A 57,671-nucleotide genomic window follows, 5' to 3' on the forward strand; every position below is an offset into this window, starting at 1 on the left:
ACCAATGAAAACTGGATGGAGGCCAACCGATACATCAACATGGACGACCTGCGCGAGCACAAGAAGCTCGCTCTGCGCCAAGCCGCATGACCAGCATCATGGCCGCCCCCTCTCAGCGAATTTGCAGAACTCTCAGCACACTACCGGCGGAGCTGCCTTGCCGAGCGCCTCGACTAGCTTGCGATCACGCTCCCTTTGCTCCTTTGCAATCGGGCGACGGCGCCCAGATGGGAGCAACATGACGACGAACGCGCCTTCGGCGCCTCTGAGCGCTTGCCGATGGCTGCCGAACAACAGACGCTCACCAATTTTTTCGTACAGTGAGCGCTGGAAAAATTGAGCTTCCGCTAGCCAGAGCAGGAAAGAAGCCAGAAGAGTGCCAAAGGCGTTTATCTCAAGGACCTAACTTCATACATCGATAAGCGACTGTCTGAAGTGCGCTCCTTCAGGCGTAGCTATCAGCAGCCCACCTGTGGCATCTTTGCGCTCGGAGTTTCAGCAATTCCTAGATGACTCACAAGATGCTAGCTCCCGTCCGCCATTCGTGCCCATTCCCAAAATACACCCGATTGCCCGCGCAGAACGGCGGACCCTTCTCGAGCACTGGCTCGCCTCAGAATGCCGCTGCCCCAGTAATGATCAACGTTTGGAAGATCGTGGCGCGTGGTCGTCTCAGTTTTCATCCCGCTCCTCGGTTTCCTCGGCAAGAATCTCCCTCTCCTGCTCAAGTCTTCGAATAAGGCGATCGAACTCTTTGACCCCCATCGCGCCAGTTGAAACGAGGTGAAAGCTGGCATCTTTCGACAGCATCCCTGCCCACTCGCGCTGATCGCCGTGCGGGCTCGCCACTCGCTCGACCCCCTTGGGTTTGGCATGCGGGTCGCCGGTCAGCACCGGTGGCCATGAAAACCAATCATCCGCGTACGGGACCTTGTACGACTCCTTTGCCCAATATCGGTCATGGTCGAACCGAGGAACCCGATCCATGTCCACGCCCAGATCGTTCAATCGCTCGTAGAATCCCGTGTAATTGAAGTTCTGCGGGTCACTGTGGCCGTCCGGAATCCCGCGATCGATTTCTATATGTGGCACGATTGTGAGAACTCGATCGACCGTACGGCAAGCGCCAATATAACAAGCCGCTAGGCTCGTGTACTGCGCCGAGTTCGGAGAGCCCCCCTCCTCGTAGTCTATTTCAATGTTAATTGCCTTGCCCTTAAGGTCGAACTTAGGCAGCTTTCCGTTCTTTGGCTTCAAGCCGGACTCTGCCTTCGTCGCCCACACGTTCGTCTCTTGGAATGGCCACAAATGGACCACCTCTCCCGTTTTGAGAATTACCGCGTGCGACTTGTTACGCTTTTTCCCAATCCAAGGCTTCACTGTGTGGTAGGTGAGCTTTCCGTCCACGGTCTGGTGGAGGATGAAGTGAGTGCGCCCGGCGCAACTGCCATCCATAAGGTCACAAGCGTCCTCGAGGTCAGCCAATGGATCTGTCGAAATATCGTTAATGCCCATGTCCCACTCCTAGCAAATAAATCCCCGATACTAGCATAGTAGCCGAGGCCGGCTCGTAGCCGCACGGTCCGTTACAAAGACTCCGCCTTAAAGACCGTCTATGCCAACGGATTGGCCGAAAGACGAGGGCACTCTCGAAACCTTCCTGCACAAGCTGAGGCTGGAACTGGGCGAAGCCAAGTGAGCCAACAAGCCCTGGCTTCGGCTCAAGATCACAGGCCTTTGTTTGCCGGCCCCCTACGTGGCTCTCATGGTTGACCGCCAAACTAGGCTACAAGGCCAAACTCCGAGAGATCAATCCGGAGGCTGTAGTCCATCCCACCGTCGACGCACGCTTTGAGTTCAGCGACGTCCCGCAGTGCGCCGGGTTCGGACCTTACCGACCTCAGGCTCCACGCAACCACAAGAAGTTCGCTCATTTTTACATCGAAGAAGCCACTCCTATCTAACACCGGCGATTCCGGTCGAACATGATCAATCGCTGCCGCCAACCTGCGGCTGTTACTTGGATTTCGTACTTCTGCCGTCCTGGTTCTGAGCCCTCTTGGGCTTGGAGTTCAGCGGTACGTCGCGCCAATAATATTCCGCGTAGCGCGAGAAGGCCCAAATGAAGCTGGCGGTCAGCCAAACCAGGGAGATTAGGACAAGGGACAGAAGCAAATTCTGCCACCACGGAGAAATGTCTGCCCATTGCCCTGGATCATACCTGTTCAGATCGGTGGAGGAGGAGGGAAGCGCGTTTTCGACATTAATCCCGATCCAGAAGACGATGTTCGAAACAATAAAGAGCGATGTGGCCAGGTAGAGCGTGATCTCAATCCGGTTCGATATTCGATCCGCGACGGTGACGTTGAGCTGATAGAAAAACTTGGAAAAGAAAGTCACGAGAAAAAGCGTTGTCGCGGCAATGACCAGCGCCGGCGCCAGACGCTTTATCCATGGATCGACCGCATCGATCGGGATGACGTTGAGATTGAATATCCAGTCCACGATCAGAGCGGTTCCACCGACTCCGATAGTGAAGACGAGAACCCGCGCGATCTTATCACCTTGCCGATAGAACCTTTGCAACTTTTGCCGCGCCGCATCGACATAACGGTTCGTGTCAAATCCATACTCGTCGAGGAAGGCTATGAGCGCCAGAATGATGCCGAAGAATGCATCGCCGAAGGATTTGCCGTAGACGCCGAAAAGCGCGTAAGTGATAGACACGGCTGCGACAGCCAGTTTCAGATTGAAATGTCTTGACCTGGGCGTAGCCGGTTTGGTCAGCAAATCGTTCACGGTTTCCCTCCGCTGTAACATTTCCCCGACAGCTCAGAATAAGCCGGTTAGATCGAATTGCAATTGCGCGATGACGGGACGGTGTCGGTAGTAAGTTGCAACCTTTTTGGACCTTACAACCTGAATGAACCGAATTCACGCCCCTGAAATCGCTCACCTGTTAAATACTCAGAACAAGCTCGTCATTCATTACGACGTTCATTGAGCAGGATTGTTGAGCATTACCCTTTCATGAGCCCTGAACTCACGTGTGCTAGTGTGCCAGGCCTCTTGTCGCTGACCGTTCAGCGACCAGCAGGCGCGGTCTTGTCAATCACAGCTGAAATCGCCTTCTGCCACACGCCGACGAGGTCACGCGCTTTCACTACCAACTTTGCTCAACGGAAATTCTGGATCACGTTTGAGCACATGCCAATCTGAATTTTCCGCAACGATCTCTTTGATAATACTTCCGGGGTCATCCTGAAGTCACTCGCCTAGCCAGCTCAGTTCGCTTCAACGTAGGCAGCGGCTCGATACCGCCCATAGCCGACCTTCACGAGCAGCCCTTCCTCGCACATCCGGGAGAGGTAGCCCCGTGGGATGCCGACGTCGGTGAGATCGCGAGTCCGTACCTCGCCGCGTTCTTGCGCCAGAGCAACGGCGCGATTCCGGAGCGATGGTGGACGCCCACCTGCGAGGTGTAGCGCTTCCGCGCGGTCCCGATCACGTTTTCGCATTTGATGCGGCAGTGCCGCGTCCCGGAGTAGCGCTATGGCGAATGCGTATTTCTCAGATTCATCGATCCCGGAGAGCCAACTTCCAAAGATTTGGCCAATCGTGAGCATTGGCGGCGGCATAAGCCGCAGCTCTTTGTGCAGCAGATGCGCGAGGTTGGCGGCTTCGGATTTGAGGACATTCCACGCACGGCAGTTTGTTCTGCCCAATTGAGCGCGGATATCGTGCCGCTCATCTACCATGGAAGCAGTCGAACGACGCCGCTCGCTGGCAAAGTGTTCGCCTGGCGCTTGCCCGATCTCATCGATTTCAAACACGGGAAGCTTCACTTCGAAACGCGCGAAACCTCTGTCGCACATACAACATAGACGCCACCGCTGACATTGTTCTAACCGGCGTCAATCACGATCATCGGATTGAACCGTGGTGGACCCTTGGCGAGCAGCGCACCGCCATCATTAGGGGGACAAAGGAACTTGGAATCGCGCTTGTAACGACCCCGAACTTCGGTCTTCTGCTCGACAATCCGCGAACAGATGATCTTCACGCGATAAAGCGTATCGCCATCACATTCGAAGAATTCCAGCGTGAAGGGGTGGCCTGCGCACTCCATCCTAACGGCCGGACCTATCGGGACTTTGAGCGCTGGTCGAGACTTATTGCCGAGCGCTGTTTGGTGCAAGGCTGCAGCGCGTAGTTGTCGAGCATCAGCTCGCCAACATGACGGCGTCGTGCCGAGCGGTGCCGCCGCATGATGCCTCAAATCGGGCTCACCACAAACAATGCTGTCCCCATTGAACGAAACTGTCGCGAAGCGAACAGTCGAACTGTAGCCGAACGTTTTCCGTTCGTGCTTGGGTGGATCCGCAAGGCAAAAACAAGGAAGTGCGAACCAAGGTCCGCCCGCACAATTGAGCTTCAAGCCGCAGCTGGTCGTCAGGCTGGCACGTCATTTGCGGTCGAATGCAGGACCCTTTGTGACGCCTACCTCTACCAGCTGAGTTGACTGTGATGATTGTACAAAATTTTGCATACCTCCATTTCGGCGAAAATTATGTTATCGGCAGCTAAAACCAAATATTGGACAACAATCACCAGAGTACATTCTAGGATCTCCTTCAGGGCTTAGCTGGCGGCGCAGCAAAACTGCGCACGTTTCAAAGCTGTTCACAGAATCACTCGCGTCCATCACTTTATTATTAAAGCGGAGATCGACAATGACCATTAGGAGCCTCCTCCTCGGCTCAACTGCGGCACTGATTGCCGTTTCCAACGCTCGCGCCGTCAGCACCGCCGCCGAGCCTGACCCGACTGAGTACGTCAAGATCTGCGACGTCTACGGCTCGGGCTACGTCTACATTTCAGGCACCGAGACCTGCCTGCGAATCGGCGGCTCTGTCCGTTACAACGTCGGATTGTTTGACCACTCAAGAACCTCGGATGTGAGGACTGGTGAGCATCAGAGCGCGTGGCAAAACAACACACGCTTCACATTGAAAACCTGGACCGGCCAGGAGACCGAACGCGGGACGTTGAAGACCTACACCGAAACCCGCGTGAACTTCGGCAGCCACCAGACATCGGTTTCGGACAGTTCTCGGTCCTATGCCTTGAACGGAGGCAGCGGCCTGACTATCGCCTGGATTCAGCTTGGTGGCCTGCGAGTTGGTAAGGACCGGTCGGCTTTCGACATGTTTATTGGCTGCGCGGGTGATGTACTGAACCAGACGCCGGCTCCGTACGGCGCTTTCGATACCAATGTGGTTCAGTACTACTTGGACGCAGGGAACGGCTTTTCGGCCGTGGTTTCGCTGGAACAAGGCTCGGACGTGGTCGGCACAATCGACAGCTACGCTCCCCACATAGTAGGCGGCTTGAAATACGCACATGGCTGGGGAGCGATCACCGGCGTTGCAGCTTATGATAGCAACTACGAATCGGTGGCCGCCAAGGTCCGTGTCGACATCAATGTCACCAACGAACTATTGCTATCCGGAATGTTGGGCTACGGTTCCCATGGCCAGCTCAACTACGGCTCGACGAATTCGGTAGACGCTCATGGTCGCGGTTTCTATAAACCTTGGGGTGGGAACTGGGCTTTCTGGGCTGGCGCCGGTTACGAGCTCACCGAGTCAGCTTCGTTCAACCTTCAGCTCTCGGGTGATCAGCTCAACAACTATGGTGTCGCTGCGAACGTCGCCTATGCGTTCCTTCCCGATTTCACAGTTACGGCTGAACTCGACTATGACCGCTACGGAGGCTCCGCCGTCGGAAAGGTGAAAGCTTCCGAAGTGAACTGGACCAATGCCAACAAGAAGAGCAGTGTCGGCGGTATCCTGCGTTTCGAACGCTCATTCTAATGCGATGAAGCGTTGAGCTCCGAGGTCCAGTTGATGCGCGGACATTCCCCCTACATTCCGTTGATTGTGCATGCACGGCTCGGACGGCCGTCGTACGCGGCGACCGTCATAGAGCTCGGGTTTGACGCCGTGCTCCTGAACACGGCGGTCCCGAGGGCGGCCGATCCGGTCGGCATGGCGCGTGCGTTCGGCAAAGCGGTCGATGCCGGTCGTGAAGCTTTCAGCTCGGGAATGCTCGAACGGCGCTACCCACCGACGATCGGCAGGGCCGTCTTCTCATGAAGTCGTGGACGTGCCGGCTGGATTGACCGGCTGGTGCCGCTCGGCGTCCGTCTGGTGCAGCTCCGGATAAAGGATATGGACGAGAAAGGACTGCAGACGGAAATCCGCCGCGCGAACGACGCCTGCGCGGTCCATGGTTGCCAAGTGAGTCAACGACATTTGGCGCACGGCAATCGAGGAAGGCTGCGACTTCGTCCATCTTGGTCAAAAGGATTTGGCTGCCGCCGATGCTGGCGATGAAATACGTCGGATTGAAGCTCGGCCTGTCGATCCACGATCACACCGAACTGGAAACGGCGCCAGTGGCGGAACCGGAGTATGTGGCGCTCGCCCCAGTCTATCCAACAGCCTCAAGAAGATGAATGGGCGTCGCGAGGACTCGAGCGGATCAGCGGTGGAAGCACCAGGTCGCGCCGATCCCATTGGTCTGCATCGGCGGCCTCAACCTGACCGTCTCGAAGGCGTTTTTTGAGGCTGGCGCGGAAAGCGCAGCCGTGGTCACCGACTTTGCGCTGAACGACGCCCCAGAAGCGCGCACGCGAGAATGGATCGAAAGACCAGAGCAATGGCGCCGAGGCGAGAACCGCATGTGCTCGTTGCTGTCGGGTCAGACACCAGCGGTGGGGGCTGGAATTGCCCGCGAGATCCAGACGATCGCTTCCAGTGGCGTGCGCACCTGCCTTGCTGTCAGCGCGCTGACGGTGCAAACCCATGAACACGCCTGGAAATCCAAGTTACGCAACCCCGTCCGGTGGCGGATCAGATGCGCGCTACGCTTCAGCCTAACAGAGTGGCCGCCACCAAGATCGGCATGCTCGCAACGGCTGAGATCGATCGTCGCTGCGGTTGCCGCTGTGCTGCGCGAATATCCGCGCACCGACAATCCAGATCCGGTGCTGGCTTCCACGTCAGGCCGAGCGTTCTTGAAGCAAGCGCCATCCCGCATCATGAAGTAGCATCTGATGCCGCTTTGCCGTGTCGACACCCAATGTCATTGAACTGGCGCTTCTTGCCGGCTCAGTGCTACCGGTGAATGAGGCCGGCGCGCTTCAACAAGGACCACAAGCCACCCTGTCTGCTGGACTCCTCCAAATTCGAAACACGGATGGTTACTATCCAGACAATTGATTTTATCAATTTGCGACAATACCGCATAGCGGCGCGGCGGAATGATCACCGGTAGCAAGACGAGCTGTTTCGTTGGCCTGTAGGACGCGCACCGCGACCGAGGTACAAGCCAGCCCGTCTGCGGCCATGTTCGGATCCGGCGCATCGGTGCGCCGATGAGATTGCCGGCGGAACGTTCTATTCGTACAGCCGTGACGGCAGTCATCTCACCGGCGCCATCCTGCCGATGGATGGCCGGCAGTCGGTGCAGCATGGGCTGACACTGTTCGGAATGAAGCCGCTCGCGCTTCGGACGGTTGAAATGGAGGACATTAGCGTGGAACCGATCAGTCTCGACGAACTTCTGGCCAGCGTCGGCAAGGAAGTCGGCGTGTCGCCGTGGCGGGTGGTCTCGCAGCAGATGATCGACCAGTTCGCCGAGGCCACCGATGACCACCAGTTCATCCACTGCGATCCGGAGCGCGCCAAGCGCGAGACGCCGTTCGGCGGCACCATCGCACATGGCTTCCTGTCGCTTTCGCTTTTGTCGGCGATGACTTTCGAGACCATGCGGCCGCTCGAAAACTGCAAGATGGGTGTCAACTATGGCTTCGAATCGCTGCGCTTCCTGGCGCCGGTGAAAACCGGATCTCGCATCCGCACCCGTTTCGTACTGGCCGACGTCAAGGTCAGGCCGTCGGGCTGGGTGCAGACGGCGCTGGGCGTGACGATTGAGATCGAGGGCTCGAAAAAGCCGGCGCTGACCGCGCGCTGGTTGACGCTGACGCTGATCAAACGCCAGCCGGAGGCGGCCTGAATTGTCAACGAGCGTCAGCAGAGACGATCTTCACGTGCCGGGGCGATGTAGGCGACCAGTGCGCACCGATCGGCAACGCGGCCACGGGGGTCGGCTAGATAGAGTGGCAGGAATGCCTAATCGGGGCTCCGACTCGGAAGGGGCTTCGATGTATCGGAAGCGCCTCGGCTTTCGGCGCTGCATTCCTTCTTCACGAAGGTCCATGGAGAATTCCCGACCACGGGGTCGAAAGATCGGCTTGTGATCGGAGTGGGCAGATCCTCCCCGACTGAATCTGCCAATAGGGTGTTATCGAGTCAACCGGGTCGAACTTGAGGTCGCGGGTGTCGCTGATCGGCTGCTCGTCGAGCTCGAGAGCTGCCAGCTAAAGGAAGAACACGGCTATGAAGAGCTCCGCAGTTGATGTGGATGCCCAGAGCTGGGAGTGCAGACCGACGAGTTCCCAGCGGGCGAACTTGCCATTGGTAGCGCGCCAGACCAGTGGCGAGAAACCCTCGATGAGAAGGCCCCCGAGGCGCACGCGGGATGGACTACAGTGGCGTTTGGCGAGAGGGCCTTCGAAGACGAGATCGAGTGTAAGATGGACGAGCTCGACACGCGTATCGCGCAGTCCCTGCGATCGCGCCTTGTTCGCGGCGCTCGTGCGTGCGAACTGTTGGTAGATCGAGCTGACTAGATGAACGGGATGGCATTAAAGCGGAACTGGAAGAGACGTCCCTGGCCGAACTAAGTAAGATCAATCCAGCCATCGCTAAAGGTAGGCGAACACGAGACGTTCGGACTCCGTGCCGCTGAAATCCTCAAATTGAAACGGCCGGACCGTTGGAGCTATCATCACCCGCTTGGCTTCCAGAGCTACGGAGCGGGTTGATTATCTGAACGTCCTCGAAGTCCTTTTCATTGTCGGTCACTACGACACACTCGTTGGCTTCGGCTACAGCGGCAATGATTGTGTCTAGGGCGCTCCGCGAACGGCCTCTGGCTTTGCCGTTGGCCATCAGCCGCGCCCACACGAGGCCAGCTTTCTCGTCGAACGATAGCACGCGGCCAGCGAACAGCGCTTGCGGGCCTTCGGAGCCCTCGAACCAAGTTTCAAGGCTGCTGCGCTTTTTCCCCTTCGGCTTCTCTAGGATGCCTCGGCGAATTTCGGCGACAGTAAGCGAAGCAATGAAGAGGTCTTCGTCCTTCTGCGCGCCCATCCAGGCCAGCAACGAGCCCGAAGGCTCCGGCTTTATGACGTTGCTGATGATATTGGTATGAAGAAGGTAGCGCGTCACAGGTCGATCTTGCGCCCCTCTTCGCGCGGCCGGCTGAGGTCGAGATTGGAGCCAACCAGAGGCGAGCGACGCAACGCGGCGAGAATGCTGCCCGCTTTCGGTGGCTCACCCGCCACGGCTTGCTGTATGGTCCGACGAAGCTGTCGGGCATCCGGCCCGCTCTCCGTTAATTTTCGGGCAAGAGTTCGCAGTAGATCGCGGTCTGCGTCGAAGGCCTGGATCTCGAACCGCGCGATGCCGCGCTCAGCCAGGCGAGAGCGATAATTCTCGATGGCTCTCTTCTGTGCAGTGTTGCCCATCGCGTGCCTCCGTTCTCTATCCGGATATATAGCCATGGCTTCTTCGGAGCACAATGTGCCCCGTCATCGGCCAGCACTGGCTCCTGCGCGACGCGCGTTATTGATAGAATTCCAGCTTGTCGAAGCACTGTGACTTGGCATCATTGTCGCGAAACGGAGTATTTCGCGTCAGGACAGGAACGCGATCATAGCGCGCCGAAACGGCAACAGCCGAAAAGCTTCGTGTGGTCGCCGGCGCGGCCCGCGAATCGGCGTGCCTGCGTCGCCGACGCCCGATCGACGCTTCGTCAATCTGGTCCGGCTGCTGGCGCGACAGGCCGCACGGGATTTCGTTCAAGCCGAAACGGATAGCCAGACGCGAGACCGCGTCCCGGAGTAAGGGGCCGCCTCATGAAGGTCGCGCTTGGCGCTCGCTACTCAACTGACAATCACCGAGACGCCTCGATCGAGGAACAGTTGCGGCTCTGCTGCTTGCGTGCTGAAAAGCAAGGCTGGACAGTCGTCGACAGCAATACCCACCGCGCGATCTGCGGCGGGTCGCTGTTGCGTCCCGGCCTTCAGGAGCTGATCAGCGATGCGATGCAGGGCAAATTCCTGATCGTGCTCGCAGAGGCGATGGATCGCCTGACCATGACCGCTGCAAACCGGGAGCAGGCCAGGCTGGGCAAACGTTGCAACAGATCCTTCAAGGAAATTCATAGACTCTTAGCAACTCCGGCTCGCTGTGAATGGTAGGCTTATTGCAACGTCTGAGGTCAGTGGTTCCAAACCGTGGCCCCGCTTGTCTTCGACTGGCCGAACTGCTTGCAATTTCGGCTAAAGGCAAGAAGAGCGCCCATTTGTTTGTTCGACACAGGATATCGACGGTCGTCACGGCCACCGAGATTTGTCCGGTCGTTGGACAACCCTTCGAAATCGCAACTTCTGCGGAGAACGCGAAATGAGAAATTCGGTAGGACTTGGTCCTGAGCCATGATGACACTGGTTAGTCGCCTACGCATGGCAGCGCATCCTGACCGCCTTCGAATCCTGGGCCTTTGTGCGCATGCGGACCTAACTGTCTGCGAGCTAGCGGAGATTCTGAGCGTGTGTCGAGAGCGGGTTGCGCGACACGTCCGGCTGCTCGCCAGAGCCGACTTTCTTTGCTGCAACGAACAGCCTCCGTGGCGCTCGTACCATCTCAACGCAGGATCCAACGACGGCGGGCTGGTTCAATTATTGGTCGATCTCCTGCCCCATCGCGACGGCTATCATAAACAGGACCTGCAGCGGCTCGAAGCGGTACGAGACACGCGGCCGAAAGGGAACGCGTGCTTGATCGTGAAATAGGTCAATCCAATTGGAGCCCGAAGCTACCATGGACAACTCCGCAGACGGCGCAATCGCACAGCCGGACACCCACGGGCGGTCTTCCTTGGCCGCGGTTGATTGCCGCGTCCACGAGCTGCTTCTGAGACAGGAGCGGCAGGAGCGGACGACCCTCAAGCTCATCGCCTCAGAGAACTTTGCGTCCTCGGCCGTGCTGGAAGCGAACGGCTCGATTTTCACGAACAAGTACGCCGAGGGGTACCCCGGCGCGCGCTACTACGCTGGAAACGAGATCGTTGATGAGCTTGAGGATCTGGCCATTGGGCGCCTGAAAACGCTATTTGGCAGCGAGCATGCCAACGTCCAGCCTTATTCCGGCTCGCCGGCCAACCAGGCTGTCTATCGTGCGCTTTTGAGTCCCGGTGACAAAGTCATGGGCTTGCCCCTTCCGGAAGGGGGCCATCTGACTCATGGTTGGGCCATCAACTTTTCCGGAACTGACTATCAACGCGTGCCCTATGGACTAGATGAAAAGACACAGCAGATTGACTATGACCGCTTGCGCGAGACAGCCAAGCGGGAACGGCCGCGGCTCATTTGGGTCGGCGGAACCGCTTACCCGCGTGTCTTTGACTACGCGGCAATGGCAGAAATTGCCCTGGAAGCGAACTCCTATCTCGTAGCCGACATTGCGCACATCAGCGGCCTGATTGCCGCGGGAGCGCACCCGAATCCCGTGGGCCATTGCGACGTGGTCAGCAGCACGTCCCACAAGTCGATCCGCGGTCCCCGCGGTGGCTTCATTTTGTCAAGGAACGAAGATCGCTATCAGGCCCTGTATCATACAAAGAGCAAATACAATCTCGCCAGACGAATAGACCGGGCGGTCTTCCCTCACCTGCAAGGCGGACCTCACATGAATGCCATCGCTGCGCTAGCGGTTGCCTTGCACGAAGCCGCGAACCCGTCCTTCCGAGGCTACGGCCAACAGACGGTCAAGAATGCCAAGGCTCTGGCACATGCACTGCTTGAGCGAGGTTATGACCTGGTTACCGGGGGGACGGACAATCACATGCTGATCCTTGATCTTCGAGATCGGCCACTATCGGGCAAGGCCTATGCCGAGCGACTAGCAAAGGCAGGAATCATCACAAACTTTAATATGGTGCCTGGCGACCCGCGGCATCCGGCGGTCACAAGCGGAATTCGCCTGGGGGCGCCAGCAGTGACGTCAATGGGCATGCGCGATGTGGAAATGGTGCAAATTGCTGGCTTCATTGACTCCGTCCTCCAGCGGCCAGACGACGAAGATCTCCATGCCTGCGTGCGAAGAGACGTTGCCGACTTGTGCGCTGCGTTCGAGGTCCCGGGCATCTCCGACAGGTAAGGTGGGCCAAGCAAAATGCCCATACCACATCCAACATCCGAAGCGAGGTATTCATGGCTAGGCAGTTCGTGTTCTCTTCCGAATCGGTTGGCGCGGGGCACCCGGATAAGTTGGCCGACAACATCTCGGATGCCATCCTCGATGCCATCCTCCGCACAGATCCCAAGGCGCGCGTCGCCTGTGAAGCGTTGGTAAAATCAGGGATAGTCGTTCTGGCTGGCGAGATCACCAGCGATGCCCAGGTGGATTACAGCCAAGTTGCGCGCGATACGATTCTCGACATTGGGTACGACGACGAGGCCGTCGGCTTTGACGGCCGGCGTTGCTCCGTCGTTCATGCCCTCACCGAGCAGTCGCCCGACATCAGCCAAGGCGTTGACGAGGGAAGAGGGCAAGACCTCCAGCAGGGAGCGGGAGATCAGGGCCTCATGTTCGGCTACGCATGCCGCGAAACCGATACCCTGATGCCTTTGCCGATCCAGCTCGCTCATCGCTTGACGAAACGGCAGGCGTATGTCCGGAAGGCACAACAGCTTGGCTGGTTGCGTCCTGACATGAAATCCCAAGTCTCAGTGCGCTATGAGGGGTTGCGCCCGGTCGCCCTGGATACCATCGTCGTGTCGACGCAACATGACGAGCAGGTCTCGCAAGAGACTGTCCGCGAGGGCGTCATTGAGGAAATCATAAAGCCTGTCCTGCCGACCCACCTGGAGACGGAAGGCATCAGAATTCTGGTCAACCCGACGGGGCGGTTCGTAGTCGGCGGGCCGCGCGGCGACTGCGGTCTCACTGGACGCAAGATCATCGTCGATTCCTATGGCGGGATGGGTCGTCATGGCGGCGGCGCCTTCTCGGGCAAGGACCCGTCCAAGGTTGACCGCTCGGCTGCCTATGCAGCCCGCTATGTCGCAAAGAACATCGTCGCTAGCGGACTTGCGGACGTGTGCGAGGTGCAGCTTGCTTACGCAATCGGCGTGGCCAGTCCGGTTTCCGTCATGGTCAACACGTTCGGGACAGCCAGGGTTGAGGAAAGCAGGATCGAGCGCCTCATTCTTGAGTTGTTCGATCTCAGACCGAAAGGCATTATCAAGATGCTTGATCTCTTACGCCCTATATATCGCAATACAGCGACCTATGGCCATTTCGGCCGTGAAGAGCCTGATTTCACCTGGGAGAAGACAGACAGGGCGGACGAATTGCGTCGCGAGGCAGGACTCGCCGCCCCGTGAGAGCCGCCGGCGAACGGATTGGCAAGCGGAAAGCCCATTTCCACCGGGCAGACCCGCGCCTGGCAGGCGTGGCGAGAAGCCGGCTCGGGTTTTTTGGCGGAGACATTGATGCCGGATTATGACGTGCTTTGCATCGGCAATGCCATTGTCGACATCATCGCCCAGTGCGACGAGGCATTCCTCGAGATCAACGGCATCATCAAGGGCGCGATGAACCTGATCGACACGCGCCGCGCCGAACTGCTCTACAGCCGCATGGGCCCGGCGATCGAGGCCTCCGGCGGCAGTGCCGGCAACACGGCGGCCGGCGTAGCCAGCTTCGGCGGACGCGCCGCCTTCTTCGGCAAGGTCTCCAACGATGCGCTGGGCGAAATCTATGCGCACGATATCCATGCACAGGGTGTCGCCTTCGACACCAGGCCGCTCAAGGGCCAGCCGCCGACGGCGCGCTCTATGATCTTCGTCACGCCCGACGGCGAGCGCTCGATGAACACCTATCTCGGCGCCTGCGTCGAGCTTGGCCCTGACGATGTCGAGGCCGACAAGGCATCCGGCGCCAAGGTTAGCTATTTCGAGGGCTATCTGTGGGATCCGCCGCGCGCCAAGGAGGCGATCCGGCAGACGGCGAAGCTCGCACACGAGGCCGGACGCGAAGTGTCGATGACGTTGTCGGATTCGTTCTGCGTCGACCGCTACCGCGACGAGTTCCTCGAGCTGATGCGCTCGGGCACTGTCGACATCGTCTTTGCCAACAGCCACGAGATCAAGTCGCTCTACCAGACAAAATCCTTCGACGAGGCGCTGGCTCAGATCCGCAAGGACTGCAAGATTGCCGCCGTCACCCGTTCCGAAAAAGGCTCGGTGATCGTGCGCGGCGACGAGACCGTGGTCATCGAGGCGACCGCCATCAAGGAGTTGGTCGACACCACCGGCGCCGGCGACCTCTACGCCGCCGGTTTCCTGCATGGCTACACGCAGGGCCGCAACCTCAAGACCTGCGGCGACCTTGGCTCGCTGGCGGCCGGCCTGGTGATCCAGCAGATCGGCCCAAGGCCAAGGCAGAATTTGCGCCGCGAGGCGGAAGGGGCTGGGTTGCTGTAGATGCGCGGGCAACTAACCACCCGCCCTACTGACGCGATGACCGCAGTGGCGGAACTGTGTCAAAGCTCGCTGATAGCGACAGCCATTCGCTTCGGAGAACTGACCCATGCTGCTGCCGTGAAGCTCGCTGGAGGAGCGGTGCAAGGCGTGCTTGCCATGACGGCATTCACCGTCATCCAGATCGTCACCAGCATTTTCCAGAAGCTCAGCTTGGGGAAGGCCAGTAAGGTTCCTGAGGTAACGGAGAACTCGCGGCGTCCGTCGGACTTGACTTGCGATCACGTCCCACGATGCCGAATGCGGGCAGCAGACTGAATATTTCACAATGCTAGACAAAGGCGTAAAACGCGACCATATAACGACATAAACATTTCATTATGCGTCATTGACAAAGAGCGGGTTGCTGTGATTGTCTGCTGTTGTGGTTCTCGCGTACGGTGCTGCCGCAGCGGAGCTAAGAGGGAAGCCGGTGCGATGCCGGCGCTGCCCCCGCAACTGTTAGCGGCGAGCCAATCCACTCATGTCACTGAGGCGAATACCCTCGGGAAGACGGGTAGAGGCTATGACCCCGCGAGCCAGAGACCTGCCACGGCGAATTACGTCCACGGGCGGGGTGTCTCGGTGGCCGCTGCAACCGGCGTGCCGGCCTGCTAGCGCCTTCCTTGTCACCGACGCCCCCAACCATCGGGGTATGACATGACTGTCTCTCAGCAAATTCCTGTAGCAACGCTCGGCGTGCCGCGCTTCGGTCGTCGGCGAGAACTGAAATTCGCCCTCGAAAGCTACTGGTCCGGAACATCGTCCGCTGGCGACCTTCTTGCGACGTCGAAGGCGCTCCGAGCCGCTAGCTGGGAAGAGCAGCGCGATCGCGGCGTGTCGAAAATCCCGTCGAACGACTTCTCGCTTTACGACCATGTGCTCGACACCGCAGCCATGGTCGGGGCCATTCCATCCCGGTACGGCTGGAATAGCGGCGAGGTCCCACTTGACATCTACTTCGCAATGGCGCGCGGCAACCAGGGTCAGACGGAGGATTGTGGACACGCTGGTCACCAGGAGGAGGCTCATGGACCTGGTGTAACCGCGATGGAAATGACCAAGTGGTTTGACACCAACTACCACTACATTGTGCCGGAACTCGATGATGATCAGACGTTCGCCCTCTCGTCATCGAAGCCGGTCGATTACTTCCTCGAGGCTAAAGCTCTCGGCATTCACACACGCCCAGTCATCCTTGGACCCATCACCTTCCTCAAGCTGGCGAAATCGCGTGCCGAAGGGTTCGGTCCCATCGCGCTCCTACCGCGGCTGCTGCCCGTTTACGAGCAAGTCCTGCAGAGGCTGAAGCTGTCGGGAGCCGACTGGGTGCAGATCGATGAGCCAGCGCTTGTCCTCGATCTGAACCCGAACGAACGAGCTGCGTTCGAATTCGCCTATGGCCAGCTGTCGAAAGCCGCGCCCGAGCTGAAGATCATGCTGGCTACGTATTTCGGGTCGCTGGGAGACAATCTCGAAACCGCGGTTTCTCTGCCCCTGGCCGGCCTGCATATTGATCTCGTGCGCGCTCCCGAGCAGCTGGAAACGGTGGGTCGGCTCGCTCCGAAGGATCTGGTGCTCTCGCTCGGCTTGATCGATGGCCGCAACGTCTGGCGTGCGAACCTGCCCGCCATTCTCGACCGCATCAAACCGATCGTCGCCGGCTGGCCCTTGGACCGCGTCGAAATCGCGCCTTCTTGCTCGATGCTGCATGTGCCGATTGACCTGCGCATGGAGACGGAACTCGAGGCCGACATCAGGTCGTGGCTCGCCTTCGCGGCCCAGAAGACCGACGAGCTGGTCTTGCTGGCCCGGGCCCTTTCCAAAGGCAGGGATGCGGTGGCAGCCGCGTTGAAAGCTTCTGCCGAGGCTGCCGCCACTCGCTTGACGTCCACGAAGATCCATGACCCGCTTGTTGAGGGGCGGATCGCCAGCATTGACCATAGCATGAAACGACGAGAGAGCGCTTTTGGCGAGCGCTCCAGAGTCCAGGCCGGCACGCTCGGGCTGCCGCCGTTCCCGACGACGACAATCGGGTCCTTCCCGCAGACGCCGCAGGTACGCCGCGCGCGGTCCGCTCATGCGAAGGGCCAGCTCAGTTATGTCGACTACGAGATTTTCCTGAAGAAGGAGATCGAGTCAGCAATTCGTTGGCAGGAAGAGATCGGGCTGGACGTGCTGGTGCACGGTGAGTTCGAACGAAACGATATGGTACAGCATTTCGGCGAGCAGCTGTCCGGCTTCGCCTTCACTCAGCATGCCTGGGTGCAAAGCTATGGGTCGCGCTACGTGCGTCCCCCCATCATCTTCGGGGACGTATCGAGGCGCAATCCGATGACGGTGCGCTGGTGGCAATTCGCCCAGTCGCTTACGGAAAAGCCTGTGAAGGGAATGCTCACAGGCCCAGTGACCATTCTCAACTGGTCCTTTGTTCGAGACGACGTACCCCGCTCCGAAGCCTGCCGCCAGATCGCGCTCGCCATCCGCGACGAAGTGACGGATCTCGAAAGGTCCGGCGCAAGGATGATCCAGATCGATGAGGCCGCGTTTCGCGAAGGATTGCCACTGCGCCAATCTGACTGGAAAGCCTATCTCGACTGGGCTGTCGAATGCTTCCGGATCGCTTCAACGGGTGTAAAGGACGCGACTCGAATCCATACCCACATGTGCTATTCGGAGTTCAACGAGATCATCGACGCGATCGCTGGAATGGATGCGGATGTCATTTCGATTGAGACGTCGCGCTCCAAGATGGAACTGCTGGACGCCTTCACGAGCTCCAAATATCCGAACGAGATCGGTCCCGGCGTCTATGACATTCACTCACCACGTGTGCCGGAGGTCTGCGAGATTTCGGACCTAATCATGCTTGCCCGCGAGCGACTGTCCGACGGCCAACTGTGGGTAAACCCGGACTGTGGCCTCAAAACACGCAAGTGGGAGGAGGTCCGCCCTGCCCTCATTAACATGGTCGCTGCAGCGCGCGCGCTCCGGGAGAAAGTGGCCTGAGGCTTCTCCTTCCTCACCGTGTGGTGAGCTACCGGCTGGCTCCTGTCGGCCGTGAACATGCCAAACCGGCACACTCTTGGAAATGAGCCACTCGGCGCAAATGTGCAATTTCCCTACGGCACGTGTCTTAATCCCGCAGAAATATAAATGTGGCACTACGCTATAATATTGGTTCCTTGGGGACATACAGGCCCCGCGCCTCGAACAAATCGGACACGCGTCGTTTCTCAAAGTAGACTGCTTGGCGCGTTCGCTCAGGACAATATATGGTGCTGCGTCTGTCCGCCCCCAGTTGATCGCGCAGACTACGGGCGAGGTGGCAGGGTTCGGGTATCGCTAGCGTCCCGCCAATTCGGAGATGGACGTCGCAATTCGTGTCGCCAAGTAAAAATCGCCAATCATTTTCGATTGCGAGTCCGCAGCCAGTTGGCCCTTATTTTCCTGAGATCTGCGTTACAGGCCGGGGCGTTGTCGCCGTTTCTGAGGGTAAGATGGGATAGGCGACGTCAGGTGCCTCTCCGGTCAGCGAGTTGAGGAAGGCAACAAGCAGGTCAACTTCTTCGTCCGCCAGTACTACGCCGAGCTGGGTGGTCCCCATAATGGCGACGGCCTGTTTCAGATCCCAAACCTTGCCCGAATGAAAGTATGGCGCGGTGAGTGCAACGTTGCGCAGCGGCGCCACGCGGAAGACATAGGAATCGTCGGCTGCATTGGTGACCTCAAATCGGCCCTTGTCTTTGTCCGGCAGGACTTCGGCGCTGGGCCGTTCCACGAGGCCGAATGGGTAATAGGCTTGCCCACCAACGTTGATGCCGGCATGGCAGGACGAGCAGCCTTTGTCCATGAAAAGCACCAGGCCCTGTTTCTGTTCGGAAGTCATGGCAACCTCATCACCATTCAGGAAGCTGTCGAACGGGGCAGGTGTGACCAGTGTCGCCTCGAAGGCTTCGATCGCCTTGGCGAAGTTGTCGAAGGTGACCCGATCGGCTTCAGCCGGAAAAGCTGCATCGAACCACTCGACATATTGCGGCATGGACTTGAGAGTGTCGATGAGTTGGCCCGGTGTATTGGCCATTTCGATCCCGGCTTGGACCGGTCCCTTCGCCTGAGCCTTCAGGTCTTCGGCACGACCATCCCAGAACTGGGCGATATTGAAGACAGCGTTCAGTACAGTCGGCGCGTTGCGCTGTCCCTTCTGCCAACCATGGCCAATCGAGGTTTCGTGATTGTCGTCGCCGCCGGTGGCCAGGTTGTGGCATGAATTGCACGACAAGACGCCTGACGCCGAGACGCGTGGATCGAAGAACAGTGCCTTGCCGAGAGCGATCTTTTCCGGGGTGATCGGGTTGTTGGCGACTGTCGGCGTGGTGGATGGCAAAGCCGTGAAGGTGGCCAATGCCGTATCTCTGAGGTCGGTGGGGATCGAATCCGCAGCAAAGGCGGTGGGTGCCAGCAAGGTGACAGCCATCGTACTGAATAGGATTTTCATAATTGGTCTTCCTGCGTCGTCCACGCAGCCATTATGCGATCTGCGGCTCATGAACGCCCTGAGCTAGATCAGCTTGAGGGAGAGGACGGGGTCTCACACCTGTTTTCGCAGCTGAGCTGGGACCCTCTTGGAAGTGATCGCTCTTCTCGATTGGACTTCAGGGAGGAGGAGTATCCCTGGTTGGCAACCGGTTTTATGCATCAAAGCACGCCCTGAGGGCGGCTTCGTAGATTCGGTCACTGCGATCTTCCAGCCAAGGTTGAGAAAGTCGACAGCATCCGCAAGACTGGCAATCTCTTGCACGATGTGCGCTGCACGCCTTGCGAAAAGTGAGCTTCTGAAACGTCAGGGTTCATTCGTTCCTCCTGACCTGCTGATTGCGTAATCGGCCTTGTCGACACCCGCCGACTGCACATTGTGATGTCACCAACGATGGCGGTTTCAATACCTAAGCAACGACGGTCTATACGACAGTATGGATGTCGTATCGGAATAGCCGTTCTGCCTTTATCGATCGTCACACCGGCATATAGCTCCGCTTCTACGAACATCCCATCACGCGAGGACGGCGCGGCGCTTGAGCAGGTCCACCCGCTGTAACTGCCTCACACCTTGATTCACAGATCCTAAGCGATGACCATGTTGTCGTCATCATTTGACGGGCGCGGGGAGCCACCGCAAACTGTGCGGTTGCCAAGGCGTAATGAAGTGAATTGGAATGATCTTCGGTTTGCGAAACACGCACGTCCGACGCAGCTTGCGTTGACAGAGGCGGTTTTAGGCGCAATAGCACTTCCGCTGGCCTATTTTGTGGAGTTCAATTGTGGTTCGGCCAAGGGCGCGGGGCGCCGGATCGGCCCCTTGTAAACCTAATTAGAGAGAGAGAGACCCTGCATGGAAGAAATCTTACCGCGCATCGCCACTGGTGCCGGCATCGGCCCGGCTCTCGCAGAGAAGGCCGTTGGGCTAATGCTGGGGTTCCTGCGGAGCCACGCGGCCGACGGTCCCGGCGCGCGCATGATCGAGGCCATTCCGGGAGCTTCGGAATTAGTAGCGAAGTATCATGGCGACGACCCAGAGGGTGGCGGCCTTATGGGGCTCGGGCAGCAATTGATGAGTGAGGGTCTCAGCATGGCAAAGATCGCCGCCCTCGCCAACGAGACGATCGCCTGCGCCAAGGAACATGCCGGCGACGAACTCGTGGACGAGGTTCTCAATTCCGTTCCTGGCCTTCCCCAGTTCGTCTGATCAGCGGCAGCGGGGGGCGCATCACCTTGTGCGCCCGTGCCGGCCCGTCTGCGCAGCAGGCATTCTCCGCCAAGCGTTCCTCACCGATCTCGCCAGACCACCATCCGCCGGGCACGCGAAGCGAGCGTTGGAGTACTTCATTCGTCTATCGAAAAATCAACCTCAGGCGATTCGATGTGTATAATTTCTGGCGGCAAGGGTTTATCCTGAACGCTTTCGATGAAGCCCGCGAGATAAGCAAACGTATTGTATTTCTCGAGGACTAGCCGCTTCGCCTCTCTTATTGCGCCGCGACGTTCCTTCCAGAGGTCTGAGTTGATGATTTCTTGAATTTTTTGGATTACGTTCTTGTCCTCTGGGTCAATCAGAACCATAGAGTCCGAAGGGAAGAACCTCGTGATTGCCGGGCTGCCGTAATAGATCGGCATTGTTTCAGCGACGAAGCAGTCCATAAGCTTCTCTGTAAAATAGTAATCAGCACGAGTATTCTCGAACGCTATACTGTAACGATAAGGTGCGAGTGCGTTCCATTTATCTCCAATCAGCCGAAAACCTCGGCCGAACAGGTCAAAATCGAGCTCCTTTCTTAGCCGTTCCAGAAACGCCAGCCGATACCGATGTCCTTTAAGCAGGGCGATGTTACTGGTAATCCATGAGAGCCGAAGCGGCTTGTCCACGACTTCGCTGACCAGAAGTTGGTCATATGTCTTGTTTACAGACCAAGACCGAGTGATAGGTGGAGACAAAACGAATCGACGCTCTGCATTCTTCCGAGCAACCAGCTCTGCGTCAGACGTCAGGACGATAGTATTTTTCCCCTGCCCTTCATGAAATGCACGATGAGCTTTCGTCGGCGGTTCGCCGATTGCAAAAATTGTCCTGTTTGGGCTCGCCTCGATATCAACAGGGAGCCCAAAAAGAGAAGCAGAGTTAAAGACAATATGCCAATCGGGCACGAAGGATGTCGTGCGTACAAAAGCGACATTGTTCCAGATTCCACTGCCCTTTGGAGTGAGATGGTGGATTGCATCATCCAAAACGCCCCAAGAATCTAGACATGTAGCAACAATGGGCGCCGGGCGTTCCGTCAACAATTTGGCCGACAAAGCAGTTCCACTCCCTTCACTCGTGAAGGTACTCAATCGCCATTCAGGATTGCGGTAACATCGGGCAGCATAAACCTTCCGGGACCTGCTGTCGAGGCAATTGTCGCTTTGCACTTGACCAGGTTCTTCCTCGCTTCGTGTGGTGATCAGGCCGGCTGAGTGGCAGCATGCGTGCCTAAGGAGTTCGCAGCCGGCGCTGCCTAATGGTACGTTTGATCGTCTTCAGGCGGTTGATCAGCCCTTCCGCCTCGGCCGTTCTCCACGGCAGTTCAATGGCATCGCGAACGGAGTCAACGTCACGGCGTAGGACCAGACCGAAACGCGTGATGGCGATGAGCCGGGTGACGCCAAGTCGATCGAAGTGCCGAGCTTGCCCAACTCACAGGCCCCGCAAAACGCCGCGGAAGGGCATGGCAAGCCTGCGCATAGTGGCAAACTCATGTCATCCCTGCTTCAGGACGTCGACCTTTCTGGCCTGGTTGATCGTCAGCACATCCGGAGGCTTCATGCAGAGGGCCTCGGCGACTACCGGCGAGATCACACGGCCGGTCGCGGCATTCCGTATGAGGACGCGTCGCTGGCTGGTTGATGCGTATGATTGATGCAGGCGGCTCACTGTCCTTGCCCGGCCTCTCGGCGCGGCGCCAACTTGCGAGAAGCCGCTCCAGATTCGAGAAGCTGCCCGTGTCGCCGCGCTGTTCGATATCGTGGAACAGATGTCGTCCGCAGCGATTGCCGTCTCTCGAGGACCGGCTAAGAAACGCCTCGAAATACATTGATGTCCTTGGTTACCAGCGGCGGTTCCCAGCCCCTTGGAAGAGCGGCTCACCGGGCGATGAACTTACATTTGGCCAGTGCCAATGAACGTCCATCGCCCCCACGCCCGCCAGCAAGCGATCACGATCCCTCGATTTCACAGTCCAAAGAAGTAAAGCGAGACAAAAATAGCGCGCTTAGCCTCGAGGCTACTAGCAACTTCGGCGCAAAGTTAGAGCGGCACGCGCCACGCACCTCGGCAGGGTCGCCAACAACGAGTGGCTCAGCGGTCACAACGCGAAATATGGCGCATCGATGTCGCTTCTGGACGAGCATTGGCAATAACGCTGTCGAGACATTGTTGCTTTCAGCGGCAACCGGCCCTATGAAGCGACGCTTCGCTGACTATGTTTCACCGCCTGGAGAGTTTCATGACAGAAGAAGCCGGAAAAAACGTCGACACCCTCATTGAGCTTGCCGCCGATGTCGTGTCGGCCTATGTCTCCAACAATCCGATCCCGGTGGGGGATCTCCCTGCCCTCATCGGCCAAGTGCATGCGGCTCTGAGAGCGACGGCCGGAGGTGTCTCTGCACAAGAGCCGGTTGCCCTTACGCCTGCAGTCCCGATCAGGAAGTCGGTGACACCGGACTACATCATCTCCCTTGAGGACGGGAGGAAATTCAAATCGCTCAAGCGCCATCTGTCGACCCACTATGGGCTGACGCCGGATGGATATCGGGCCAAATGGGGCCTGCCCGCGGATTATCCCATGGTCGCGCCGAACTACGCCGCGGCGCGCTCGTCATTGGCCAAGACGATGGGGCTCGGCCGCAAACCGAAGGCGCCGGAAGCGCCGGAGCCTGCGCCGACGAAGCGAACCCGCAAGAAGGTCGCGGCTTGATTTCGGCAATCGAGATTCGTTCTGGAGCGTTGCAGCCATCGGCTTAATCTGCGCGTCATATAAAAGGCGGGGCCAACCCCGCCTTCCTTTCAAACAACTTTGTTTCATGAGGAATTCGCGACGCCTGCAGCAATCTGCTGCCCTCAGTTTTTGCTCGCTCCTATCGAGCGGCCGTGAGGACCTCCGGACCTACGTGCCTACTCTTGCCAGGACGCAGGAGAAAATTTCAACCAGCTTTACTGAGGCTGCCAGCGGAGGATTTGCCAGTGCGGCGATCCTGCTCGATCTCATAGTTGATCTTCTGGCCGTCAGCGAGGGTCGAGAGGCCCGCGCGTTCGACAGCGGAAGTGTGGACGAAAACATCCGGATCGCCATTGTCGGGCTGGATAAATCCAAACCCCTTGGTGCTGTTGAACCACTTTACCGTTCCAGTCGGCATATACGCGTTCCTCTCTAACAATTGCAACGTGGGCAGGCCATTAGGCCTGCCCGACTCATAGCCGAGACTTGGGCGCAGCAAAAAGCGAAAAATTGTTAAGCCACGATCAGCTGGCGCACTCCATTGTGGCCGTGGTCGCCAGCAAGCACTGTCCTACACTACCGCTCGAGCATGGCCGGAAGCGCCTGAATCTTCCAACGCTCCTCAGCGCCACGTCTATGGCTCGTGTTTGGAGGCACGGGACGTAAGGCCGACCGCTGCTCGTGCCGCAGGTCAAAGGCCGGGTAGTTCACGGAACTACCTTCGTGCATAACGGCTTGGCAAGCGCATGAAGGAGTTTCGATTTGGATTGTTTCAAGAGGGTCGAGCGGTTGATTGATGCCACCAGCGTGGAAGCGATCGATAGCGCGCGCGTTTTGCTGGACCAATTCAACGGCAAGTCAGAAACAATCTCCCAAGCGATTGACGAGTTCCTACTTGATTTCATGACCTTGCTGTTTGTGGTAGAAGCCACCCGCGAGCAGTTCCACAATCCGGCGAGGCGGTTAGCGCGCATCAGATTGAGCAAGGTCAGGCTGTTACTCACGCGATGCTCTTGACCTAAGCGACCACTCCGCCAGGCATGCATTTGCAGCCGAGCGCACCAGGCGGTATTTTACGCACATGAAATCAATCGCGACCGCTAAATTCTGCTGTTTGGTTCCCAGGGACGACGGCAAGCGCGGACAGCTTCCGTGCTGCTGTCCTGCAGCGGCAAATGTGCTGCATGCCCCCATCCAAGGCGAGCTCGACGTTTGTTTCTTACGTTGACCAAGGTCCCGCGAAAACACTCCCCTTCCCGCAGCAACTCATTACGTTCAACGGCCTCGCGGCAGGCCATCACGCCAGAAGAGAGCAACGGCACCGTTTTTCCCGCCCAGTCCTACGACCTCGTTTTCCAGCGCCTCGCGAATGTCGCCACCCGCCGTTTTTTTTCAGGTCCGTCTTCGCGCGCGAGCTGATTCGCGCCCACTTAGCTACGCTGCTCACGCCTCTACCCTTCAGCACCGCCCGGTCTGACTGTCGAGGACATCGGTCCGCTGGAGCGACAACATTTCAATTCTGACCGTCGGTGCAGCGGCCTTCGAAGCGCATCCTTTACCCCTCCCCGGCAGCGCGCCTAATCGTCTTCCGAAGGAAGAAGATATTCGCAGCCGTGCTCGCGTCGCCTTCAGCCCTGTTCGATCGCCCACAATGTCGGATGCGCAACATGGCAGAGCCCGATTTGTCAACAGCCTCCATTGGTTTTCTGATCTGGCACGGTGCATGCCCGGTCGTCCGCAAGACGTCGCGGACCAAGGAAAATCCCTCCAATGGCCACCTTCCCCAAGAACACCGCCGCAGGTCTCCTGGGTCCATCCGAAGGTGAGGCTCGAGTGAGCCCTGGGCCCATGACTCATCTGGCTCGGCGCCGCCCGCCGATCCTCCCACGGGGAGGCGAAGACGCAGCGCGTTCATCAAAATGAGGAACAAATCACTTTTGCCTCGAACCCTTTGCCTTGCCAAACGGAGCCATCGATCGCCCCTAGCTGCGCAAGGCGTTTACTGCCACCGCCCTGGCCCCAGTGACGACCGCTCCGGCTCTGGCCGCCACCGACGGCGGCAAGATCGCGGATTTCCTGCTCGGCAATGGCATGGGTCGACATCCCCGATCACCGCGCGCCAATCGTCACTCATATGGTCTGGTACAAGGTCGGCAGCGCCGACGAGCACCCGGCAAATCCGGACTTGCCCATTTCCTCGAGCGTCTGATCTTCAAAGCGACCACCAACCGCGCCGACAGCGAGTTCACCGAGCCGTCTAAGTGAGTGGCGGCTACAATAACGCCCTCACCGCCTATGACTCGTTTTGGGCGAGATGATGGGCTTCGAGGCCGATCGCATGTTCAACCTCATCCTCAACGAGGATAATATCAAGACCGAGCGAAATGTGATCCTGGAGGAGCGCCGTTGGCGCAGAGAGACGAACCCGCAGGTCTGCTGGACGAGGAGGTCAACACGACATAGGAGATGGAAAAGCTGAACGGCACCGACGCATTCACGATCTACAACAAATATTGCCGACCGAACGACGCGGTGGCCGGCACGTAGAACCAGGCGCTGGCCGCGAAGACCTTTGGCAGGGTTGTGCGCGGGCCGGACCCGCCCGCGCGCAACCGCCGGTCGAGCCCGGCTAGTAGAACCGCGACTCATCTTCTAGCGAATTCAGGTATTCTCCCTTTCCAGTTGGCAACCGTGGTCTGCTAGCTGTCTGGCCGAGGTCCTATGAGGAGCTTGGACGTCCGGACTACACACCGAACCTGCTATATACGCCTGGCGTTGAGGAGGAAACCGATTGCCCCTGTGCCCGCCGATGATCCGTCACCTGAGATCCCCTGACCTGTTTGGACCCATCGATCGCCTGCCGGCACTTGGCACGCGGATTAGAGAGCGGACATTCGAGGTCCTCAACCCGTCGACCGGCGAAGTGCTGGCAGAACTACCTGACATGGGAGTCGAAGAGACATGCGCTGGAATCGAGAAGGCCTATGTCGCGCAGCCTGGATGGGCAGGGTTTACCGCACGTGAGCGCAGCGATGTTCTATGGCGATGGCATGAGTTGATCATCGACCACACCGACGATCTCGCTGCAATTCTCACCGCGGAGATGGGCAAGCCGCTTGCCGAGGCCAAATCGGAGATATCGCATGCTGCGGCGTATCTGCAATGGTACGCCGAGGAGGCAAATCGCGTCTATGGCGAGACGATCTCCGCACCATCGACGGACCGCCGAATGCTGGTGATCAAGCAGCCCATCGGGGTGGTCGGCACGATAACCCCATGGAATTTCCCGGCCTCGATGGTGGCGCGCAAAATCTCGCCAGCCTTGGCGGCGGGCTGCACGATTGTCCTCAAGCCCGCTGAACAGACGCCGCTCGTGGCTGGAGCAATGTTCGCCCTCGCCCATCAGGCAGGCTTCCCCGAAGGCGTCGTCAACCTGATCTATGCGTCCGAAGGTGACGCGGTCGGCCGCGAACTTTGCACAAATCCCAAGGTCCGCAAGATCAGCTTCACCGGGTCTACTGAGATCGGGCGCTTACTTATGCGCCAGTGCTCGGACCAGATCAAAAAAGTCAGCCTAGAGCTCGGCGGCAATGCACCCTTCATCGTCTTCGATGATGCCGATATCGATGCCGCGGTTGACGGTGCGATCCAGGCGAAGTACCGCAATGCCGGCCAGACCTGCGTTTCAGCGAACCGCCTTTACATCCAGTCGCGCGTTCACGACGAGTTCGTCGAGAAATTCGTGGAACGGGCTCGCCAACTTCAAGTTGGTGACGGTTTCGCTCCCGGAGTGGACATCGGGCCTCTCATCGACAAGCAGGCTTTGGCCAAGATTGAATCCCATATTGCCGATGCCGTAGCTAAAGGCGGCGCAATTCGATGCGGGGGCAAACGCGTCGGCACGAATGGCACGTTTTTCCAACCAACGGTCCTGACCGGTGTCACCAGCGAGATGACCGTGGCGCAAGAAGAGACATTCGGGCCGCTCGCACCGATTATTCGCTTCAACGATGCGGATCAGGTCGTGCGTGATGCCAATGAAACGATCTACGGCCTCGCGGCGTATTTTTATGCCTCTAACCTGAAGCGTGTCTGGCGTGTCGCCGAGGCCTTGGAATATGGAATGGTCGGGGTAAATACCGGCCGGATGTCTTCGGAAGCGGCGCCGTTCGGTGGGATAAAACAGTCCGGCATCGGGCGGGAGGGATCCCGCCATGGCCTCGAGGACTACCTCGAAATGAAATACCTCTGCATGGGCGGCATCTGAAGCATCGGCTTGCAGGGTTCACAGACGGGTTACCTAGCGAGCGATCTCCAAGTTTGTGAGTTGTTAGGATTGCTGCTCGATTGGGAACTGAGCGGCGGCTCCGTACCCGAAAAAAAGCAATCCTGAGGAGCACCCTAAAATAGCTGAATGTATCTCTCGACGAGACAAGCGTCTGCATTGTCGGCAAAGACTGCGCGCATGTGACGGAGATAGCCCCCGCTATTGGGGTAGTGGAATCAGCAACTCCTTGAGCCTGCGCAATCTCCGCCAAGCAAATCCGCGACCGCTGACTTTGTGCGCTGATCTTGTAAGAGCGACCGACGCAATGGATCATGGAAATCAAGAAAATTCTCGATCTTAGATTATCCGTCGTCTTCTCGAACCAGATGAGCCATTTATCACCGCTGACACCCCAGCGTGTCATGTCTTGACAAAGGATAGAGATATCTTCCTGAGGCGCTGGAGCGAAGGACCTTCGAGCCTGACGTATCCGTCTTTCTGTAACTTTTCTCTTGTGCATTAGTCAACATGCGAAAAGCCTCCTGTTGGAAAGACTGCTTGGTCGGACATCCCAATTAGGGAAGTCGGGCGCTGGTCAAGTTGCGGTCCACGGAAACAGACTCACGTCATGTAGGACGGCGCTAAGTGCGTCCGCTCCGGCGGATAGTGTCCGCAGAAGATCGGACCGTCTGTGTCAGGCTAAGGGTTTAGGGGCTCCGTAAACCTGGGCTTGATCATCGCTTCACCCGGTCCAGCCACGACACGCACGGCTGAAGGCCGGCACAATCCGCTTGGACCACGGCGCTTTTTCGAATGAGCGACCGTAGGGGAACTGCACGCCCCAGACTATGGGACTCGCCGCTCGGTCCAAGGGCTTGTTCGGTAGCGGTGATATCGGAGAAGCCCTCGGCATCGCCGCAGCGGGGCGGACATCAATCATTCCTTGGATGCCACCGGCGATGATCCAAGGCGTACGAATCATATCCCGCTGCCCATTTCTTCGGCTGCGTGGTCGGGCCAGCTCTCAATCGAGGTATGGCTGATGAAGCCAGGATGCTCGGAGTTCGCGCATGGCGCGCGCCCAAGAAGGCTTTCGAGTATGCGGCGAGCGCGCCAAGCCAGCAAGCTTAGGTTCGGATCGGCCAGGCCGCGCTGCCCGAGGTTCGCGTTTTGTACGAAGATGCGTCTGTCACACGGTCCGTCCCAGCTCACCGAAAAATCCTCGCGAATAGCTAATGCATTGTCGATCTGCTCCAAGCGGCCGATGATCGGTTCCAATAAGCTTGGCACCGCGTTCTCGTAACCGGTGGCCAGGATGATGATGTCAGCCGTGACTTCTTCGACCTCGTCCGTGCCATGCTGCAGGGTCAGCCTGTGACCCGGTCCGGCGTTGATGCAGTTTGAGGCGGTGCAGCCCGGCCGCAGTGTGATGTCGCATCGGTTTGGCTCGAAAAATGCGTGGCGGTACAGCGCCTGATAGATCGCGCGCAACGTGCTTTCCGAAATGCCGTCCGAAGCAAGCACGAAACGGCGCAGGAGCAGCTTACGCTGCGACTCGCTCATCGCCGCGAAACGATCGGAAAACCAGGGCATGAACAACTCGTTTGTGAACGGGCTGTCGTCGAGAGGCAGGTAGTTCTCACGCTGCGAGACCCAAGTGATCGAGGCAGGCCGCCGTTCTTTCGGCAGGCCGACAAGGTGCAACATCACCTCGGCTCCCGACTGGCCTCCGCCAACCACGCAGACATGCTTTCTCCGCAACTCAGGATGGATGTGCAGTAAAACAGATGAGTGGAACAGGTTGCGTCCAGTCCAGCCCTGAAACTGAGGCGGAATTTGCGCCTGCTTGCCAATGCCAACCACGACGTTTCTGGCGCCGAGGGCCGTCTTATCCGTCCTCACCCGAAACTCGCCGTCAAAGCGGATTTCGTGCACTGTCTCGCCGCCATAGACAAGTGGGTTCCTGTGAAAGGCCCAGTTCAGGTACTGCTCAAACTCAGCTCTGAACACAGCCTCGAACTGTGCGTTCATGAAGTGGTACAAACGCCCGTTCTCGTGCAGGAAGTTTACAAACGTGTAAGCTGATCTCGGATTCACCAGTGTGACCAGATCCTTGAAGTGGCTGACCTGGAGCTCCGAGGAATCGAACGCGATGCCTGGATGCCAGCGGAAGTCGGCCTGCCTATCCAGGAACAGTGCCCCTTGCCCAACTTGCTCGTGTATCTGACACGCAAGACTCAAATTAGACGGCCCAGCACCGACTCCAATGCAAGATAGCTCCACTTGCTTTGCTCCTATAGGTTTTTTCCCACTCGGCGGGTTGTTCGCGGCGAATATCGGCCACAGCGATTGGGCTCTCCCTCGCGGGCGTTTTCGAGCCCCGGTGCCGACCGGATTTGCGAGAATTGTCCTGCGCGTTCGGGTTGTCGAATGTAGACCCGAGCACCAGCGCGGTGACAATCGACGGGTACCGGCTACGTGGGGCAACGATGTATGTCCTTTCCGCACGTCTGGATGCCCGCGTCGCCATCACACGAGACGCTTTCCAAGCCCATTCAGGTGTTTGAAGCCGGCGCAATCGCCCGCCTCAACCATGGCGCGCCGGCCTTTCGGCGGCTTGATGGCAGGCGAGAGCGCGGTTTTCACTGCGGCGACGGCATTTTCGGTGCGCATGATCATGGAGAAGGTCTCGCTGATGCGTTCGCATTACCCCATGCATGGGCCGTGCCAGAGAAGGAAAACTCTATTTAACAATGGTTGGCGGATTTGCGATCCTGTCGGAAATCGGACATTGAGGGACGCCTCACGGCGGCGCTCGATTTGCACGTCGATGTCGCCTTTTTCCGAATAGCTAATCGGGCACTTTCTGCACCAGAATACTTCTCTTATGGAGACCAGCACGACGTCTTCATGAACGGACAGTGCAGAACCTTGTGTCTCTGCCGGACAGATCGCGATCTGCCTCTCCCATCGAGGTCGGCAGTTGCAAGAGCTGCAAGATTCTTCGCCCTATCGTGCCGTTTCACTGGCTCGATCCTGACATCCTCGGAGGCCGCGATCATGAAGAGTGACGCAATCTCATGTCCGCGGCGAGGCCTCTCTCAGAGCGAAGCAATTCTCTATGTTGGTGTCGCATCGATGCTCTTGTGAGATGGTTGCGGATGGGCGCATGCCCAGACCTAAGCGCATCAATGCTTTCCGCCATGTGGGACCTTCACCAACTGGATTGTCGAAATCTGTAAAGATAGCCGGAAGACAATTGCGTTATGGCCACTCTGCCGGTTCCAAAAGCACGTGCGCCATTCGGTCCCTGCGACTCAATCCAGGCGGAGGGATGAGGCCGCAAAGCAGCCTTTTGCGCGCCCACCGGTTGGCCAAGATGGAGCCATCGTAAACGCAGCTATTTGATGATCGCCGCGCGGAGTCTTCAGGCTGTGCCGCGCCCGGCACCGGCGACGTAGTGGTCGTCGATGGCCCCGTCGCCGATGTCGATCCGAAGCTCGGGTTTCGCGGCTTCACTGCTTATTCCGTAGTGCCCACCGAGTGGCACAGGACGTTCTATTAGGCGGCCACGGCGGCGTTCGTTGTCGGATCTTCGACGATGTCGGACATGAGACACAGCGCCATCAGGGCGATCGCATTGTTATGAAATGATTTTCTCATTTGGCACGACACCTGCAGCACAGTCCGCAAAACGCGCTGCGGCAGGGAAAGAGGAGAAATCATCCCATGATCATGAGTGCCGAACATGCGGTCGCAGCCGCGAAGCAAACCGGGCATCAGCGCTCCGCCAATATCAAGCAATTGAGCAAGATTTTTCGTAAGCAGTCCACATTTCTGAAGAGCAAGGAGAAAATATCATGGCGAGAAACCAAATGCGCGCGGCGCGGGGAGTAACAGTGGCCGTTGTCCTCATTGTGATGGGACAGCAGGCCGTCGCGGCGGACTTTGCGCAGGCGGGGAGCGTCCCGCAGGCGGGAGCCTCGGTCCCGGAAGCGCCAAGCCCTTGGCAGTTCCGCCTGCGTGCGTTGGGGGTCGTCACTGAGGATTCGGGCTACGTCAATGCAGTGCCCGGCTCCGATCTTTCGTATTCGAACACCGTGACGCCGGAACTCGATATCTCCTATTTCTTCACGGACAACATCGCCGCCGAGCTCATACTCGGCACCACCTATGCAAACATCGGGGGCCAAGGTACGATCGGCGGGCTGGGCAACATCGGCAAGATTTGGCTGCTGCCGCCTACGCTCACATTGCAGTATCATTTTACCAGCTTCGGCGCTTTCAAGCCCTATGTCGGCGCCGGCGTGAACTACACGATATTCTTTAACCAGGATGTCGGCAGCGCCGACGCTCTCAATGTTAAGAACACGTTCGCGACCGCGCTGCAGGTCGGGTTCGACTACATGGTGGATCAGCACTGGGGCGTCAACTTCGACGTGAAGAAGCTTTTCCTCAAGCCAGACTTCGACGTCACGGTGGACGGGACGAAGCTGACGGGGAAGGCCGAACTCGATCCATGGTTGATCGGAGCAGGTCTCACCTACCGCTTCTGATTGCGAAAGGCGAAGCGGATTGCCGACATTGAGCTGAAATGAAGGGCTCTGCGGTCGGCCATGCCCTCGTTTCCCCCGTGGCTGGCGCCCCGCGGGTACAGGACGCCTCTCAATGACCCGGGCGGCCTACACCCCTGTTTGCCGATCAGTCCTCAGCCGACGGGTGCTCATCCGTGGACGGCCCCTCTGCTTGCAACACTTGGTTGGGATAGTTTGATCGGATCGCTAGCGCTCGTACGGCCGGCCTTTTGGCGCGCGGATGGTGAACGCTGGCCAAGATGGGCTTCACGAATAGCAAGTTCCAACACGTACACGGCATTGGATGCCGGTGAGCACCCCGGAATGTCTCGCCCGTCTCGGTTGACCGGTGGGGCCATGCCAATGCCGATGATCCACGGACGGTCTATCGATGAGGCTGTCCAGGTTACGGTGGAATGTCCGGACGGCGGCAGCGAGTTGACGCACGGCCAGACCATATCATCGGCCAGCGGCCCGGCCATTTTCACCGCGGAACGGACGGCACTCAATTTCTGTCTCATCTTGAGCGGCATCGCTACCTCGACGGCATCGATTGTCAATGCGCTCCGCGAGTACAAGGTGAAGGTGGTCTGCATCCGCAACATGATACCCCGACTGCCGGCAGCGAAAGATACGGCCGCGCTGCTGGCGGCACCAATGATCGTTTCGGCCTCGACGACGCCATCCTGACCAAGGACAACCACATCGCCATGCCAAGGCGATCGATCCGATCGAATTCGTGCGCCCGATCGCGCTGGCGCGCATCATCATGCGGAAATCGCATCTCCGTCTCTCCGCCGGCTCCGCGGCCATGACCGACCACGCTGCCGACCGCGGTCAGCCATCCGATCGAGTGCCTCGTGCCGAGGCGAGCGGGCGAAATGCGTGGACATGGTCGAGGACGCGAGAAGATTGTTCGCCATGTGCAAACAGAGAGGCTGTTTGAGGTTCAACAGTAAGGAGAGTCTCTAATACGCCGATCGGTCAGACCATCTCTCCGGCCCTGCGGTTACGCCGGCAACACGTCTGCTATGGAGCAGCGCAATCTCGTCCTTCACTGTCTTGGTGACGATTTAGGTGAAGTGACCGTCAATGCCGCTCTCGCGGTCGAGCGAGGCATCGACCAGCCGGTGATAGGCGCCGACGTTGCGCACGATAATCTTGAGCACATGGTCGACCGCACCACGGGCCAATAGGACACGATTTCGGGGATGTCGCGGATGGAGCGCTCAAAGCGGCCTAAGTCGGCCTCGGCCTGTCGGAGTGGCGGGCCTGCTCCGCTGACCGCAAGATGAACCGCTGCCAGTCCCGTTGTTTAACCCCATCGCCATTCCTGAGAAAATGCCGGACAAACGACACATACTGCGTGTTTGTCGAATCCGCGACACATTGTTTCGGCTTGGCTGACTGCTGCACTCCGGGTCAAGTCATAGAACAAACTCAGAAAAATATTTCTAAAGCTGCTGGGGCGCAACTGGCACGAGATTTGAAATTTCCTCCTCGTGAAAGGCGACGCGTGGTGGCACTGGTGTTCGCCCGGAGAATTCGAATGGTCAGAGATAGCCAGAGCTTCTCGTTGCCCCGCACAGTCCAGTTGTCGGGAGTCACATTCCGAGAACCGACGGAGATTAATGCAGCCGACATATGGGAACTCATCGCGAAGTGCCCGCAACTAGACCGCAACTCGCTTTACTGCGAGCTCCTGCTCTGCGCTGATTTCAGTGACACGTGCGTGCTCGCGGAACGAGCTGGTGAAGTGGTTGGCTGGCTGGCGACTTATCGGCGGCCGAGCGAGCCATCGACGCTCTTCATTTGGCAGATTGCCGTGCATCCTGAGGCACGCAACATTGGTGTGGGCAAAAAGCTGATCATCTCAGCCCTGAACAGGCGATCTTGCCGCGGGGTGACCCACATTAACGCCACGGTGACGCTCAGCAACAGGGCGTCCAAATTGCTCTTCGAAGGTGTGGCTCGGGATCTGCGCGCGCCAATCCGGCAGGCTGTGCGCTTCGACCGCGATATCCATTTTAAGGGACAGCGTGAGAGCGAGTACATGATAGCCATCGGCCCGATTGAACGCTCCATCGGCCCGGCGGGCCTGCCCGTCGATCTGCCAAGCCAATGCCTAAATAAGGAGGCAACGATGACTGACGGAAACGCATCAGATTGCGTGGGTGAATTCGCGATCTTCAACCATCTCGAGTCGGAAGTGCGCAGCTACGCTCGCAGCTTTCCCGTCGTTTTCTCGACAGCGCGGGGAGCTCAGCTATTTGCTCGAGATGGGACAGCCTATCTCGACTTTCTCATGGGCTGCTCGAGTTTAAACTATGGACACAATCCCCCCGAGCTGAAGTCCGCGCTCGCAGACTACATTGCGAGTGACGGCATCACTCATGGTCTCGATCTGTATAACGAAGCCAAGGAATCCTTTCTGCGAGAATTCCACGAGACGATCCTTACGCCGCGACAACTAGACTACGTCGTGCAGTTTCCTGGTCCAACCGGCACCAACGCGGTCGAGGCTGCCCTCAAGCTAGCGCGCAAGATCACTGGTCGGCCCAACATCATAGCCTTCACCAACGGCTTTCATGGTGTGAGCCTTGGCGCTCTCTCCTGCACCGGCAACCGATTTCACCGCGCAGCCGCCGGCCAGCTGCTCGGCGGCGTCACGCGACTACCCTACGATGGCTACCTCGGATCCGCTGTAGACACCGCCGATTATTTTGATCGCCTCCTATCGGACCCGTCCAGCGGTGTAGACGCACCGGCGGCGGTGATTGTCGAGACAGTTCAGGGCGAAGGCGGCCTGAATGTCGCCGGCACGGAGTGGCTGCGCAAAGTCGCAGCCATTGCGCGCAAACACGGAGCTCTGCTGATCATAGACGACGTTCAAGCGGGTGTTGGCCGGACGGATGCGTTCTTCAGCTTCGAGGCGGCTGGTCTCCGCCCAGATATTGTCACAATGGCCAAATCGATATCGGGCTATGGCCTGCCTATGGCCCTCGTTCTAATTGATCGACAACTCGACAAGTGGGAGCCCGGAGAGCACAACGGAACGTCCCGCGGCAACTGCCATGCTTTCGTCACGGCGCGCGCAGCTCTCGAGCACTTCTGGCGCACGGATAGCTTTGCAGCGTCCGTTAGGGAGAAAGGCAATCTGCTGAAAAGCCGGCTTGATCAGATCGCGCGCAAGTACGATCGTGGGCGAGTGTCAGTTAAAGGTCGTGGTATGATGCGGGGCATCGACCTGAAGTCTGGCGAGATTGCCGGGCAGGTCATCAGCACCGCCTTCCAGAAGGGCCTCATCGTCGAGACCGCCGGCCCGAAAGACGAGGTCGTCAAGTGTCTGCCACCTCTCGTCGTTCGCGAGGATCAGCTTAGCCAAGGCCTCGACATCCTCGAGGGCGCTATCGAAAGCGTGATCGGCAGCACAGGGCACATGGTAGCGTAAGAGGTGAAACATGATCGTCAGGGATTTCAATGAGGAGAAAATGACAGCCCGGCGGATCCAGACAAAGGCCTGGGAAAGCGTGCGGTTGCTCCTCAAGAATGATGGGATGGGCTTCTCCTTCCATATCACCAGGATCCATCCGGGCGCCCGGCTCAAGATGCACTATCGGAACCACGTTGAGGCGGTATACTGCATCTCTGGAACGGGTTCTATCGAGGACACGGAGGCGGATGAGATCCATGTCGTGAGACCGGGGATTATTTACGCGCTTGATAAGCACGATGCTCACCTGCTGTGTGCCGAGACTAAATTGGTGTTAGCCTGCGTCTTTGTCCCTCCATTGGCCGGCAGCGAGGTGCATGATGAGACCGGCTCGTATCCTCTCGACTTCAAGGCGATCTGATGTCGCCTCAGAGAAAGTTAATAAGCGCCTGGATCGAGAGTGTTCGGCTCCTCCGCCTCCCCCGCGTCGCTCGTCTGCTACACGCCCAGCTTCCCCAGGGCGAGCACGTCCTCAGACCAGGAAAGCACGACGACGCGTGGATTCAATCTACTTCTCACGGCGTTTCCGAGAATCTCCGCACGGCATGACAGCTTCGCGAGCATCCACGATGTCTTGCCGCGAAATAGCCGCTGGTGCTGCGGGTTGTCACCCGACCCGCCCACCTCGCCAAAAGAATTGGAGGTGATCTCTTGCCGAACCGCCAGTCTAGTGCTCACACGGTCGAGAAGATCGGAGGCACATCAATCTCCAACACCGCTGCCGTACTTGAGAACGTCCTAATCGGAGGACGCAAGGGAAGCGCACTCTACAACCGCATATTCGTCTTATCCGCTTACAATGGGATGACTGACCGGCTTCTAGAGCACAAGAAAACTGGGAAGCCAGGCGTCTATGCGCTTTTCGCGCGCGTCAGATCAAGATCGGCTTGGGCTGAAGCTGTCGCAGAAGCCCATCGGGAGATGAGGAGGATCAATGCGGAGATCTTCGGCAACGCGCCGGAAAGGCGCTTCGCCGACGATTTTGTGAGCGACCGCATTGAAGGAGTGCACGGCTGTCTGTTGGATCTTCAGCGAGTTTGCTCCTATGGACACTTCAAGATCGAAGAGCACCTGAATGCAGTGCGCGAGTTTCTAGCCGCGCAGGGCGAAGCCCACAGTACCCACAACACGGTTCTGCTCCTCAGGGCACTCGGCGTGGAGGCGATGTTCGTAGACATGACGGGCTGGCGCGACGACACTGAAATGAGCCTTGACGCGCGAATTGGGACAGCTCTATCCGCGATCGATCTGAGCAAGCAGCTGCCAATCGTCACGGGTTACGGCCAATGCCCAGGTGGGCTGATGCGGCTCTATGGCCGTGGCTACACCGAGGCCACATTCGCGCGGATCGCGGTGCTAACAGGCGCCAGGGAGGCTATAATTCATAAGGAGTTCCATCTTTCGACAGCCGACCCCAAAATCGTGGGTATTCAGCGGGCCCGGGCTATCGGTCGCACCAACTATGATGTCGCCGATCAGCTCGCCAACCTCGAACTGGAGGCGATTCATTGGGCCGCGGCCAAGGAGCTGCGCCATTCAAACATCCCTCTTAGGATCAAGAACACATTCGATCCTGACTGCGATGGAACCATCATCACACGCGACTACGTCTCCGACACACCTCGGGCAGAAATTGTCGTGGGCTTCAGGGGGGTGTATGCCTTGGAGATCTTTGACCAGGACATGGCAGGCGTGATCGGTTGCGGCGCCGAAATTCTCCGAACGTTGAAGGCCCATGCGGTCCGTGTCGTGACCAAGACATCGAGTGCCAATACCGTCACGCATCACCTCGCTGCGGCACCTGAGGCAATCACGCTCGCTGTCAAGGCGCTGGAGGAAAAGTTTCCAACGGCGAACATCTCCACGAGAAAAGTGAGCATTGTCTCGGCCATCGGAAGCGCCCTCAATGGCCAGAGCCTAACGGCCGTTGCTGTGCAGGCGCTAGCGGATGCTTGCATAGATGTCCTGGGAGTGCAGCAGCTAATGCGCAACGTGGATATAATCTTCATAGTGGATGAAGTACGCTTGGACGACGCAGTTAGGGCGCTTCATAGCGCCCTGATAGAAGATATCGACTGGGTCTTACCGCGAAGTCTTCCGCCGCTCGAACGCGCTAGGCGCGGACAGTTTTTTGAATAGGATCGTAGCTGCCAGGGAGACGACGGCAAGATAATTCCTGGCTGTTTTCTCGAAGCGAGTTGCGACGCGTCGGAACTGTTTGAGCTTAGAGAAGCAACATTCGACCAGGTGGCGCTGGGCGTAGAGGTGCTTGTCGATAGGTGTTTTTGAGCCCGCGACGGGTTGTTTGGGATGACAGCCACGGCGTCTTTGTCCGCGATCACCTGGCGCAGGCGATCGGCGTCGTAGGCAGCGTCGGCCATGACGACCGGGCAATCCCCCTGTTGGCCGGCGGTCAGGGTGAAGCGCACCGGGCAGCCGAGACCTCTGAGCCAAGAAGTCGCAGAGGCTGCCGATAGAGCACTGTGGACTCGTCGTGCTCAAACGGAGGCAACACTTGAGCGTCATCTACGTGCATCACACCATTTTCTGCGGATCTCCACGCCTAGCCCTCGTCGGCCGTTACTACGTGACGGGGGCGCAGCCGAGATAGAGCATAACGGTCCTGCTCTGGAAGCGGGGAATACTTGGCAGTGATTACATCGACTGACGGCCTGTACTTGGCGATAACCTTCTAGGATTTCTCTCGATCTCAGGCCCAAAATGCCTTGGACACTCGCAAGAATGTTTCGCGCATTCCTGCGCCCTCGCCGAACGGCACGTCCCGAAGGCAATAGAGACCTGCGAGCCACAGTTCTAGCAGAGAGCCATTCCCTTGTGGCCAAACTTGAACAGCCTCGTGGCCGTCTCCTTACCTGTGGACACTTATGAAAACCTTGGTGACTCCAGCTAGCGAAGCTTAATATATACCACCCGTGCCTCCTCAGAATATGAACGTAACCATCCTAGGTGGTGAGGTGAGCTCTCATGGTGAGTTCCGTTGCATCGCTCACGACCTCTTGGGCCGTCACCTCCCTGAGCATTTTTTACATCGATCTCCCGTCTAGCCGCCTTGATGCAGGGGCATGAGGTTTTGGCGGCCATAAGGGCGATCTGGCCGCCTTTGCGGGTTTTTTGGCAAACATCGTCAGGCGGTTTTGGTGAGGTGCAGTCGCACGTGTCGAATTGAGCGACGGCAAAGCGCGCGCGTTTCGGCATTCGCAAGAAGTGCCTTGGCCTTCCGCCGCGAGGTTGGTGACGATGAAGCGGGGTGTCACTTTGGGCGGCGGCCTCGAGTCAAAGCGCGCGGTCGTGCGGGCTTCCAGGTCCGCGACATGCTTGCGCCGGGTTGGCGGGCGGTACGCCGAGGATGAGTCGACATGGTTGGCGCCAGCATCAGTCGATGATCTGGGCGGCTGCAATAAGTGACGGTCGGCCCGGATCAGGATCCGGATGTTCGGCCAGTGCTCCGGATCGCCCGCAAGAGCCGGCGCAGGTGAGCGCGGATCTAAGCCCACTTGGCCCGTCGCAGGACAGCAGCCACGAACCGGGCGTCGCAATCGAACACACCGATCGGCTGGAGTCGTACTCGTCGTGATGGGCGTTGAACAAGGCGGAGCTGCTGATTGCCGTGCACGGCGTCAAACGTTTCGTCGAGTCGAGCACAATCCGCTTCGGAGTCTGCCGGAAGGAGGCGCAGTAGAAGGTCGACCATCGTCTCGGCCGGGGCCGCTCAGCGGGCCGCGTGAATCATTCATGGCCGGTGTGGTCTCCGGAAATGAACGGATCGGCCTTATCCCGACTCCAGCTGGCAACGCCGTCTGCTAGGGATCCGCAGATTGTGCCGTTTCGGTAGACAACGGAAAGGGTGTGATTGACCAACCGATTAAGCCGACCGCTTGCTGCAGCACAGCCTCCGTCTCAGCATGGGTCGGTGAAGTGGCGATGACATGTCCAATGGAGTCTCGGTAATCACCTTTCCTGACAATCGGAGTCTTAGATTCAACATAGAATTTGACCTCGGCTACACCTGGTATACCAGCGGCCTGACTGCCGCCATCGATCCAATCCAGGGTGCCATCGCGATCAGGGAGTAGGATCCGAGCCGCCGCAGTGTGCGAATGCGTTTTGCGCAAATCCCATTCATCGCCGATGACGAGCTTGATGTGCTCGGTGATGAGGTCGATACCATAAGCCAGCTGAATCAATCGGGGATTGGGCGTGCCATGAAGCCGGGGATTGACTTCAATGACGACTGGGCCACGCTTCGTCCACCGGAATTCAATGCCCGTTGGCCCCCAGCCAAGGCCGAGAGCTCGCAAACAGCTCAGCGAAACATCTACGATACGCTCATGCTCGTCATCGCTCAGCAGGGCCGGAAAGGTGAACTCACGATAGACAAAATGCGGTAGAGGGCCGAAGTCACCGATGCCAATTCCAATGATCTGATCTCCCATTATGTCGGCGCCATACATGGGCCCTTCTGCGAATTCTTCGACGAGTATCCTCGGGGCAGAAGGCCATGTGTGCTGCCCGCCCAACAGATAGTTTGTGTGTTCGACTACATCATCGGCCGTGCGGCACAATCGGACACCGACGCTGCCGCTGCCCGCCGCTGGCTTAACTATCACCGGCAGTCCGATCTCCGCGGCAGCATCCTCTGCCTCCCCTGCATTGGCAGCCAAGCGATAACCAGGGATGGGAATGCCCGCCTCCGCGAGGAGCTGACGTTGAGCGTACTTGTCGCAGCATAGTTCAATTGAATCAGGGTTCGGTCCCGGTAGATCGAAATGCCGGCAGAGCTTACCAACTGTTGCATAGAACTGGTCGCCGGCGCACGTAATGCCAGCAATGTCATAGGTAGTCTGTAGACGAGAACATTCGTGGATCAGCGCATCAAGATCGTCTGTGTCGACACTGATTCCCCTAATTCCTTCCGCCGCAAGATAGTTGAACCGGGCTGCACCAGCCGACAGAGCAAGTGGATAAAGGCCAAGACGCCGGGCAGCTCGAACGTACAGCGGACTGATATCCCCTATACCTTCAACCAGGATGAGCGCTCTTTCTAACATTGCTATTCACTCCAAGTTGCTGCTGTGCGCCGTCATTGCGTAATCATCATCAGCTTTTTCAGCCGTGCCTGACCTCAGACCTTGCGCTGAACGTACCATCGGTAATGATCTAAGACCGCAAAGGTTCTGAGAATTGACATGAACAATGTGTTGCAACGCTTTTAACAGTTATTCATCCGGGCGTGCCGCGCCTGTCTGTGTGAGGAACATGGGTCTTAAGCGCGCTCTATAATCGCACTTAAAGCCTGACTGAAAACTGGGTACGCACCACGGGGAACTGCCATGCGGCGAAGCATGAGGCGGATCGATGCGATGACTATCCATGCCTCGGCGCTGGCGATGGTGCCTCAAAGTGTTGGCGAGCCGGCGACAACGTCCCAGCCAGGCAAAAGTTCGCTCGACGGCTCATCGTCCTATCCTCGTCGAATGTATCGGTTCTAGGCGGCCAAATGGCTCGGCGAGACGGAAATCGACCCCTATCTTCGCATTTGCGCGACGCCGGCAAGAAGGTTAAAGCCCGCAAGCGCGATATCATTACGGACACCGAGGGACACTTGGTCGGGTTGACGGTGCATGCTGAAGGTGGTCGACCACCGCCACAGCGTGCCATCCATCACATCGCCACGTGCAGCGGCAGCGGGCTGATGCCCAGGCCGGCGACGATCTTGCGCCGCACTCTTCCAAACTTGAGCCACGCCAACGACTCGGCGTTCAGCCTTCCTTCGCTGCGCAGCAGACGCGACGGGCCGCAGCGCGTCCGAAATATGGTCAGTTTAAAGGATACGGAGGGCTCACCCCGCAGATCGGCGGGCGTCAGCCCGGCTTTCCGTAAAGGCCTGCGTTGTGGGCCGCATACGAAGCCGAAGAATTCGCGATGGACTATCGCGTGAGCCAGCGCGGTAACGCGCTGGCTGACCAGGCAGATGCCGAAAGATGCGCGGCGCTCCCGCACTTCCTTGGCCACTTCCGCCCTTGCCGCAACCGAGATCGTGATGCTGGCGCGCGGGTAATGCAGTGAAATTCCGCCAGCGCCTGATGAAACAGCGGCCAGACGACATTGGCTTGGCGGTGGCGATCAAGACGCGGCCGGAGGCGTCGTCGCTGAAGCCCCGTATCAGCAGCGGCAGCTGCGATATGCTGCCGAACACACCTCGGCGCTCTGCTCATAGAACAGACGCCCGACATCGGTCAGCTCGAAGCGAGTCGCGCCGGGCTTGAGCAGCCGCCGGCCAACCCTGGCCAAGCGCCTCAACGCGGTTGCTGGCACTGCGTTGCTGAGAGTAAGACGCTCGGCGGCCGGTATGCTTTTCACACCGGCCACGACCGAACGTCCGCAGAAGGTCCGGTCAAGATCCCGGACCAGCCGTTCGGGGCGAGACGAAGCCATTCCTGATATCTATGCTCCCTATTCGGATTATCTATTTGCACATGCTGTCGCAAAGGCAGTCATTGAGTTCAGAAGAAGAGCGCCCGCGTCCAAAGAACAACTTCGCGCCCCATCCAGAGGATAGGAAATTCGATGCTGTTCGACGAAGTCACCTCGCCGCTCAGCCCAGAACTGGCCCACGAGGTCAATGCGGCGATGAAACAGCTTACCGCCGAACACATGGTCATCGTCAGCAACGTACGAGGTGCGCTTTGCCGGCGAAGTGGCGGCCGGGGCTATCATGGAGGGGTGCGTGGTGGTCGAAGATGAGCCTACGGCTGATTTCTTTCCCGCTCTACAGAAAGACCGCACCCGCGCCTTCCTCAAATACCTTTCCGCCTGAGTACGATGATGACCAGATTGATCACGGAATTTCCCGATTTCGAACTGACGCCCGAGCAGCGCCGCGAGGCCGTGCGCGGCCATTACTACGAATGGCCGGGGATGGATGGCGAGCGCGGCGAGATCTGGTGTTACTCCGACCGCTTCTCGTACCGCGCAGGGGAAACCGTAACGCTGCATGTCAGTTCGACGGCCCCACACTTTAACCTTGCCATCGTTCGCGACGGCGGCACCGAGACAAGGGTCTTTGAGCAAACGGGCCTGTCGGCGCGCTGGCAGGACACTCCTGATCAGTGCTCGGTCGAAGGCTGCGGCTGGGAGGCGTCTTTCGAATTTCGCATCGGCGACGACTGGCCGTCGGGTGCCTACCGGCTGACGCTGACGGCGGACGGCCGCGAGCCTATCCACTGCCACCATCTCCTCATGGTCGCGCCCCGGGCCGGCAAGAAACCCGGCCGCGTGCTGCAGGTCGCGGCGACCGGAACCTGGCTGTCCTACAACACATGGGGCGGCTCCAACGCCTATCAGGGCATCACCGGCCCGGGCCGCGATCAGTATGCGCGCATGGTGTCGACGCAGCGGCCCTGGTGCCGCGGCTTCGTCGTGCTGCCCAAGGATGCACCGCGCGTGCCGCTGGAGGTGGCGGTGCCGCCCAAAGCCGTGCCGCGCTACCCCCATATGGAATGGGCTTTCGCTACCGGGCATTCGAAGAAATACACATCCTCCGGCTGGGCGAGCTATGACAGCCACTTCTTCCGTTTCGCCGAGCGCGCCGGCTACCACGTCGATCTCGCCAGCCAGCACGATCTGCACTTTTCGCCCGAAATCCTCGATGGTTATGATTGCGTCGTTTTCGTCGGCCATGACGAATACTGGACCTGGGAAATGCGCGATGCGGTCGACGCCTATGTCGAGCGCGGTGGCCATGCGGCGCGCTTTGCCGGCAACTTCATGTGGCAGACCCGGCTGGAGGACGAGGGCCGCCGGCAGGTCTGCTACAAATACCGGGCGCGCGCCGAGGACCCCGCCTACAGCGGCGACGTCACCCGCGCCACCAACTCCTGGGAAGCGCCGGAGATCGGCCGTCCCGGGGCAATGACCTTCGGCCTCAATGCGACCAGGGGCGTCTATGCCGGCTGGGGCGGCTGCGCGCCGCGCGGCGTGCGCGGCTTTCCCATCTACCGTCCCGAGCACTGGGCCTTCGCGGGCACCGGCATCTATTATGGCGACCTGCTCGGCGCCGACAGCCATATTTATGGCTACGAGGTCGACGGGCTCGATTTCGAGATCCGCGGCGGCCTGCCCTACCCGACACCGGACAGCGGCGCGCCTGACGGGCTGCAGGTGCTGGCCGTCGGCATGGCGAGCCAGGTCGAGGAAAGCGCCGACATCCCGATCGAGGATCAGTTCCTCACCGACGAAGACGGCCGCTTCACCGCCGAGACGCTGTTCGGCGAGGCAAGCGACGCCAATCTCGAAAAAGTCAAACGCGGCAGCGGCATGATCGTCAATTTCCCGCGCGGCAAGGGCGAAGTGTTTCACGCCGGAAGCTGCGAATGGGTCGCCGGCCTGCTAAGGCAGGACCCGATGGTCGAGCGCGTGACCAAGAATGTAATCGATCGCTATCTCGGAAAGTCCTGACATGCAGAAGCCCTCATCCGCCGGTCCGGAAGCGCGCGCGCCCTCGCACCTGTTCTACCTCTCCAGCCTGCGCCGGCCGCTCATCGACCGCGCTGAAGGCATCTATATGTGGACGCAGGACGGCCGCCGTTTCATCGACGGATCGAGCGGACCGATGGTCGCCAATATCGGCCATTCCAACCGCAACGTGCTCGACGCCATGAAGCGGCAGATGGATCGCGCTACCTTCGCCTACCGCCTGCATTTCGAGAACGAGCCGGCCGAGGAACTGGCGCGGGAACTGGCTGGCAAACTGCCGGAAGGCATGGACCGCATCTTCTTCGTCTCCGGCGGCTCGGAAGCGACGGAGTCCTGCATCAAGCTGGCGCGGCAATGGGCCGTCGCGACAGGCCAGCCCAAGCGCTGGAAGGTGATCACCCGCTTTCCGTCCTATCACGGCGGCACACTGGGCTCGCTTTCGATAACCGGCGACGACGCGCTGGCGGAGAGCTTCACCCCTATGATGCGGGTGATGCCGACAGTGCCGGCGCCGACGGCGTGGCGCGACCGCGACAATCTGTCGATAGAGCAGCGCGGCATCCGCTATGCCGACATGCTGGAGGACAAGATCCTGGCCGAAGGGCCGGACAGCGTGCTCGCCTTCATCATGGAGCCGATCGGCGGTGCGGCTACATCCGCCCTCGTCGCGCCCGACAGCTATTATCCGCGCATCCGCGAAATCTGCGACCGCTACGGCATCCTGCTGATCCATGACGAGGTTATGAGCGGCGCCGGCCGGACCGGAAAATTCCTCGGCGGCGACCACTGGAACTGCAAGCCCGATATCGTCGCGCTGTCGAAGGGACTGGGCTCCGGCTATGCGCCGCTCGGCGCGCTGGCCGCCCCGATGCGGCTGGTCGAGCCGTTGCTTGCCTCCGGCGGCTTCCAGCATGGCCACACCTATGCCGGCAATCCGCTGGCCTGTGCTGCCGGCCTTGCCGTGCTCGGCGAGATGGACCGGCTCGACCTGATCGCCAACGCCGCCGCCATGGGCGACGTGCTGATGGACGGGCTGAAAGGGCTGGCCAAGCGCTTTCCCTTCATTGCCGACGTGCGTGGCAAGGGTCTGCTCACCGGCGCCGAGATGGTCGCCGATCCCGAAACGCTGCGGCCGATCGACCAGAGCAAGAAAGCCACGCAGCGCCTGCTCGACCTCGCTTATGAACGCGGGCTGATCATTTACGGACGCAGGGTCAAGGGTGGCGTCGACGGCGACAATTTCATGGTCGCGCCGCCGATGATCGTTACGGCTGAACAGGTCGGCGAGATCATTTCCATCATCGGCGACTCGCTGGAGGTTCTGGCCGCCGAGCTCGACCTGCCGGTCGAAGGCTGAGGGGGGACAAAAGATGGCGCCGAGGAAAGTCATCATCACCTGCGCCGTCACCGGCTCGGTGCACACGCCGTCCATGTCGCCCTATCTGCCGGTGACGCCGGACCAGATCGCGACGGACGCGATCGCGGCGGCCGAAGCCGGCGCTTCGATCCTGCATCTGCACGCCCGCGATCCCCGGGATGGCCGGCCGACCGCCGATCCTGATGTGTTCATGCAGTTTCTGCCGCGCATCAAGCAGGCGACCGATGCGGTGATCAACATCACCACCGGCGGCTCATCGCTGATGACGCTTGACCAGCGGCTGGCGGCGCCGCTGCGGGCCGAGCCCGAAATGTGCTCGCTCAACATGGGTTCGATGAATTTCGCGCTGTTCCCGATGCTCGACAAGCCGTGCGAATGGCAACACGAATGGGAACCAAAACTGCTCGAAGCCACCCGCGATACGATCTTCAAGAACACCTTTGCCGATATGGAAGGCGTGCTGGAAAAACTCGGCAAGGGCTGTGGCACGCGCTTCGAATTCGAGTGCTACGATGTCGGCCATCTCTATTCGCTGGCGCATTTCCGCGACCGCGGCCTGGTGTCGGGGCCGCTGTTCATCCAGTTCGTGCTCGGCATTCTGGGCGGCATCGGCGCCGATCCTGATAATCTCATCCACATGAAGCGCATCGCTGACAAATTGTTCGGCGACAGCTACCAGTTTTCGGTGCTCGCCGCCGGCCGCAATCAGATGCCGCTGATCTCGATCGCCGCGGCCATGGGCGGCAATGTCCGCGTCGGGCTGGAGGACAGCCTCTACGACGGCCGCCAGTTGGCGAAATCCAACGCCGACCAGGTGCGCCGCATCCGCGGCATTCTCGACGGCCTGTCGCTCGACGTCGCCACACCGGCGGAGGCGCGCGAAATGCTGGCGCTGAAGGGTGGCGATAGGGTGGCGTTTTGAGATGAAGGCAATCTGAGATGATGGCGTTCCTTCGCGCCCCCCTCTGTCCTGCCTTTCCTGTCGTGACTGGCCGAACATCAAACGACGTTCTCATCCGCCCCGGACGGATCCAAGATGTCGAAACCATCCACGGCGGCGCTCCTGAAACTCGGCGCCGAGTGAGAGGCCTTCGCCAGGGCCTGCCGTGATCTCGGTCTCAAGCACGTCAGGACAAGGCCCTATACGCCCAAGACCACTGATGTGATCGACAAGAGCCTTTTTGATAAATCTGCGCTATTCTCTTGTCGCGCATGGATGACCGCGTGGCGAAGAGCAGGATCCGAGGTGAGAGTCCTGCCGCGAAGCCTCTATCGTCGTACCTCATTTGCGGCATCCGTGCGCGCCTTCTTCGGACCCCGTCGGCTCCAGCCGGAGACAAAGCGCGCGTAAGCGCCCTCGGCCTGTTCCACCCAGCGCCTCTCCTCTTCCCGGCGGCTCTTGATGTTGTAGGCGTGCGCGGCTCCCTTTTGGCCGCGCACAGCCTTGCTCCCGGCCTTGAGTTCCACATCGCGCAGCTTCTTGGCATGCAGGGAAGGCCGAGCCCAGGCGTAACTCTCGTCCTTCGTCAACAGATGCCAGATTACGACAGAGAGTTTGCGTGCGGTTGCGACGGCCGCGACATGCTGGCCGCGCCGGGCACGAACCCGCAGGAAGAAGGCCCGCAGCGGCCCCGGCGCACGCGCCGCCGCCCAAGCCGCTTCAACGAGCATGCCGCGGGCATGGCCGCGACCCTGCTTGGTGATCCGTCCATGGTATGCCGGACCTGGCCCGGATTGCCTGACGCTTGGGTTCAGGCCAAGATAGCTCACAAGCTTCTGCGGCTCATCGAAGCGCGACACGTCGCCGATTGCCGTCTTCATCGCCAGCGCGACGGTCATATCGACGCCGGAAATGGTCATTAACCGCTTTACAGCTTCATCCTGGAGGGCCGAGCGGGCAAGATCGCGCTCGATGACCTGGAGGTCTTCGCCCAATCGGTCGAACTCGCGCAGATGCCGGTCGATCGCGAGGCGCTCGTCTTCCGGCACGATCTGCTCGCGCAACCACGACCGGCCCTTGGCGCCACACAGGTCGGCATGCGGGCAGGACGGGATGAGGTGGCTATGAAGGATCGACCGGATGACATTCTTCAAGCGTGATCTTTGCCGGACGATCTGATTGCGCCGCGTCACCTGCCGGCGCAGTGCCTGCGTCGGTTCGTCCGGAATCCAGACTTCCGGCAGGAAGCCGCTGGCATAGAGCTGCGCCAGAACGCCGGCATCGATCGTGTCCGTCTTGATCTTGGCATAGGCGATGATGCGCACCTGTTTGGGGTTTGCGATCACCACTTTCTTCACATGCGGCGCGACAACCGCGGCGGCCGAGGACGCGTTGCCCGTCGCCTCGATCACGACGACATCATCCAACGACAGCTTTGCGGCGAAGGCATCCAGCAGATCGCGCCGCATGTCGACACGACCCAGCCGCCTGAGCCTGCCATCCTCCCATGCCACCGCCTCGGCGAAGGCGCGATGGATATCCAGTCCGATGATGCGCATGCCTATTCCCTCCTTCCTGGCTCGGTGAAAGACGGGAGCTGGCGGGCAACACGACACTTACTGATCCGCGCTCGCAGCGCATCCGGGAAAGTCGCGAGGGGCGGCCATGTAACGAGTTCGGGCTCTCAGCCCACGGTCTAAAGACGGCCTGCCCGCACTTTCGTGCTCCCGGTGCCCCACGTCCCGGATGGCTCACCATAAGGCCATTCCCAAAGAAGAACAGCAGGACGAATAGGCACCAAAGATCACATACCGGATAATGGCAAGGCCGAGCGCTTCATCCAAACGGGAGGACGGCAAATTGAAGGATACGATGATTGGGGTGGATCTGGCAAATGTGCTCCAGCTCCACGGCGCGTCAATGAAGGGGCATCTGAAGTTTCGAAAGAAGCTGTCGCGGCCTGAATTTCGGATGTTTATGGCGGGACACCCATCGACCGTGGTTGTGATGGAAGCCTGTGGCAGTGCCCATTATTGGGCGCGGGAGATGGTCAGGCTAGGCCATGAGGTAAAACTGATCGCACCACAAAACGTCAAGCCTTTCGTAAAGCGCCAGAAGAACGATGCGGCCGATGCCGAGGCGATAGTAATCGCCGCACAGCGCCCGGAGATGCGATTTGTCGAACCAAAATCGGAAGAGCAACAGGCCAAGGCGGTGCTGTTTCGGGCCCGCAAACGCCTTGTCCATCAGCGCACCGAGCTGGTGAACGCATTACGAGCGGTTCTCTATGAATACGGCCATATCGTCCCGCAAGGGATTGGTCACCTCAAACGCATTGAGGCAATCCTCGAAGAGTCGAACAGCGGTCTGCCCGAGCTGGTCCGCGAAGAGTGTCGGGACCTCATCGACCAGCTTGCCCAGAAGACTGAACGGATCGAGGCTAAGACGGGTCAGATCAAGAAGCTGGCGGCACAGACCGGTACGGCGCGACGGTTGCAGACAATGCCGGGAGTCGGCCCGCTGACGGCGCTGGCGATCGAGGCTTTCGTACCCGATATGGCAAGCTTCAAACGGGGCCGTGACTTCGCAGCCTGGCTCGGCTTGGTCCCGCGGCAACATTCCTCCGCGGGCAAGGAGAGGCTCGGGCGGGTTTCGAAGGAAGGACAAGCCGACATTCGCAAGTTGCTCATCATCGGGGCGATGTCACGGCTGAACTGGCTAGGGCGCAAGTCGATCTCCAAGGGATCTTGGCTGGCGCATATGCTGGCGAGAAAGCCGCGAATGCTCGTGGCGATCGCCCTAGCGAACAAGATGGCGCGGGCAATCTGGGCGATGCTGAGAATGAATGAGGACTATCGGAATCCGGCGTCGGCTGCGACCGCATGATCGGCCTGCAGCAAACAGCACTCGCGCGTCAGGTCTACAGAAATGCCCCCCGGCTCCGCATTCAGCAGACTTATAGCCTTCATCGAGCTATTCTATTTGATTCCAAGCCGTGGGTCGGCGAACATTGTTTCTAACGTGTTGCAGCCAAGCGCTTTCAACAAGCAGGGCGTCGGGGAATAGACAATCTGATGAAAATCTCGCAGACCATACCAATTGCCGCAGGGATTTCCGCCGGCGCGGTCAAGGGTTGCGAAGAGGCGAAGACGGGTCGGCTCGGCTCTGTAGACGCGCCGGCCTCAGCTGCGTCGTTCGGGTTGCCTCGCCGCGAGCCCACGCTAACCACCTGCTGTACTGTGAACTCGACGGCCTGGAGCAGACGATCACCCCTCTTCTCGCAATCGGCACGAGGCGGGACGGATGTTGCAAGGGGCGCTTGCGATGGGCGCGAGGCGGTGCTCTTCAACGAGACCGCCCCGACCTGTGCGAACCGCTCGGGCGATCCCAGACCCTCGCGACGAGCGTCCTTGAGCTTTTCCCTGACCGCACGACGCCGCCATTTCCCAACACCAGGAACTGGTCGCGGCGCTCGAGGCAGAGGGGGTGACATGCCACTTCCTCGAGCCCGATGAATATTTGCCGATGCAGACGTTCGCCCGCGATAGCGGGATCATGACTCCGTGGGGCATGCTGATCGCACAGATGGCCCGACCGGAACGACGCGGCGAATGGGGCGCTATCGAAGATCTCGCCTCTCATCTTGAGCTGCCCATCTCGACACATTGTCTAACCATGCCGCTAAGAAGAGGTTTGTGATGCCTAATGCCGCGACGGCTGCAAAGCTTTCAACAACGGTTGCCGCGGGCGCATTGCCAAAGGTGTCCCATGGCCAGGGAAGCTATGTCTTCGACATCGACGGCAAGCAGTACATCGATGGTTCGGGGGGGCCTGCCGTTTACAGCATCGGCTACGGCAATGAGGAGGTCATCGCGGTCATTCATGATCAGCTCAAGCGCGTGATGCATGGATACCGGTATACATTCACCAGCGATCCGCTCGAAGAACTGACCGCACTCGTCGCCGCCAAGTGTGGTGGCGAACTCGATGCTATGGTGTTCGTATCTGGCGGATCCGAGGCCGTGGAGTCCTCGATGAAGCTGGCGCTTCAGTATCATACCGGCCGCGGAGAAAAGAGCCGGCGTCGTTTCATCTCTCGGCAACGGTCGTGGCATGGCAACACGCTTGGCGCGCTTTCCATTTCTGGGTTCAAAGAGCGCCGCGACGCCTACGAAGGTGCCTTGCTGCCCTCCTGCTTCCTGTCTCCGGCGAACACCTATCGGCCGCCGTCTGGCGTGTGCGCGGAGGATGTTGCCGCATATTGCGCGGCCGAACTGGATCATGCCATTCGGGAGATCGGTCCCGAGAACGTAGCCGCCTTTGTCTTTGAGCCCGTCGTAGGTGCAGCCGGTGGCGTCGTGCCCGCGCCACCAGGATATGCGGCTCGCATCCGCGACATATGCGACCATCACGGCGTGCTCCTGATTGCAGACGAGGTCATGTGCGGCAGCGGGCGCTGCGGCACCTTCCGCGCGCTAGAGCATGACAGCGTGGTTCCAGACATCATGCCGATTGCCAAGGGGTTGGCAGCCGGATACATCCCGCTGGGAGCTGCCGTCTACAGCCGCAAAGTCGGCGATGTCCTCAGATCGATGTGTGGAGGACCGCAGACCGGCCATACTTTCACGGGTCACACGACTGCTTGCGCCGCCGGCCTGGCGGTTCAGAGGATCATCGAGCGTGAGCGGCTTGTGGAACACGTCTCGGCCAACGGACCAAGGCTGGTTTCCCTGCTACGCAATGCGCTCGACGGGATCTCATCCGTCGGCGATATTCGGGGGCGGGGCTACTTCGTCGGCATCGAACTTGTTGCCGATCCTGCCACCAAGGCTCCGTTCGACCCCAGCAGCCAGGCCTTTCTAAGGGTGCGGCGACGAGCCCTGCAAAATGGCCTAATCTGCTATCCGTCAGGAGGCAACGTCGATGGCGTCGCAGGCGACACAATCATCATATCCCCCAGGTATAATGCGACAGACGCGGAGTTGAGCGAAATCGCCGACAAACTAGGCAAGTCGGTGCGAGAGGCGCTTTCTGACATTGGAGCCGCCTGATGTCTCCACGCAGTACCATGGTTAGCTCTGCGATTATAGGGTCGATCCACACGCCGTCGATGTTCCCCTATCTGCCAATCAGCGCAGACGACATCGTTTCGCCGGCGGTCGCGGCGACTGATGCCTGCACGGCGGTCATTCACCTTTACGTCCGTGAGCCCCAACGGGTCGCCCGAGCTCCGACGCGGAACGGTTTGAACGCGTGGTGGGACATATTCGCCACGGTTGCGACGCTCTGCTTAGCGTCACGACGGGTGGTAGCGAGCAAATGTCGGTTGAGGAGAGACTTGAGGCTCCGATCCGGCTCCCGCCTGAACTTTGTCCCCTCAATGTTGGCCGTAAATTTCGCGCTGCACCCGATGGCATCAAAAGAGCGAGGATGGAAACACTCGTGGGAGAAGTCGTTCCTTGAGGGCAGCAGGAGCGGATTTTTCCGGAATACCTTTGCCGATATGGAGAGGATCATTGGCGAACTGGCGGAGCGTTTTGGCACGCTCTTCGAGTTCGAAAGCTATGACCTGGGGCATCTCTACAAGTTGGGGCATCTTCTGGACCGGGGCCTAGTTAAGAGCAAGCCTTTTGTCCAGTTCGTCATAGGGATCCCTGGGAGGATCGGAGCGGACGCTGACAACCTTTCTTTCCTGAAGCAGCCAGCCACGAGGCTGTTTGGGGATTATATCGAATGTTCGGCCTTGCCTGCGGGCAGACGCCAGATGCCTCATTGCACGATGGCGGCAAATCCTCGGGGCAATGCGCGCGTTTGGTTCGAGGACAGCCCTTGCCTCGCACGGAGGCTACTGACTGAAAGCAACCCGAAGCAGGTGGAGAAGATCACCCGCACAGTTTCCGAGTTGCAGATAGGGGCCGCCACGCCATCCGAAGCGCGACGGCGGCTTCAGATTGCCCAATGAACCCCGCAGCTTTAGAGCGACTCCTCGCTATCCGGGATGGTCTGGAACCATTGCCAAAACTTTATGCATCGCTTGGGCTCCAGGTCGTGTCGGCCGAGGTGGGATCGGTCAGGATTCATCTACTCCCCATGGACGGTCACACAAACCCGCACGGCTTTATGGGCGGGGGAGTAATCGCGACCGTCCTTGACACGTCGACGGCGTGGGTCTGCGACACGATGTGCGCGCCCGGCGAAGCTTGTGTGACAATCGACCTGAACGTGAATTTTCTCCGGCCGGTGCGCATCGACGACAGCGTGCTTCTTGCCCATGCAACAATGGTCCATTCTGGGTCGCGCATCATGGTGGCGGAAGGCAAACTATGGCAGGCGGACGGGAAACTGGTCGCAACAGCTAAATCAACCTGCATGGTCGTCGCTTCCGACCCGGTCACGCGGCCCCGGGGATCCTCGGTCGACCGGTTGTCGAAGTGAGAGGGGATTTGAATGGCCGTCCTTGGCCAGAATCCGCCCCGTTTCTGGGACTGCCTGATGGAGATGGCCAAGGTCGGCTCCGGCATTGCCGACGGCAGTCGGCAGAGATCGCTAATTCAGATAGAGAGGCTGCGAGCTGTTCAAGGTCGTGGTGCCACTAAAGCGTGTCGCGATTTAAGGGATTCAGGATTCCCATTGATTTGAGTTCGTGATTCATTGCGGTTGAAAGGAGACCGCGATGGGCAAGCCGCTACCGCTTGAGTTGCGTCGGCGTGTTGTTGCGTATGTTGATGAGGGACATGGTCACCGCGAGGCAGCGCGCCATTTCCGCGTTTCGCCTCGCTTTGTGAACAATCTGATCAACCTGCGCAGGCAGACCGGTTCACTTGAAGCGCGCCGGCAGGGCCACGTGGGTGGCGGCAAGCTTGAGCGGCATGCCGAGTTCGTCCGCTTGCGGTTGGCCGAGATCGGCGAACTGACGCTGGATGAGCTTTGCCTTGAGCTGGAGGGGCGTGGTGCGAGCGTGCACCGCTCCAATGTCGGACGCCTGCTCCATCGCCTGGGGCTCAGTCATAAAAAAAACTCTACTGGCCAGCGAGCAGCAGCGGGCCGACGTGCGCCAGGCGCGTGAGCTGTGGACCGGGCGGCGAAAGCGCTTCTTCAACAAGGCTTTGCCGCGGCTGGTCTTCATCGATGAGACGTCGACCAACACCAAGCTGACCAAACGCACCGGCTGGGCGCCGAAGGGCGAGCGCTTCAGAACACATGCGCCATTCGGCAAATGGCAGACGCAGACCTTCATCGCCGGGCTGCGATGCCACGGTCTTGTCGCGCCATGGATCGTCAACGCGCCGATGAATGGCGCCATCTTCGAACGCTACGTCGAAACGCAGCTCGCTCCCCAACTGTCGCCCGGCGATGTCGTCATTCTCGACAATGTCGGCTTCCACAAGAGCGAGCGCGCCGCACAACTGGTTCGCCAAAGGGGCGCCTGGCTCCTGTTCCTGCCGCCATACTCGCCCGATCTCAATCCGATCGAAATGGCCTACTCAAAACTCAAGGCGCGGCTGCGAAAGAAGGCGGCCAGAACCTTCGATGCCCTCTGCGAGGCTCTCGGCGATATCTGCCACCTGTTCGAGCCAACCGAATGCAGAAACTTCTTCAAAGCTGCCGGGTATGAGGCCAATTAATCGCGACACGCTTTAGTTCCCAGGCTTTGATGGGGCACCATTGTCGTTCGAAACAATGGATGCGCTCTGGGCCACATTCTCCATGGGAGCGCCACGATGACAGAGGCACTCCGTCGAGCGATACAGCATAGTCATGTCTGGACGGGCCCGCAGATCAAGGGTTTGTTTTTGGCGATGGGATAGTCGCGGGTGCGGTCATGTCTCCGGCCTGTTGTTGCGGTCTTGTGACCGCTGGCCCTGATGGTATCCGCTGACCCTTTGGCCTGATCAAGAGAGCGAGCTCGAAGCTCCGACTATGCTGCAAGCTTTCAGGATCTATTCTCGTCTGTTCCCATCACGTCATTGTCACCCTCGATTCCGGTCCCGGCCTTAGCCGATGCTGTCGTTACGCCGGTGTGCCGGCATGTGTGCCGGCATAGTGTGTCACGTCGCGCATGAGTGCGAAGACGATACGGGCGAGCTTGTTGGCCGTTGCCACGGCGACAAGCTTGAAGGGTTTGGCCTCCAAGAGGCGATCTGCCCAGCTTCTCAACGCATCACTGCTGCGTCTGCGATGGAAGAGAACGGCGTGCGCGCCGACCACGAGCAAGCTTGCGCAAATATCGGTTTTTGGAGACGCGTCCCAGCCGTCCTTTCCGCCGGAGGAGTTCTGCCTTGGCGTGAGCCCTAAAAAGGCAGCGAATTCGCGCGGGCCCGAGAAGGCGGAGATATCCTGGACACTCGCCACAAGGGCGGAGGCAGTGACGGGACCGATGCCAGGAACGGTCATCAGGCGGCGTGCCGTTTCATCAGCTTTAGCGAGGGCCATAATTGCCTGATCGCTCTGCCTGATCACGTCATCGAGTGCCGTCAATTGGTGCACCAAAGGCAACAATGCCGAACTCACGGCTGCCGGGATCATGTCGTTGCCCTTAGCCAAAGCGCGTGCGTTGTTCGGTCCTTGCGCGGCGATGATCCCGATTTCGGCGAGATGACTGCGAAGAGCATTGAGCAGTTGCGTGCGCTGAGCCACCAGAAGTTCGCGCACCTTGTGATGCATGAGGCCCGCCTGGTTCTCGATCGATCGCACCGGCACAAAACGCATGGAAGGGCGCGTCACCGCCTCGCAGATGGCTGCTGCATCGGCAGCGTCGTTCTTCCGACGAGGCACGTAAGCCTTCACATAGGCTGGCGGCATCAACCGCACGTCATGGCCGAACTTCGTCAGTTCGCGAGCCCAGTGATGGGCTGAGCCACACGCTTCCAGGCCAATGAGGCAGCATGGTAGGGCTTCGAAGAATGTCAGAACATCCTTGCGCCGATGCGCTCGGGTCGTGACGACGCGGCCTGCGACATCGACCGCGTGAACCTTGAAGACGTGCTTGGCCAGATCAAGGCCAACGGTAGCGACAGCGCTCAGATCGATGGTAGTCTTGTCCATGGACGGTGCTCCTTCGGATGAATGTTCGACAGCAGCCATCTTGGCACGCCTCTCATGAAGGACGATGCCGTTGCGGGCGCCGTCCACCCCATCAAGAGACCCTGAGAGCGCTGGCCAAGCGCTATGGGATCAAAGCGCTTCTACTACGAGAGCCACGACCAACTCCGCACCCATCTCGCCGACTTCGTCGCTGCCTACAACTTCGCCCGAGGCTCAAGACCCTCAAGGGGCTCAGCCCTACGAGTTCACCTGCAAAGCATGGGCTGACAAACTCCAACAGTTCATCGTAAATCCGCTCCATCAAATGCCGGACTAATTCCTAGGCCGGGCTCACGACAAGATGTTGATGACCGGTTCGCCACTGATCCGAATGCGATGCCGGTCTATGTCGGCTCCCATCTCGGACACGCAGCCGAGCGGCGGCACGTATGACGGCGTGCTCGGGTTCTTAAGAACCAGGCGGGATCACTTTCTCCTCCACACCTACACGGAGTCAAAAGAAGTCTGCATCGGCGTCCTGCTGCCACGCCAGCATCCCTGGTGAGGAGGCTCCTCGTTGTACCACACCCATCGGTCTATATTAAGGGTCAGGCTTTGCTGATCGGGACGCAATCCCATGGAGTATTTTGGGTCTGCGTCGCCGACTTTTTCCGAAAGGCCCAATATGCTCGCCGTGATAGTGAGCGGATACGGCCGGACAACAGCCGTGAGCGCCAACCTTCGTCCGGCCGTCGTCTCGGCCGTATCTGGGCAGCAGTACGATCTACGAAATCGACGTCGGCGGCAACCAGCATCAGCGCCAACGCGCCCATCAAGTCGCGTGCTGTGCGAAGGCGGCGCGATCGAGCTCGGATTCGATCCCAGGGCTGCGTCCAGCTAGACGAGACGGACAACGCATTTAGTGACGGGAGTCGCCTGAGAGTCGGCTCGGGTGCGGCTGAGGAGGCGCTACGCGGCCGGGCTTCATTGCCCAGCTGCCGCCGGTTGTGTTCGGACGCTTGAGATTGGTTGGCGTGATGCCGGTCTGCTGGCGGAACACACGGCTGAAATGCTTTCGAAGTCGCTTCGGCAGCGATGTCCCCGATCTGCAAGTCGCTGCCTTCCGGCAGCGACTTCGCATAGTGCACTCGCAGCAGTATGCGGCCATCGAGCTGTGCCGAGTTCGATTGCGAAAAGACGCTCGAGCTGCGCCGCGAGCAATTCAGCCGGCTTGTGTAAGGCCCGCGGGTTGTGGGTATGTACGACTCTCAAGGGGGGTGGCGTCGATTGCCGCCGAAAGTGCCGCGAGAAAGGTGGATTGGGCGCGGGTGCGCCTGGCCGTGCGCTTCGTCACGAGATAGACGTCGACAGAGGGCGGGTTCCTGTATGGCGGAATTTGCCAGAGCTGCCCGGCTTCCACATCTGGAGCAACTACGTGAATCGGCAGGGGACCGAAACCAAACCCCGCCTTGATCAGGCGCTTCACCTCTTCGACATTGGTGAACTGTCCCACAATTTTCCCACAAAGCTGCTCTTGCTTGCGCAATTCGGCGACGGGCGCCAGAGCTCCTGAAAGCTCATCGGTTTTGAAGGAAACGTAATCGAGCTTCATCATCTCATCGAAGCCGGAAATCCGTCGTTGGAAGAGTGGGTGGCTTGGTCCGCAGAAGAAGCCGAAATGCTGGCGATAAAGCAGGGCGTATTCCAAATTGTCCAGCTTTTCCTGCGCGAGGAAAATGCCGAGTGCGGCTTCATTGTTGAGCACGGCTTCAGCGGCGGACCTGCTGGACGTAACCGTGGTGGAAAATGTGATGCGCGGATGGATCTTGTGGAAGTCGGCAAGGAAGGTATCGAGGAAGGGGCATTCCACATGACTGGCGAAAGCCATGTCGACGTGGCCGGAGATGCGGTTCTGATCCTTCTCCAGGAGTTCCGGCAGCCCGGCGACGATAGCGAGCATTGCCATACACTCGTTGTAGAGCGTCTCTCCCGCCGGAGTGATCATAAAGTAGTTCGAGCTTCTGTCGATCATGCGGCAGGCCATATGCTCCTCAAGCCGGCGCAGCGCGTTGCTGATCGTGGGCTGCGACAGCGACAGCTTGTCTCCGGCAGCGGTAAGGCTTCCTTCTTGCACGATGACGGTGAATGTTCTCAGGAGGTTCCAGTCGATCTCCCAGACAAAACGGCGCCGCACTTGAGGCATCCTCCACCTCCAACCTAACGGGAATCTCTTGAGGCATTTGCCGTTC

The 57,671-nt window shown here is 59.2% G+C and carries 47 protein-coding genes, 6 pseudogenes and 1 riboswitch; of the genes and pseudogenes, 34 read left to right on the top strand and 19 right to left on the bottom strand.

Going from position 1 to position 57,671, the window contains the following annotated elements:
• Nucleotides 1-672: 672 nt before the first annotated feature.
• From NKJ57_RS27015 to NKJ57_RS27025, 3 genes are all read right to left on the bottom strand, one after another.
• On the bottom strand, nt 673-1,515 hold the full coding sequence (locus tag NKJ57_RS27015; protein WP_352513342.1) for a hypothetical protein: 843 nt from the start codon (nt 1,513-1,515) through the stop codon (nt 673-675).
• Nucleotides 1,516-2,016: 501 nt separating this feature from the next.
• Complete coding sequence (locus NKJ57_RS27020) at nt 2,017-2,799, bottom strand: hypothetical protein (protein WP_023712852.1); 783 nt, start codon at nt 2,797-2,799, stop codon at nt 2,017-2,019.
• A gap of 485 nt (nt 2,800-3,284) precedes the next feature.
• Nucleotides 3,285-3,833 (bottom strand): type IV toxin-antitoxin system AbiEi family antitoxin domain-containing protein, encoded by a 549-nt coding sequence (locus NKJ57_RS27025; protein WP_352513344.1) that lies wholly within the window; start codon nt 3,831-3,833, stop codon nt 3,285-3,287.
• 900 nt (nt 3,834-4,733) lie between these two features.
• Here NKJ57_RS27025 and NKJ57_RS27030 point away from each other — a divergent pair.
• From NKJ57_RS27030 to NKJ57_RS27045, 4 genes and pseudogenes are all read left to right on the top strand, one after another.
• The gene (locus NKJ57_RS27030; RefSeq protein ID WP_352463750.1) at nt 4,734-5,876 is read left to right on the top strand and encodes a porin; all 1,143 of its coding nucleotides are present in this window, start codon (nt 4,734-4,736) and stop codon (nt 5,874-5,876) included.
• Between the two features lie 18 nt (nt 5,877-5,894).
• A pseudogene (locus NKJ57_RS27035) lies at nt 5,895-6,158 on the top strand (thiazole synthase); the annotation flags it as partial.
• A gap of 21 nt (nt 6,159-6,179) precedes the next feature.
• A pseudogene (locus NKJ57_RS27040) lies at nt 6,180-6,724 on the top strand (thiamine phosphate synthase); the annotation flags it as partial.
• 863 nt (nt 6,725-7,587) lie between these two features.
• Complete coding sequence (locus tag NKJ57_RS27045; RefSeq protein ID WP_031203438.1) at nt 7,588-8,082, top strand: MaoC family dehydratase; 495 nt, start codon at nt 7,588-7,590, stop codon at nt 8,080-8,082.
• An 800-nt stretch (nt 8,083-8,882) separates the two neighbouring features.
• Here NKJ57_RS27045 and NKJ57_RS27050 read toward each other — a convergent pair.
• Nucleotides 8,883-9,359 carry a type II toxin-antitoxin system VapC family toxin gene (locus NKJ57_RS27050; protein ID WP_023685624.1) on the bottom strand — a complete coding sequence of 159 codons (477 nt, stop codon included), beginning with the start codon at nt 9,357-9,359 and terminating at the stop codon, nt 8,883-8,885.
• The gene (locus NKJ57_RS27055; RefSeq protein ID WP_023671839.1) at nt 9,356-9,658 is read right to left on the bottom strand and encodes a hypothetical protein; all 303 of its coding nucleotides are present in this window, start codon (nt 9,656-9,658) and stop codon (nt 9,356-9,358) included. Before NKJ57_RS27055 ends, NKJ57_RS27050 begins: the two co-directional genes overlap by 4 nt.
• 390 nt (nt 9,659-10,048) lie before the next feature.
• Between NKJ57_RS27055 and NKJ57_RS27060 the strand changes: the two genes are divergently transcribed.
• From NKJ57_RS27060 to metE, 5 genes are all read left to right on the top strand, one after another.
• Entirely contained in the window at nt 10,049-10,393 is a 345-nt protein-coding gene (locus tag NKJ57_RS27060) for a recombinase family protein (RefSeq protein WP_023743336.1), read from the top strand.
• A 622-nt stretch (nt 10,394-11,015) separates the two neighbouring features.
• A complete protein-coding gene (gene glyA / locus NKJ57_RS27070; RefSeq protein WP_352513346.1) occupies nt 11,016-12,353 on the top strand; it encodes a serine hydroxymethyltransferase in 1,338 nt (445 codons plus the stop codon).
• Between the two features lie 53 nt (nt 12,354-12,406).
• Nucleotides 12,407-13,582: a methionine adenosyltransferase gene (gene metK / locus NKJ57_RS27075; RefSeq protein WP_023693516.1), complete on the top strand. Its 1,176-nt coding sequence runs from the start codon at nt 12,407-12,409 to the stop codon at nt 13,580-13,582.
• Between the two features lie 108 nt (nt 13,583-13,690).
• On the top strand, nt 13,691-14,683 hold the full coding sequence (locus NKJ57_RS27080; RefSeq protein ID WP_286440958.1) for an adenosine kinase: 993 nt from the start codon (nt 13,691-13,693) through the stop codon (nt 14,681-14,683).
• Between the two features lie 405 nt (nt 14,684-15,088).
• Nucleotides 15,089-15,288: riboswitch (cobalamin riboswitch) on the top strand.
• 91 nt (nt 15,289-15,379) lie between these two features.
• The gene (metE, locus tag NKJ57_RS27085; protein ID WP_031194851.1) at nt 15,380-17,728 is read left to right on the top strand and encodes a 5-methyltetrahydropteroyltriglutamate--homocysteine S-methyltransferase; all 2,349 of its coding nucleotides are present in this window, start codon (nt 15,380-15,382) and stop codon (nt 17,726-17,728) included.
• Between the two features lie 433 nt (nt 17,729-18,161).
• Here metE and NKJ57_RS27090 read toward each other — a convergent pair whose 3' ends face one another.
• A complete protein-coding gene (locus NKJ57_RS27090; RefSeq protein ID WP_352513349.1) occupies nt 18,162-19,217 on the bottom strand; it encodes a cytochrome-c peroxidase in 1,056 nt (351 codons plus the stop codon).
• Between the two features lie 894 nt (nt 19,218-20,111).
• Here NKJ57_RS27090 and NKJ57_RS27095 point away from each other — a divergent pair.
• Entirely contained in the window at nt 20,112-20,465 is a 354-nt protein-coding gene (locus tag NKJ57_RS27095) for a hypothetical protein (protein WP_023730031.1), read from the top strand.
• A 137-nt stretch (nt 20,466-20,602) separates the two neighbouring features.
• Here the strand turns inward: NKJ57_RS27095 and NKJ57_RS27100 are convergent, their stop codons facing one another.
• Entirely contained in the window at nt 20,603-21,607 is a 1,005-nt protein-coding gene (locus NKJ57_RS27100; RefSeq protein WP_352513351.1) for a glycosyltransferase family 10 domain-containing protein, read from the bottom strand.
• Between the two features lie 1,151 nt (nt 21,608-22,758).
• On the opposite strand from NKJ57_RS27100, the gene NKJ57_RS27105 reads away from it, so the two are divergent.
• Complete coding sequence (locus NKJ57_RS27105; protein WP_023812675.1) at nt 22,759-23,229, top strand: Ros/MucR family transcriptional regulator; 471 nt, start codon at nt 22,759-22,761, stop codon at nt 23,227-23,229.
• A 226-nt stretch (nt 23,230-23,455) separates the two neighbouring features.
• On the opposite strand, the gene NKJ57_RS27110 is transcribed toward NKJ57_RS27105, so the two are convergent.
• Nucleotides 23,456-23,668: a cold-shock protein gene (locus tag NKJ57_RS27110; protein ID WP_352513353.1), complete on the bottom strand. Its 213-nt coding sequence runs from the start codon at nt 23,666-23,668 to the stop codon at nt 23,456-23,458.
• A gap of 344 nt (nt 23,669-24,012) precedes the next feature.
• Here NKJ57_RS27110 and NKJ57_RS27115 point away from each other — a divergent pair, with 344 nt between their 5' ends.
• A complete protein-coding gene (locus NKJ57_RS27115; protein WP_352513355.1) occupies nt 24,013-24,267 on the top strand; it encodes a hypothetical protein in 255 nt (84 codons plus the stop codon).
• 897 nt (nt 24,268-25,164) lie between these two features.
• On the opposite strand, the gene NKJ57_RS30930 is transcribed toward NKJ57_RS27115, so the two are convergent.
• Entirely contained in the window at nt 25,165-25,353 is a 189-nt protein-coding gene (locus tag NKJ57_RS30930) for a hypothetical protein (RefSeq protein ID WP_502902068.1), read from the bottom strand.
• On the opposite strand from NKJ57_RS30930, the gene NKJ57_RS30935 reads away from it, so the two are divergent.
• Together NKJ57_RS30935 and NKJ57_RS27125 are read left to right on the top strand one after the other, a co-directional pair.
• Nucleotides 25,342-25,515, top strand: coding sequence for an insulinase family protein (locus NKJ57_RS30935; RefSeq protein ID WP_502902064.1), 174 nt, complete (start codon nt 25,342-25,344; stop codon nt 25,513-25,515). The genes NKJ57_RS30930 and NKJ57_RS30935 overlap by 12 nt on opposite strands.
• A 544-nt stretch (nt 25,516-26,059) precedes the next feature.
• Nucleotides 26,060-27,517 (top strand): NAD-dependent succinate-semialdehyde dehydrogenase, encoded by a 1,458-nt coding sequence (locus NKJ57_RS27125; RefSeq protein WP_352513356.1) that lies wholly within the window; start codon nt 26,060-26,062, stop codon nt 27,515-27,517.
• Nucleotides 27,518-28,495: 978 nt separating this feature from the next.
• Here the strand turns inward: NKJ57_RS27125 and NKJ57_RS27130 are convergent.
• The 3 genes from NKJ57_RS27130 to NKJ57_RS27140 all read right to left on the bottom strand — a co-directional run bounded on the left by NKJ57_RS27130 (nt 28,496) and on the right by NKJ57_RS27140 (nt 31,297).
• Complete coding sequence (locus NKJ57_RS27130; RefSeq protein ID WP_352513358.1) at nt 28,496-29,800, bottom strand: lysine N(6)-hydroxylase/L-ornithine N(5)-oxygenase family protein; 1,305 nt, start codon at nt 29,798-29,800, stop codon at nt 28,496-28,498.
• 246 nt (nt 29,801-30,046) lie between these two features.
• Nucleotides 30,047-30,196 carry a hypothetical protein gene (locus tag NKJ57_RS27135; RefSeq protein ID WP_352513360.1) on the bottom strand — a complete coding sequence of 50 codons (150 nt, stop codon included), beginning with the start codon at nt 30,194-30,196 and terminating at the stop codon, nt 30,047-30,049.
• An 882-nt stretch (nt 30,197-31,078) separates the two neighbouring features.
• The gene (locus NKJ57_RS27140; RefSeq protein WP_352513362.1) at nt 31,079-31,297 is read right to left on the bottom strand and encodes a hypothetical protein; all 219 of its coding nucleotides are present in this window, start codon (nt 31,295-31,297) and stop codon (nt 31,079-31,081) included.
• Nucleotides 31,298-31,392: 95 nt separating this feature from the next.
• Between NKJ57_RS27140 and NKJ57_RS27145 the strand changes: the two genes are divergently transcribed.
• The 8 genes and pseudogenes from NKJ57_RS27145 (at nt 31,393) to NKJ57_RS27170 (ending at nt 37,723) form a co-directional block, all read left to right on the top strand.
• Complete coding sequence (locus NKJ57_RS27145; RefSeq protein WP_502902065.1) at nt 31,393-32,073, top strand: OmpW/AlkL family protein; 681 nt, start codon at nt 31,393-31,395, stop codon at nt 32,071-32,073.
• Between the two features lie 381 nt (nt 32,074-32,454).
• Nucleotides 32,455-32,781, top strand: coding sequence for a hypothetical protein (locus NKJ57_RS27150; protein ID WP_502902069.1), 327 nt, complete (start codon nt 32,455-32,457; stop codon nt 32,779-32,781).
• The gene (locus tag NKJ57_RS30940) at nt 32,682-32,906 is read left to right on the top strand and encodes a hypothetical protein (RefSeq protein ID WP_502902066.1); all 225 of its coding nucleotides are present in this window, start codon (nt 32,682-32,684) and stop codon (nt 32,904-32,906) included. Before NKJ57_RS27150 ends, NKJ57_RS30940 begins: the two co-directional genes overlap by 100 nt.
• Nucleotides 32,831-33,037 carry a hypothetical protein gene (locus tag NKJ57_RS30945; protein ID WP_502902063.1) on the top strand — a complete coding sequence of 69 codons (207 nt, stop codon included), beginning with the start codon at nt 32,831-32,833 and terminating at the stop codon, nt 33,035-33,037. Before NKJ57_RS30940 ends, NKJ57_RS30945 begins: the two co-directional genes overlap by 76 nt.
• 603 nt (nt 33,038-33,640) lie before the next feature.
• Nucleotides 33,641-34,156: pseudogene (ectA, locus tag NKJ57_RS30950) on the top strand (diaminobutyrate acetyltransferase); the annotation flags it as partial.
• Nucleotides 34,157-34,234: 78 nt separating this feature from the next.
• On the top strand, nt 34,235-35,542 hold the full coding sequence (ectB, locus tag NKJ57_RS27160; RefSeq protein WP_502902067.1) for a diaminobutyrate--2-oxoglutarate transaminase: 1,308 nt from the start codon (nt 34,235-34,237) through the stop codon (nt 35,540-35,542).
• Between the two features lie 10 nt (nt 35,543-35,552).
• Nucleotides 35,553-35,945, top strand: a complete 393-nt coding sequence (locus tag NKJ57_RS27165; protein WP_352513366.1) for an ectoine synthase — start codon at nt 35,553-35,555, stop codon at nt 35,943-35,945.
• Between the two features lie 290 nt (nt 35,946-36,235).
• Complete coding sequence (locus NKJ57_RS27170; RefSeq protein WP_352513368.1) at nt 36,236-37,723, top strand: aspartate kinase; 1,488 nt, start codon at nt 36,236-36,238, stop codon at nt 37,721-37,723.
• Here NKJ57_RS27170 and NKJ57_RS27175 read toward each other — a convergent pair.
• From NKJ57_RS27175 to NKJ57_RS27185, 4 genes and pseudogenes are all read right to left on the bottom strand, one after another.
• Nucleotides 37,667-38,034 (bottom strand): annotated as a pseudogene (locus NKJ57_RS27175) (transposase); the annotation flags it as partial. The gene NKJ57_RS27170 and the pseudogene NKJ57_RS27175 sit on opposite strands and share 57 nt — an antisense overlap.
• 1,371 nt (nt 38,035-39,405) lie before the next feature.
• Nucleotides 39,406-40,653, bottom strand: a complete 1,248-nt coding sequence (locus NKJ57_RS27180; protein ID WP_352513370.1) for an ATP-grasp domain-containing protein — start codon at nt 40,651-40,653, stop codon at nt 39,406-39,408.
• 215 nt (nt 40,654-40,868) lie between these two features.
• Nucleotides 40,869-41,055: pseudogene (locus NKJ57_RS30955) on the bottom strand (hypothetical protein); the annotation flags it as partial.
• Nucleotides 41,056-41,266: 211 nt separating this feature from the next.
• Complete coding sequence (locus NKJ57_RS27185) at nt 41,267-41,617, bottom strand: hypothetical protein (RefSeq protein ID WP_352513372.1); 351 nt, start codon at nt 41,615-41,617, stop codon at nt 41,267-41,269.
• Nucleotides 41,618-42,172: 555 nt separating this feature from the next.
• On the opposite strand from NKJ57_RS27185, the gene NKJ57_RS27190 reads away from it, so the two are divergent.
• From NKJ57_RS27190 to kce, 4 genes are all read left to right on the top strand, one after another.
• Nucleotides 42,173-42,349: a hypothetical protein gene (locus NKJ57_RS27190; RefSeq protein ID WP_352513374.1), complete on the top strand. Its 177-nt coding sequence runs from the start codon at nt 42,173-42,175 to the stop codon at nt 42,347-42,349.
• Between the two features lie 81 nt (nt 42,350-42,430).
• Entirely contained in the window at nt 42,431-44,062 is a 1,632-nt protein-coding gene (locus NKJ57_RS27195; protein ID WP_352513376.1) for a N,N-dimethylformamidase beta subunit family domain-containing protein, read from the top strand.
• Between the two features lies 1 nt (nt 44,063).
• Nucleotides 44,064-45,437, top strand: coding sequence for an aminotransferase family protein (locus NKJ57_RS27200; RefSeq protein WP_352513378.1), 1,374 nt, complete (start codon nt 44,064-44,066; stop codon nt 45,435-45,437).
• 13 nt (nt 45,438-45,450) lie between these two features.
• Nucleotides 45,451-46,380 (top strand): 3,5-dioxohexanoate:acetyl-CoA acetone transferase, encoded by a 930-nt coding sequence (gene kce, locus NKJ57_RS27205; protein ID WP_352513380.1) that lies wholly within the window; start codon nt 45,451-45,453, stop codon nt 46,378-46,380.
• Between the two features lie 347 nt (nt 46,381-46,727).
• Here the strand turns inward: kce and NKJ57_RS27210 are convergent, their stop codons facing one another.
• Nucleotides 46,728-47,957, bottom strand: coding sequence for an IS110 family RNA-guided transposase (locus NKJ57_RS27210; RefSeq protein WP_352513382.1), 1,230 nt, complete (start codon nt 47,955-47,957; stop codon nt 46,728-46,730).
• 313 nt (nt 47,958-48,270) lie between these two features.
• Here NKJ57_RS27210 and NKJ57_RS27215 point away from each other — a divergent pair, with 313 nt between their 5' ends.
• The 7 genes from NKJ57_RS27215 (at nt 48,271) to NKJ57_RS27245 (ending at nt 54,023) form a co-directional block, all read left to right on the top strand.
• Nucleotides 48,271-49,284: an IS110 family RNA-guided transposase gene (locus tag NKJ57_RS27215; RefSeq protein ID WP_352513440.1), complete on the top strand. Its 1,014-nt coding sequence runs from the start codon at nt 48,271-48,273 to the stop codon at nt 49,282-49,284.
• 555 nt (nt 49,285-49,839) lie between these two features.
• Nucleotides 49,840-50,097, top strand: a complete 258-nt coding sequence (locus tag NKJ57_RS27220) for a hypothetical protein (RefSeq protein WP_352513442.1) — start codon at nt 49,840-49,842, stop codon at nt 50,095-50,097.
• Complete coding sequence (locus NKJ57_RS27225; protein WP_352513384.1) at nt 50,097-51,449, top strand: aspartate aminotransferase family protein; 1,353 nt, start codon at nt 50,097-50,099, stop codon at nt 51,447-51,449. Before NKJ57_RS27220 ends, NKJ57_RS27225 begins: the two co-directional genes overlap by 1 nt.
• A 205-nt stretch (nt 51,450-51,654) precedes the next feature.
• Nucleotides 51,655-51,861 (top strand): 3-keto-5-aminohexanoate cleavage protein, encoded by a 207-nt coding sequence (locus NKJ57_RS27230; RefSeq protein ID WP_352513444.1) that lies wholly within the window; start codon nt 51,655-51,657, stop codon nt 51,859-51,861.
• Nucleotides 51,779-52,360, top strand: a complete 582-nt coding sequence (locus NKJ57_RS27235; protein WP_352513450.1) for a beta-keto acid cleavage family enzyme — start codon at nt 51,779-51,781, stop codon at nt 52,358-52,360. Before NKJ57_RS27230 ends, NKJ57_RS27235 begins: the two co-directional genes overlap by 83 nt.
• Complete coding sequence (locus tag NKJ57_RS27240) at nt 52,357-52,833, top strand: PaaI family thioesterase (RefSeq protein WP_352513386.1); 477 nt, start codon at nt 52,357-52,359, stop codon at nt 52,831-52,833. Before NKJ57_RS27235 ends, NKJ57_RS27240 begins: the two co-directional genes overlap by 4 nt.
• 238 nt (nt 52,834-53,071) lie before the next feature.
• A protein-coding gene (locus NKJ57_RS27245) for an IS630 family transposase (protein ID WP_352513388.1) occupies nt 53,072-54,023 on the top strand; the annotation gives its coding sequence in 2 pieces (ribosomal slippage) (nt 53,072-53,407 and nt 53,409-54,023; 951 coding nt in all).
• 385 nt (nt 54,024-54,408) lie between these two features.
• Here the strand turns inward: NKJ57_RS27245 and NKJ57_RS27250 are convergent.
• Complete coding sequence (locus tag NKJ57_RS27250; RefSeq protein ID WP_352513446.1) at nt 54,409-55,422, bottom strand: IS110 family RNA-guided transposase; 1,014 nt, start codon at nt 55,420-55,422, stop codon at nt 54,409-54,411.
• A 153-nt stretch (nt 55,423-55,575) separates the two neighbouring features.
• On the opposite strand from NKJ57_RS27250, the pseudogene NKJ57_RS27255 reads away from it, so the two are divergent.
• Nucleotides 55,576-55,759: pseudogene (locus NKJ57_RS27255) on the top strand (IS481 family transposase); the annotation flags it as partial.
• A gap of 885 nt (nt 55,760-56,644) precedes the next feature.
• Here the strand turns inward: NKJ57_RS27255 and NKJ57_RS27260 are convergent.
• Complete coding sequence (locus NKJ57_RS27260; RefSeq protein ID WP_352513390.1) at nt 56,645-57,625, bottom strand: LysR family transcriptional regulator; 981 nt, start codon at nt 57,623-57,625, stop codon at nt 56,645-56,647.
• Nucleotides 57,626-57,671 lie beyond the last annotated feature (46 nt).

Source organism: Mesorhizobium sp. M0077, assembly GCF_040322955.1.
Lineage (GTDB): Bacteria > Pseudomonadota > Alphaproteobacteria > Rhizobiales > Rhizobiaceae > Mesorhizobium.

Bases quoted from the DNA above. Each gene is read 5' to 3' on its own strand.
- NKJ57_RS27015 (WP_352513342.1), bottom strand. From the start codon at position 1,515: ATGGGCATTAACGATATTTCGACAGATCCATTGGCTGACCTCGAGGAC.
- NKJ57_RS27030 (WP_352463750.1), top strand. From the start codon at position 4,734: ATGACCATTAGGAGCCTCCTCCTCGGCTCAACTGCGGCACTGATTGCC.
- NKJ57_RS27045 (WP_031203438.1), top strand. From the start codon at position 7,588: ATGGAGGACATTAGCGTGGAACCGATCAGTCTCGACGAACTTCTGGCC.
- NKJ57_RS27055 (WP_023671839.1), bottom strand. From the start codon at position 9,658: ATGGGCAACACTGCACAGAAGAGAGCCATCGAGAATTATCGCTCTCGC.
- NKJ57_RS27060 (WP_023743336.1), top strand. From the start codon at position 10,049: ATGAAGGTCGCGCTTGGCGCTCGCTACTCAACTGACAATCACCGAGAC.
- glyA (WP_352513346.1), top strand. From the start codon at position 11,016: ATGGACAACTCCGCAGACGGCGCAATCGCACAGCCGGACACCCACGGG.
- metK (WP_023693516.1), top strand. From the start codon at position 12,407: ATGGCTAGGCAGTTCGTGTTCTCTTCCGAATCGGTTGGCGCGGGGCAC.
- NKJ57_RS27080 (WP_286440958.1), top strand. From the start codon at position 13,691: ATGCCGGATTATGACGTGCTTTGCATCGGCAATGCCATTGTCGACATC.
- metE (WP_031194851.1), top strand. From the start codon at position 15,380: ATGACTGTCTCTCAGCAAATTCCTGTAGCAACGCTCGGCGTGCCGCGC.
- NKJ57_RS27090 (WP_352513349.1), bottom strand. From the start codon at position 19,217: ATGAAAATCCTATTCAGTACGATGGCTGTCACCTTGCTGGCACCCACC.
- NKJ57_RS27095 (WP_023730031.1), top strand. From the start codon at position 20,112: ATGGAAGAAATCTTACCGCGCATCGCCACTGGTGCCGGCATCGGCCCG.
- NKJ57_RS27105 (WP_023812675.1), top strand. From the start codon at position 22,759: ATGACAGAAGAAGCCGGAAAAAACGTCGACACCCTCATTGAGCTTGCC.
- NKJ57_RS27110 (WP_352513353.1), bottom strand. From the start codon at position 23,668: ATGCCGACTGGAACGGTAAAGTGGTTCAACAGCACCAAGGGGTTTGGA.
- NKJ57_RS30935 (WP_502902064.1), top strand. From the start codon at position 25,342: ATGGGTCGACATCCCCGATCACCGCGCGCCAATCGTCACTCATATGGT.
- NKJ57_RS30930 (WP_502902068.1), bottom strand. From the start codon at position 25,353: ATGTCGACCCATGCCATTGCCGAGCAGGAAATCCGCGATCTTGCCGCC.
- NKJ57_RS27125 (WP_352513356.1), top strand. From the start codon at position 26,060: ATGATCCGTCACCTGAGATCCCCTGACCTGTTTGGACCCATCGATCGC.
- NKJ57_RS27135 (WP_352513360.1), bottom strand. From the start codon at position 30,196: ATGATCATGCGCACCGAAAATGCCGTCGCCGCAGTGAAAACCGCGCTC.
- NKJ57_RS27140 (WP_352513362.1), bottom strand. From the start codon at position 31,297: ATGCCCGGTTTGCTTCGCGGCTGCGACCGCATGTTCGGCACTCATGAT.
- NKJ57_RS27145 (WP_502902065.1), top strand. From the start codon at position 31,393: ATGCGCGCGGCGCGGGGAGTAACAGTGGCCGTTGTCCTCATTGTGATG.
- NKJ57_RS27150 (WP_502902069.1), top strand. From the start codon at position 32,455: ATGCCGATGATCCACGGACGGTCTATCGATGAGGCTGTCCAGGTTACG.
- ectB (WP_502902067.1), top strand. From the start codon at position 34,235: ATGACTGACGGAAACGCATCAGATTGCGTGGGTGAATTCGCGATCTTC.
- NKJ57_RS27165 (WP_352513366.1), top strand. From the start codon at position 35,553: ATGATCGTCAGGGATTTCAATGAGGAGAAAATGACAGCCCGGCGGATC.
- NKJ57_RS27180 (WP_352513370.1), bottom strand. From the start codon at position 40,653: ATGTTAGAAAGAGCGCTCATCCTGGTTGAAGGTATAGGGGATATCAGT.
- NKJ57_RS27190 (WP_352513374.1), top strand. From the start codon at position 42,173: ATGCTGTTCGACGAAGTCACCTCGCCGCTCAGCCCAGAACTGGCCCAC.
- NKJ57_RS27195 (WP_352513376.1), top strand. From the start codon at position 42,431: ATGACCAGATTGATCACGGAATTTCCCGATTTCGAACTGACGCCCGAG.
- NKJ57_RS27200 (WP_352513378.1), top strand. From the start codon at position 44,064: ATGCAGAAGCCCTCATCCGCCGGTCCGGAAGCGCGCGCGCCCTCGCAC.
- kce (WP_352513380.1), top strand. From the start codon at position 45,451: ATGGCGCCGAGGAAAGTCATCATCACCTGCGCCGTCACCGGCTCGGTG.
- NKJ57_RS27210 (WP_352513382.1), bottom strand. From the start codon at position 47,957: ATGCGCATCATCGGACTGGATATCCATCGCGCCTTCGCCGAGGCGGTG.
- NKJ57_RS27215 (WP_352513440.1), top strand. From the start codon at position 48,271: ATGATTGGGGTGGATCTGGCAAATGTGCTCCAGCTCCACGGCGCGTCA.
- NKJ57_RS27225 (WP_352513384.1), top strand. From the start codon at position 50,097: ATGCCTAATGCCGCGACGGCTGCAAAGCTTTCAACAACGGTTGCCGCG.
- NKJ57_RS27235 (WP_352513450.1), top strand. From the start codon at position 51,779: ATGTTGGCCGTAAATTTCGCGCTGCACCCGATGGCATCAAAAGAGCGA.
- NKJ57_RS27240 (WP_352513386.1), top strand. From the start codon at position 52,357: ATGAACCCCGCAGCTTTAGAGCGACTCCTCGCTATCCGGGATGGTCTG.
- NKJ57_RS27260 (WP_352513390.1), bottom strand. From the start codon at position 57,625: ATGCCTCAAGTGCGGCGCCGTTTTGTCTGGGAGATCGACTGGAACCTC.